The 40,699-nt window shown below is 64.6% G+C and carries 47 protein-coding genes and 1 tRNA gene; 18 read left to right on the forward strand and 30 right to left on the reverse strand.

The genetic code is table 11. The annotated features are described in order from the left end of the window. The first annotated feature begins 315 nt into the window (after nucleotides 1-315). Together AC1DYS_RS30175 and AC1DYS_RS30180 are read left to right on the forward strand one after the other, a co-directional pair. Complete coding sequence (locus AC1DYS_RS30175; protein WP_477905453.1) at nucleotides 316-1,407, forward strand: M23 family metallopeptidase; 1,092 nt, start codon at nucleotides 316-318, stop codon at nucleotides 1,405-1,407. Between the two features lie 84 nt (nucleotides 1,408-1,491). Then, nucleotides 1,492-2,463, forward strand: a complete 972-nt coding sequence (locus tag AC1DYS_RS30180) for a class I SAM-dependent methyltransferase (RefSeq protein WP_477905455.1) — start codon at nucleotides 1,492-1,494, stop codon at nucleotides 2,461-2,463. On the opposite strand, the gene AC1DYS_RS30185 is transcribed toward AC1DYS_RS30180, so the two are convergent. The 7 genes from AC1DYS_RS30185 to AC1DYS_RS30215 all read right to left on the reverse strand — a co-directional run bounded on the left by AC1DYS_RS30185 (nucleotide 2,400) and on the right by AC1DYS_RS30215 (nucleotide 8,676). Next, nucleotides 2,400-3,074: a DUF799 domain-containing protein gene (locus tag AC1DYS_RS30185; protein ID WP_477905457.1), complete on the reverse strand. Its 675-nt coding sequence runs from the start codon at nucleotides 3,072-3,074 to the stop codon at nucleotides 2,400-2,402. The two genes, AC1DYS_RS30180 and AC1DYS_RS30185, sit on opposite strands and share 64 nt — an antisense overlap. Continuing rightward, on the reverse strand, nucleotides 3,071-3,457 hold the full coding sequence (locus AC1DYS_RS30190; RefSeq protein WP_477905459.1) for a DUF4810 domain-containing protein: 387 nt from the start codon (nucleotides 3,455-3,457) through the stop codon (nucleotides 3,071-3,073). Before AC1DYS_RS30190 ends, AC1DYS_RS30185 begins: the two co-directional genes overlap by 4 nt. Beyond that, nucleotides 3,454-4,131 (reverse strand): CsgG/HfaB family protein, encoded by a 678-nt coding sequence (locus AC1DYS_RS30195; RefSeq protein WP_477905461.1) that lies wholly within the window; start codon nucleotides 4,129-4,131, stop codon nucleotides 3,454-3,456. The genes AC1DYS_RS30190 and AC1DYS_RS30195 overlap by 4 nt, the downstream gene beginning before the upstream one ends. 229 nt (nucleotides 4,132-4,360) lie before the next feature. After that, entirely contained in the window at nucleotides 4,361-6,370 is a 2,010-nt protein-coding gene (locus tag AC1DYS_RS30200; RefSeq protein WP_477905463.1) for an ATP-binding protein, read from the reverse strand. Further along, nucleotides 6,367-7,134, reverse strand: coding sequence for a substrate-binding periplasmic protein (locus AC1DYS_RS30205; RefSeq protein ID WP_477905465.1), 768 nt, complete (start codon nucleotides 7,132-7,134; stop codon nucleotides 6,367-6,369). Before AC1DYS_RS30205 ends, AC1DYS_RS30200 begins: the two co-directional genes overlap by 4 nt. Before the next feature lie 232 nt (nucleotides 7,135-7,366). Next, complete coding sequence (locus AC1DYS_RS30210; protein WP_477905467.1) at nucleotides 7,367-7,897, reverse strand: glycine zipper domain-containing protein; 531 nt, start codon at nucleotides 7,895-7,897, stop codon at nucleotides 7,367-7,369. Between the two features lie 215 nt (nucleotides 7,898-8,112). Next, nucleotides 8,113-8,676 (reverse strand): histidine phosphatase family protein, encoded by a 564-nt coding sequence (locus AC1DYS_RS30215; protein WP_477905469.1) that lies wholly within the window; start codon nucleotides 8,674-8,676, stop codon nucleotides 8,113-8,115. Nucleotides 8,677-8,911: 235 nt separating this feature from the next. Between AC1DYS_RS30215 and AC1DYS_RS30220 the strand changes: the two genes are divergently transcribed. After that, entirely contained in the window at nucleotides 8,912-9,340 is a 429-nt protein-coding gene (locus AC1DYS_RS30220; RefSeq protein WP_477905471.1) for a VOC family protein, read from the forward strand. Nucleotides 9,341-9,374: 34 nt separating this feature from the next. Here AC1DYS_RS30220 and AC1DYS_RS30225 read toward each other — a convergent pair whose 3' ends face one another. From AC1DYS_RS30225 to AC1DYS_RS30245, 5 genes are all read right to left on the reverse strand, one after another. Continuing rightward, nucleotides 9,375-10,931 carry a methyl-accepting chemotaxis protein gene (locus tag AC1DYS_RS30225; protein ID WP_477905473.1) on the reverse strand — a complete coding sequence of 519 codons (1,557 nt, stop codon included), beginning with the start codon at nucleotides 10,929-10,931 and terminating at the stop codon, nucleotides 9,375-9,377. A gap of 215 nt (nucleotides 10,932-11,146) precedes the next feature. Continuing rightward, nucleotides 11,147-11,806: a dioxygenase family protein gene (locus tag AC1DYS_RS30230; RefSeq protein WP_477905475.1), complete on the reverse strand. Its 660-nt coding sequence runs from the start codon at nucleotides 11,804-11,806 to the stop codon at nucleotides 11,147-11,149. 42 nt (nucleotides 11,807-11,848) lie between these two features. Further along, a complete protein-coding gene (locus AC1DYS_RS30235; RefSeq protein ID WP_477905477.1) occupies nucleotides 11,849-12,553 on the reverse strand; it encodes an NUDIX hydrolase in 705 nt (234 codons plus the stop codon). Nucleotides 12,554-12,581: 28 nt separating this feature from the next. Next, entirely contained in the window at nucleotides 12,582-12,839 is a 258-nt protein-coding gene (locus tag AC1DYS_RS30240; RefSeq protein WP_477905479.1) for a hypothetical protein, read from the reverse strand. A 20-nt stretch (nucleotides 12,840-12,859) separates the two neighbouring features. Next, entirely contained in the window at nucleotides 12,860-13,102 is a 243-nt protein-coding gene (locus tag AC1DYS_RS30245) for a glutaredoxin family protein (protein ID WP_477905481.1), read from the reverse strand. Nucleotides 13,103-13,251: 149 nt separating this feature from the next. On the opposite strand from AC1DYS_RS30245, the gene AC1DYS_RS30250 reads away from it, so the two are divergent. The 3 genes from AC1DYS_RS30250 to AC1DYS_RS30260 all read left to right on the forward strand — a co-directional run bounded on the left by AC1DYS_RS30250 (nucleotide 13,252) and on the right by AC1DYS_RS30260 (nucleotide 14,803). Next, the gene (locus AC1DYS_RS30250) at nucleotides 13,252-13,686 is read left to right on the forward strand and encodes a YciI family protein (protein WP_477905483.1); all 435 of its coding nucleotides are present in this window, start codon (nucleotides 13,252-13,254) and stop codon (nucleotides 13,684-13,686) included. Between the two features lie 101 nt (nucleotides 13,687-13,787). Next, nucleotides 13,788-14,087, forward strand: a complete 300-nt coding sequence (locus tag AC1DYS_RS30255) for a hypothetical protein (protein ID WP_477905485.1) — start codon at nucleotides 13,788-13,790, stop codon at nucleotides 14,085-14,087. 35 nt (nucleotides 14,088-14,122) lie between these two features. Then, nucleotides 14,123-14,803: an alpha/beta hydrolase family protein gene (locus tag AC1DYS_RS30260; protein ID WP_477905487.1), complete on the forward strand. Its 681-nt coding sequence runs from the start codon at nucleotides 14,123-14,125 to the stop codon at nucleotides 14,801-14,803. Between the two features lie 34 nt (nucleotides 14,804-14,837). On the opposite strand, the gene AC1DYS_RS30265 is transcribed toward AC1DYS_RS30260, so the two are convergent. Beyond that, complete coding sequence (locus AC1DYS_RS30265; RefSeq protein WP_477905489.1) at nucleotides 14,838-15,221, reverse strand: YybH family protein; 384 nt, start codon at nucleotides 15,219-15,221, stop codon at nucleotides 14,838-14,840. 192 nt (nucleotides 15,222-15,413) lie between these two features. Here AC1DYS_RS30265 and AC1DYS_RS30270 point away from each other — a divergent pair, with 192 nt between their 5' ends. From AC1DYS_RS30270 to AC1DYS_RS30285, 4 genes are read left to right on the forward strand one after another with little or no spacing between them, the layout of a single operon-like run. After that, nucleotides 15,414-16,634, forward strand: coding sequence for a helix-turn-helix domain-containing protein (locus AC1DYS_RS30270; RefSeq protein WP_477905491.1), 1,221 nt, complete (start codon nucleotides 15,414-15,416; stop codon nucleotides 16,632-16,634). A 48-nt stretch (nucleotides 16,635-16,682) separates the two neighbouring features. Then, nucleotides 16,683-17,381, forward strand: coding sequence for a Vgb family protein (locus tag AC1DYS_RS30275; protein WP_477905493.1), 699 nt, complete (start codon nucleotides 16,683-16,685; stop codon nucleotides 17,379-17,381). Next, nucleotides 17,378-18,169, forward strand: coding sequence for a DUF899 domain-containing protein (locus AC1DYS_RS30280; RefSeq protein ID WP_477905495.1), 792 nt, complete (start codon nucleotides 17,378-17,380; stop codon nucleotides 18,167-18,169). The genes AC1DYS_RS30275 and AC1DYS_RS30280 overlap by 4 nt, the downstream gene beginning before the upstream one ends. A 40-nt stretch (nucleotides 18,170-18,209) precedes the next feature. Continuing rightward, nucleotides 18,210-18,839 carry a hypothetical protein gene (locus tag AC1DYS_RS30285; protein ID WP_477905497.1) on the forward strand — a complete coding sequence of 210 codons (630 nt, stop codon included), beginning with the start codon at nucleotides 18,210-18,212 and terminating at the stop codon, nucleotides 18,837-18,839. Between the two features lie 21 nt (nucleotides 18,840-18,860). Here the strand turns inward: AC1DYS_RS30285 and AC1DYS_RS30290 are convergent, their stop codons facing one another. Both AC1DYS_RS30290 and AC1DYS_RS30295 read right to left on the reverse strand, forming a co-directional pair. Next, nucleotides 18,861-19,334, reverse strand: a complete 474-nt coding sequence (locus tag AC1DYS_RS30290; RefSeq protein ID WP_477905499.1) for a CreA family protein — start codon at nucleotides 19,332-19,334, stop codon at nucleotides 18,861-18,863. Between the two features lie 61 nt (nucleotides 19,335-19,395). Further along, nucleotides 19,396-20,544 carry a tetratricopeptide repeat protein gene (locus AC1DYS_RS30295; protein WP_477905501.1) on the reverse strand — a complete coding sequence of 383 codons (1,149 nt, stop codon included), beginning with the start codon at nucleotides 20,542-20,544 and terminating at the stop codon, nucleotides 19,396-19,398. Between the two features lie 118 nt (nucleotides 20,545-20,662). On the opposite strand from AC1DYS_RS30295, the gene AC1DYS_RS30300 reads away from it, so the two are divergent. From AC1DYS_RS30300 to AC1DYS_RS30320, 5 genes are read left to right on the forward strand one after another with little or no spacing between them, the layout of a single operon-like run. Beyond that, entirely contained in the window at nucleotides 20,663-21,427 is a 765-nt protein-coding gene (locus AC1DYS_RS30300) for a 5'-methylthioadenosine/adenosylhomocysteine nucleosidase (protein WP_477905503.1), read from the forward strand. Further along, nucleotides 21,424-21,828, forward strand: a complete 405-nt coding sequence (locus AC1DYS_RS30305; protein ID WP_477905505.1) for a carboxymuconolactone decarboxylase family protein — start codon at nucleotides 21,424-21,426, stop codon at nucleotides 21,826-21,828. The genes AC1DYS_RS30300 and AC1DYS_RS30305 overlap by 4 nt, the downstream gene beginning before the upstream one ends. 46 nt (nucleotides 21,829-21,874) lie before the next feature. After that, on the forward strand, nucleotides 21,875-22,093 hold the full coding sequence (locus AC1DYS_RS30310; protein ID WP_477905507.1) for a hypothetical protein: 219 nt from the start codon (nucleotides 21,875-21,877) through the stop codon (nucleotides 22,091-22,093). A gap of 22 nt (nucleotides 22,094-22,115) precedes the next feature. Beyond that, complete coding sequence (locus tag AC1DYS_RS30315; RefSeq protein WP_477905509.1) at nucleotides 22,116-23,585, forward strand: S8 family serine peptidase; 1,470 nt, start codon at nucleotides 22,116-22,118, stop codon at nucleotides 23,583-23,585. Between the two features lie 58 nt (nucleotides 23,586-23,643). Continuing rightward, the gene (locus AC1DYS_RS30320; protein ID WP_156154424.1) at nucleotides 23,644-23,910 is read left to right on the forward strand and encodes a hypothetical protein; all 267 of its coding nucleotides are present in this window, start codon (nucleotides 23,644-23,646) and stop codon (nucleotides 23,908-23,910) included. A 25-nt stretch (nucleotides 23,911-23,935) separates the two neighbouring features. Here AC1DYS_RS30320 and msrQ read toward each other — a convergent pair whose 3' ends face one another. The 4 genes from msrQ to AC1DYS_RS30340 form a co-directional block, all read right to left on the reverse strand. Beyond that, complete coding sequence (gene msrQ, locus AC1DYS_RS30325; RefSeq protein ID WP_477905511.1) at nucleotides 23,936-24,592, reverse strand: protein-methionine-sulfoxide reductase heme-binding subunit MsrQ; 657 nt, start codon at nucleotides 24,590-24,592, stop codon at nucleotides 23,936-23,938. Nucleotides 24,593-24,594: 2 nt separating this feature from the next. After that, a complete protein-coding gene (gene msrP, locus AC1DYS_RS30330) occupies nucleotides 24,595-25,584 on the reverse strand; it encodes a protein-methionine-sulfoxide reductase catalytic subunit MsrP (protein ID WP_477905513.1) in 990 nt (329 codons plus the stop codon). Between the two features lie 77 nt (nucleotides 25,585-25,661). Then, nucleotides 25,662-26,024 (reverse strand): hypothetical protein, encoded by a 363-nt coding sequence (locus AC1DYS_RS30335; RefSeq protein ID WP_156154465.1) that lies wholly within the window; start codon nucleotides 26,022-26,024, stop codon nucleotides 25,662-25,664. Nucleotides 26,025-26,132: 108 nt separating this feature from the next. After that, complete coding sequence (locus AC1DYS_RS30340) at nucleotides 26,133-26,762, reverse strand: c-type cytochrome (RefSeq protein WP_477905516.1); 630 nt, start codon at nucleotides 26,760-26,762, stop codon at nucleotides 26,133-26,135. Nucleotides 26,763-26,824: 62 nt separating this feature from the next. Here AC1DYS_RS30340 and yihA point away from each other — a divergent pair, with 62 nt between their 5' ends. Continuing rightward, a complete protein-coding gene (yihA, locus tag AC1DYS_RS30345) occupies nucleotides 26,825-27,520 on the forward strand; it encodes a ribosome biogenesis GTP-binding protein YihA/YsxC (protein WP_477905518.1) in 696 nt (231 codons plus the stop codon). After that, nucleotides 27,517-28,425 carry an alpha/beta fold hydrolase gene (locus AC1DYS_RS30350; protein ID WP_477905520.1) on the forward strand — a complete coding sequence of 303 codons (909 nt, stop codon included), beginning with the start codon at nucleotides 27,517-27,519 and terminating at the stop codon, nucleotides 28,423-28,425. Before yihA ends, AC1DYS_RS30350 begins: the two co-directional genes overlap by 4 nt. A 14-nt stretch (nucleotides 28,426-28,439) precedes the next feature. Here the strand turns inward: AC1DYS_RS30350 and AC1DYS_RS30355 are convergent, their stop codons facing one another. Then, complete coding sequence (locus AC1DYS_RS30355) at nucleotides 28,440-30,593, reverse strand: DUF1631 family protein (protein ID WP_477905522.1); 2,154 nt, start codon at nucleotides 30,591-30,593, stop codon at nucleotides 28,440-28,442. A 229-nt stretch (nucleotides 30,594-30,822) separates the two neighbouring features. Between AC1DYS_RS30355 and AC1DYS_RS30360 the strand changes: the two genes are divergently transcribed. After that, nucleotides 30,823-32,229, forward strand: a complete 1,407-nt coding sequence (locus AC1DYS_RS30360) for a hypothetical protein (protein ID WP_477905523.1) — start codon at nucleotides 30,823-30,825, stop codon at nucleotides 32,227-32,229. A gap of 68 nt (nucleotides 32,230-32,297) precedes the next feature. Here AC1DYS_RS30360 and groL read toward each other — a convergent pair whose 3' ends face one another. The 10 genes from groL to AC1DYS_RS30410 form a co-directional block, all read right to left on the reverse strand. Beyond that, nucleotides 32,298-33,947, reverse strand: coding sequence for a chaperonin GroEL (gene groL / locus AC1DYS_RS30365; RefSeq protein WP_477905525.1), 1,650 nt, complete (start codon nucleotides 33,945-33,947; stop codon nucleotides 32,298-32,300). A gap of 117 nt (nucleotides 33,948-34,064) precedes the next feature. Further along, complete coding sequence (gene groES / locus AC1DYS_RS30370; RefSeq protein WP_047493456.1) at nucleotides 34,065-34,355, reverse strand: co-chaperone GroES; 291 nt, start codon at nucleotides 34,353-34,355, stop codon at nucleotides 34,065-34,067. Between the two features lie 155 nt (nucleotides 34,356-34,510). Beyond that, the gene (locus tag AC1DYS_RS30375) at nucleotides 34,511-34,753 is read right to left on the reverse strand and encodes a DNA gyrase inhibitor YacG (RefSeq protein ID WP_477905528.1); all 243 of its coding nucleotides are present in this window, start codon (nucleotides 34,751-34,753) and stop codon (nucleotides 34,511-34,513) included. Further along, nucleotides 34,750-35,505 carry a cell division protein ZapD gene (gene zapD / locus AC1DYS_RS30380; protein WP_477905530.1) on the reverse strand — a complete coding sequence of 252 codons (756 nt, stop codon included), beginning with the start codon at nucleotides 35,503-35,505 and terminating at the stop codon, nucleotides 34,750-34,752. The genes AC1DYS_RS30375 and zapD overlap by 4 nt, the downstream gene beginning before the upstream one ends. Next, a complete protein-coding gene (gene coaE / locus AC1DYS_RS30385) occupies nucleotides 35,502-36,146 on the reverse strand; it encodes a dephospho-CoA kinase (protein WP_477905532.1) in 645 nt (214 codons plus the stop codon). The genes zapD and coaE overlap by 4 nt, the downstream gene beginning before the upstream one ends. A gap of 18 nt (nucleotides 36,147-36,164) precedes the next feature. After that, complete coding sequence (locus tag AC1DYS_RS30390; RefSeq protein ID WP_477905534.1) at nucleotides 36,165-37,091, reverse strand: prepilin peptidase; 927 nt, start codon at nucleotides 37,089-37,091, stop codon at nucleotides 36,165-36,167. Between the two features lie 9 nt (nucleotides 37,092-37,100). Beyond that, nucleotides 37,101-38,327: a type II secretion system F family protein gene (locus AC1DYS_RS30395; protein WP_477905536.1), complete on the reverse strand. Its 1,227-nt coding sequence runs from the start codon at nucleotides 38,325-38,327 to the stop codon at nucleotides 37,101-37,103. A gap of 68 nt (nucleotides 38,328-38,395) precedes the next feature. Further along, nucleotides 38,396-40,123 carry a type IV-A pilus assembly ATPase PilB gene (pilB, locus tag AC1DYS_RS30400; protein WP_477905539.1) on the reverse strand — a complete coding sequence of 576 codons (1,728 nt, stop codon included), beginning with the start codon at nucleotides 40,121-40,123 and terminating at the stop codon, nucleotides 38,396-38,398. Between the two features lie 140 nt (nucleotides 40,124-40,263). Next, nucleotides 40,264-40,340 (reverse strand) — tRNA-Pro (locus AC1DYS_RS30405). A 43-nt stretch (nucleotides 40,341-40,383) separates the two neighbouring features. Then, on the reverse strand, nucleotides 40,384-40,699 hold a 316-nt coding region (locus AC1DYS_RS30410; protein ID WP_477905537.1), incomplete at its 5' end, for a polyprenyl synthetase family protein.

Below are 40,699 nucleotides of genomic sequence, written 5' to 3' on the forward strand. Positions count from 1 at the left end.
ATTCCTTGTTGGGGGCAGATGCGCTGCGCGCTTCCCTGTTTGCTGCCCGCTCGCTTGCGATCGGGCCAGCATCTAACGAGTTAGACAGAAGGAGCGTAGTCGCCCGTCTCAACACAAGCACCTGTCAGGTCTGACATCTCGGGTTGAACCTCCCCCTGCTTTGGGGGCGATGTATCGATCCGCGCCCGGACCTGACAACGCCGCTTCGACCTGCACTTCGATGTTGCCGTGCATGGCAAGAAGCTTGGCAAACCGCTGTGATAGAACCGCGCATCGTCGACGGGAGGGCTACGAATGCGATGGCACTGGATAGTCATGCTGATGGCCTTGGCGGGTGGCGTCGGTGCGCAGACCGCGACCCTGCAGATGGAGGTGCCGCAGGCGCCGGTGGCGGTGCGGGTCGGGGCGGTGGATCACCTGGTCTATGAGCTGCACCTGCGCAACTCCGGCACGGAGCCGATGACGATCGGCTCGGTGGAGGTGCTCACCGGCGATCCGGCGCGGCGGTTGTTGCTGCTCGAGGGCGACACGCTGTGCAAGCAGTTCGAAGCGCTGGAACCACCGGCCCGCAAACGGCCCGCGTGCCAACTGCCGGCCAGCGGCCTGGCGCTGGTGTACTTCTGGCAGCCGGTGTCGATCGCACCCGGCACGCGACTCGTGCATCGCGTGGGCGCCGACACCGGCGCGGTCGAGGGTGGGGCGGCTACGGTCAACGCGCGTGCAACCGTCGCGCTGTCGCCTCCGCTGCGCGGCGGCCCTTGGGTCGCTGTCTACGACCCCACCATGCGCTTCGGCCACCGCCAGGCCACCTTCTCGCACGCCGGCCGCCGCGCCATCCCCGCACGCTTCGCCGTCGACTTGATTCGGCTCGATCGTGAAGGCCGCCCTGGCGCGTCTCTGCAGGACTTCGAGCGTTGGCATGGCCTCGGGGCCGACGTGCTCGCGGTGGCCGACGGCGTGATTGCCAAGGTGCGCGATGGCCGGGCCGATGAGTTGCGGGCCGACACGCCGTCGCATACCGGCATGACGGCCGATGACGTCGCCGGCAACTACATCGCGCTCGACCTGGGTGGCGGGCGCCATGCCTTCTACGAGCACCTGCGCTCGGGCAGCATCCTCGTCAAGCCGGGGCAGCGGGTGGCGCGGGGCGATGTCATCGCGCGGCTCGGCCGTTCGGGCATCAACTCATCGGGGCCGCACCTTCACTTCCACGTTGCCGATACCGACTCGACGCTGCATGCAGAGGGCGTGCCGTTCGTGTGGATGCGCTTCGAGGCGCTGGGTCGCTACGCATCGGTCGACGATGCCGAGCGTGGTGTCGCGTGGCCTCGCCCGCCAGGCTGCTGCGGTGCCATGACGATGGCGCACCCGGAGCCGAACTCGGTGCTCCTGTTCGATGAGCGCTGAGCGCAAGCGCCTGGCCCTGCTGACCGCGACGGCACGCTCGCTGTGCCATTTGCTCCAGCGCCGCGGTGTTTTATCCTGGCCCGAATGGAACACCCCAACGCGCCCCCGCCCGAGTCCCCGAGCCGCCCACTGACCATCGTGGAGGCCTGGCAGCGCTACGACGACGATGAGCAGCGGCTCTCGGCGCACATCAGCGAACGCATGCTCGACCTCGCGGGCGTGCAGCCCGGGTCGCGGGTGCTGGACATCGCCACAGGGCGGGGCGAACCGGCGGTGCGCGCTGCGGCCCGCGCGGCGCCGGACGGCTTCGTCCTCGGCACCGACATTTCGGACTCCATGCTGGACTTCGCCAGAGCAAAAGCGGCCGCCGAGTCCGTGACGAACCTGCGCCTCCACGTGACCGATGGCGAAACCCTCGCGGGCGTGCCGGAGCAAGCGTTCGACGCTGCGCTGTGTCGCTGGGGCCTCATGTTTTTCAATCGCCCTCGCCAGGCCCTGGAGTCGGTACGGCGATGCCTGCGGCCCGGAGGCAAGATCGTCGCGGCCTTGTGGGCCGCGCCGGAGCAGGTGTCGTGGTGTTGGCTGCCGCGGGCCGTTCTCGCCAGGCACGTGCAGCCACCCGCGATCGACAGCGCGGCGCCCGGTCCCTTCCGCTACGCCGCGGCGGAGACCTTCCGCATCGACCTCACTGGTGTGGGCTTCTCGGTCGACCACGAAGAAGAACTCACCACGGCATTGATGGAAGCTGCAACGCCCGATGGTTTGGTCGAGTGGTGCCTCGCCTTCGGATTCGCCCGCATGCTGTCCGACCAGCCGGAGTCGGTCAGCACGGCATGGCGGCGAGACATGTTGGCCGAGGCAGAGCGGTATCGCGAAGCGGACGGCATGTACCGCCTGGGCGGCGTGACACGCCTGGTGGTGGGCGGGCTCCCTGAAAAGCGAGCCGCGCTCGATCAGATCTCGGCTCGCACCAGTCCGCCAAGACCACGCACTTACTGCGCTGGCGGAGGTTGCCCAAACAGCGGTGACCGCGGCCCTGCTGGCACGCCGTTGTAGCGAGGTGCGCCCAGCATGCGATAGCTGGCAATGCCTGCGTAGTTGTATGAAGCGTCGGTGGCCGTTCCCACGATCTGCTTGACGAGTGCCGTCACGAGTAGACCAACCAAGCCGCCTTGCGACTGCTGTTGCTGCTCGGCCGACGTGGCGCGGGCCTGGCCCTGCCAGAGCAGTTCGCCAGTTCGCAGATCGACGATGCGCGCTTCGACTTCAACCAGCGTTTCGCTCGAGATCACTGCGTAGCTGGTGCCGTACTTGCGCACCTTCATGTAGACCGCGGCATCGGCACCGAAGTATTCGCGCAACTTCTGCAGCGGGATCTCTTGAACGTCGTTGGCCGACGTCACGCCGTTCTGGCGCAGCGTCTCGTCCACCAACGTCACCGGCAGCACGTAGTAGCCCGCTTCGGCCAGGGGCCGCGTAGCTTGCGACCAGACGCCTGGCGTCGCGCTCACTTCGGGTGAATCGTTGACCGGCGGCAGGACGAGCAGCGAGGCCGGCTTGGCCTTCATGAACGCGCTGTAGTCGTAGGGCGGAGCCTTCGTCGCGCAGCCTCCCAGCATGAGGAGCGACAGCGCCAAGGCGCAGAGGGGCAATCGAAACGAGCTCATGCTGACTTCTCCACTTTGGCCGGCCCGTCCAGGCGCTTGAGCAATTGGTCCATGTAGGGCGCCGATTCCGGGAACGCGAGCTTCTCTTCGAGCCACAGGTCGCGCGCCTTGGCGGCGTCGCCGGCCGACAGCTTGAGCAGGCCCAGGTGAGCCCGGAATCCAGGCGGAAGGGCAGCGTTCTTCGAGCGCGCCTTTTCGATGTGCGCCTCCATCTCTTCGATCTGAGACAAGGGCGGTGCGCCGTGGGCCAGCAAGGTGTCGTACTGCTGGCGAGGAAATTTCTCCCACATGTACAGCGGCGGCTGGGCGCGATGGGCGCAGCCGGCTAGCAGGGCGACGCAGGCGCCCGCCAACAGCAGGCGCGCCGAGGTGGCGCGGCTCATCGACGGACCTCTTGTCCCCATTGGTTGGCGTCCTTGCCAGCCACCAGGTTGTTGACGGCCTCGCGCATGGCGAGGTCGAGCACCTTGCCATTGAGCGTGGAGTCGTAGCTGGCCGTGCCACCGAAGCCGAGGACTTCGCGGTTGGAGAGTTCGTGTTCGCCGGCACCACGCGCCGAGAACACGACTTCGGAGGTGAGGCTGTTGACGATGTTGAGCGTGACCTTGGCATACGCAACCTGCGACTTGCCGCGGCCCAGCACGCCGAAGAACTGACGGTCGCCGACTTCCTTGCGGCCGAACTCCGAGATGTCGCCGGTGACCACATACGAAGCGCCGCGCAGCGTTTGTGCCGTGCCTTGCAGCTTGGCTTCCTGGCTTGTCTCGGCCATGTTGTCGCGATCGAGCACGCTGAAGCGCTGCGACTGCTGCAAGTGGGAGACGAGAGTGGTCTTGGCCTGGCTGCCCAGACGGTCGACGCCGTCGGAGAAGACACCGCGCATGAAGTTCGAACGGTTGTCGAACCGCCCGACGGTGATGGGAGTGCGCACGCCTGTATACGGTGCCGCAGCGGCTTGGACCTTCTCGACCTGGATCGAGCGTGAGCTCTCGGTCGCGCAGCCCGTGAAGGCGAGAACACAGGCGGCCGCAAGCGCGGCCGAGTGGCGATGCATCATGGAAAACTCCCTCGAGGATTTTTGTGAGCCGGGGTTTCGTGGCTCCCGGTGCTGGCGCGCAGTCTACGGATGCAGATGGCCGTTGATGCGGTCGCCGACCCTCAAGGAACGAGGCGGACAGGGCTTTCGTGGCTTTGTGAACAGATTCGTTGGCAAGCCTGCGGCGCGTTTTTCAAAGACGGCGCGAAGCAACTCATCTGCATTGCTGATCCCAACCTTGCCGGTTCGACTAAACGACTTGCTGCCGCGCAGGCGGATGGGGCAGCCAGCGCAGCAGCGCGGCGTACAGGTCTTTCGGATTGACCGGCTTGGGAACGTGATCGACCATGCCCGCGTCGATGCAGGTTCGGCGGTCGGCTTCGAAGGCGTTGGCGGTCATGGCCAGGATGCGCAGGCTCTCCCGGCCGGGCAGGCGCAGGATGTGGGTTGTCGCGGCAATGCCGTCCATGTGCGGCATCTGCATGTCCATGAGCACCAGGTCGTAGTCGTTGCGTCGCGCCAGCTCGATGGCCGCGAGGCCGTCGTCGGCGAGGTCGACGACCAGGCCGGCGTGGCGCAGCAGGTGGATCGCCACCTCCTGGTTGATCGGGTTGTCTTCGGCCAGCAAGACGTGACGCCCGTTGAGCGGTGTCAGGTCGAGCGCCTTGTCGAGCTTGGCGGACGAGCGGACGAGCGCACTTTCTGCCACGGGAACGAAGCTGGCCTCGAACCAGAAGGTGCTGCCCTGGCCCGCGACGCTCTCGACGCCGACCGTGCCGCCCATCAGTTCGGCAAGCTGCTTGGAGATGGCGAGCCCGAGGCCGGTGCCGCCGTAGTGGCGTGTGGTCGAGACGTCTGCCTGCTCGAACGCGCGGAACAGGCGCGCGCTTTGTTGAGGAGTCATGCCGATGCCGGTGTCGGTCACTTCAAATCGGATGCCGACGGTATCGGCGCTCGAGGAGGCTACGGCGTGCGCGAGCAAGGTCACGCTTCCTTGTTTGGTGAACTTGACGGCGTTGTTGGCGAAGTTGAGCAGGATCTGCTCCAGGCGCATGCGGTCGCCGCGAATGGCCACCGGCAATGCCGAGTCGAGGCGCGTGACGACATCGATGCGCTTGTCGGCGGCCTTGTCTTCGATCAGCGCATGAATGCTGCGGAACACCTCCTTCAGCTCGACGTCTGCATCCTCGAGTTGCAGCTTGCCGGCTTCGATGCGCGAGAAGTCGAGGATGTCGTTGATGATGCCGAGCAGGTGCTGTGCGGCGGCATTGATCTTGTCGATCTGGCCGCGCTGCTGCGGCAGCAGAGCCTCGCTGTGCATCAGGTGCGAGATCCCGACGATGGCGTTCATCGGCGTGCGGATCTCGTGGCTCATGTTCGAGAGGAAGGTGCTCTTGGCCTTGCTGGCCGCCTCCGCCGCGTCGCGCGCGAGCATCAGCTCGGAGGTGCGCTCCTGGACGGTTTCTTCCAGAAGGTCTTTGTGGCGCGTGAGCTCGGCTTCCGCCCGGTGCTGTTCGGCCATCTCGCGCACGACCTGCTCGCCCAGCGCATTGAAGGCCTCTCCAAGTTCATCGAGTTCGTCGGCCTTGTCGCGTGGCGCCGGGTCGCGCCGCCATCGCGGCGACCACGAGGTGCCGGGCGCGAAGTCGCGTATGGCGTGGGTGAAGTCGAGCAGGCGGCGCGTGACCAGGCGGTGCACGATGAAGAGCACGAAGGCGGCGGTCAGGAAGATCTTGAAAGCCTCGCCCCCGAGGATGATCGACGCGCGCTGGAAGAGGCTCTGGTACAGGCCATCGAGCGCCGCCTCGATGTGCAGCACGCCGATGGTCCGCTGGTCTCCGGCGCAATCGCAGGTGAGTGGAATGTCGCGTCGTTCGGCGGCGCCCTCGACGCGCTTGCCTGCGGCGACGACGAGCGCGGTCGGGCCGGCCGTGTTGCGCACCTCGACGTAGCGGATGTCCGTCAACGCGGCAATGCCGCGCACCTGCACGGCGATCTGCTCCTTGTCGAGGTTCCACAGGCTTTCGCCCAGCGGGGCGGCATAGCCGGTCTGGATGCTCGTCAGCTCCTTGTCGATGGCGGCGAGGCCGACGCGGTAGTCGAGGTACAGGTCGAAGGCGGTGATGGCCAGCGTGACGAGCGTGCTGAAGGCGAGGATGCTCAGCAGCAGGCGGCGGCCGATGCGGCTGCGCCAGAAGGGCAGTTCAGCGCTGACCGTGCGGTTGGCCGAATCGCGCAGGCGCGCGAAGAGTCCGCTCATCTCGCCGGCTCGGCTGCTGCAGGCGTCACCATGCCGTTGTATTTGCGGATGAGTTTGTCGTAGCTGCCGTCCTTGCGCATGGCGCGAAAGGCGTCGCGGTAGGGCGCGTACACCTCTTCCTTCGTGTCCTTCGAGGTGACGAGGTAGAAGTGAAACAGCCCGAAGGGTTCGGAGTACTCGATGCTGTCTGGCGAACAGCCGGCCTTGGCGCATTCGTACTTGATCAGGCTCGCGTAACTCAGCCAGGCGTCGAGGCGGCCTTCTTGCAGCTTGGCGAGGTTCAGGCTTTCGGTGCGCACCGGCGCGACCTGCGTGAACCCGTTGTCAGTGGCGCGCTGCTGCATGGTGGAGGCCATCAGCACGCCCAGCCGGGCGTCCTTGGGAAGGTCGGTGAGCCGGGCCACGCGCTTGCCTCGCGGCGTCGCGATGACGAGCTGATCGGTGGCTACCTCGGCGATCCAGGTAAACAGCGGCTCGCGCAACTCGGTGCGCGTCGCGGTGCCCATCCGATTGGGCGTTTTCATCATGGCATCGACGGCTCGGGCGACCGGCAAGACCTCGACCTCGGGTGATGAGCCGACTCTCCGAGCCAGCTCCTGAAGAAGCTCGAAGGAGAAACCGGACTGCGGCTTCCCCGGTTCGATGATCGTGTAGTACGGGGCGAACTCCAGGCTCACCAGGTGCATCGGCTCCGCGGCGCAGGCCGTCGCGGCCATGAGCAGGCTCACGGTGCCGTGCAGAAACGATCCGGCAAGGAACCGCATGGCCGCTTCTTCCTCCTTCGGCGTGTACCCCAGGGCCGACCGGCGAGTGCGCGACCGTGGCGCCAAGGATCACATAACAGCGAATCGCATGGTGAGGGTAATTACCAGCGATGGCTAACGGCGATTGGAGCCGGTATGGGGCGCGGATTCAAGCCCCGCGCTGCCCTCAGTCAACGACCAATGAAAAGGCCCGGGGCGCGTCACCGCGCTCCGGGCCCCTTGTCACGCAGGCTTACCGGCCGTCGCGGTCGGAGTCGCCCGGGATCGCGCGTTCCACGGTGTTGCTCACGCGATGCCATGCGTCACGTGTCGCGTGCTTGGCGTTGTCCCACTCCAGCGAGGAGCGTCCGCGCGCGGTGCCCCAATCGCGGTGGAGGTCGGACTCGACGTCGTCGAAGTTGCGGCCTGGGTAGCGCGAGTACGAGTCCAAGCCATAGCGGTAGGCCGGGCCGTAGTCGTCATAGGTTGCACCGCCCGACACATAGGGCCGGGTGGAATAGTTGTCGCGCCAGTAGGCGTCTTCGACCGCAGGGTCGAAGGCCTTGGAGACGCTGTTGCCAGCCACCGCACCGGCCACGGCGCCGACCACCGCACCCACGGCCGCGCCGACCGGCCCGGTCATGCCGCCGACGGTCGCACCCGCGGCTGCACCGCCGAGCACACCACCAGTGGCGCCGCCGACCGCTGCGCCGACGCCCTTGGCCACCGGACGCGAGTCCTTGTCGTCACGCATCGTGGGCTTGTCTTCGTTTCGCTCTCTCATGGAAAACTCCTTGTTGACTTGCGCCGCCATCGGGGGTGTTGCCCCTGTCTCTCGTGACAGCGCGTGTTGCAGGAGTCCTCAGAATAGGCGGGGCCCCACGCAACTGCCGACAGGCGCTGGCCCATTGCGCCGCAGGGCGCGGCCTCACGTTCTTGTCAGGGATCGCCCACAAGAAAAGACCCGACAAATCGCGGTGATTTGGCAGGCTCTCGCGGTCAGATTGCGAGGCGGCCCACGACCTGCGGTTTGCCGTCGGGCCCCGCAGTGAGCAGCAACCCTTCGCCGGACGCGATACTGTTCCCCACGAACGCGGACAACACGAACTGGTGCGTGACCCATGCCTCGAAGCGGCCGGGCTGTGCCGTTGCAGCGGCGAGCGCGCGGCGCAATTCGCTCAACGCGGCCTGGTTCGTTTCTTCGGTGCACGCGCGGGGCGAGCCGAGCGCAGCCCACGGCTCGGCGCGGCGGAATGCGAGGCGCGCGGTGTCGAGGCAGCGGCACCAGGGGCTCGAGCGCACCGCCGCAGGTGAGAGACCGCGGCGGGTGAACCATTCACCGATGCGCTGCGCCTGCGCTCGCCCCTCGTCGTTGAGATTACGTTGGGTGCCGCATTCGTTGACGCGAAAGCCCGGCGGGTCGTAGACGCCGGGTGCCAGCGCATGGCGGAACGCAATGACAGCGCCACCGGCGGCCAGCCGCGCAGCCACGTCTTGCTCGTTGTCGGCCCACGCGGACCACGGCATGGCGGCCGCCACGATCAACAGGTCACGTCGGTGCATCACGCTTGCGCTCCTGACTCTTCAAGCTGCGCCACGAATTGCGTGCAGGGCTTGGAGGCCACAGCGTAGCGTCGGCACCGAGCCCGAGTCGTCTGTAGGGAACAGCATGTCGAGCAAGGCGCATGCCGCAGACCTCGACCGGGATCTCACCCCTGTCCGGAACCGGGAGATGTCACCCTCGCCGAGCCGGCGTGCCTACCATGTTGCGAAGCACCCCCACACAAGGAGCCTTGCCATGGAAACACAAGAACTTCATCGTGGCCGACTGATCGACCACATCCAGCTCGTCGTGCGCGACCTGCCCGCCAGCCAGCGTTTTTACGAGGCGGTGTTCAAGGCGCTGAAGGTGCCGATGGGTGGCACCGGTGAAGACTACTTCTGGGCCGACGAGTTGTTCGTGTCCACCGCGCAAAGCAAGGCGGCGCAGGGTGCTCTCACCGGCCGGCACCACCTGGCCTTCCAGGCGGAGGACCATGCGATGGTCGAGGCGTTCTACAAGGCAGCGCTCGAGAACGGCGGGCGCGAGAACGGCAAGCCGGGCGAGCGCCCGTACCACCCGGGCTACTTCGCCGCCTTCGTGCTGGACCCGGACGGCAACAACATCGAGGCCGTGTTCCACGGCCCCGCGAAGCGCAGCGCGCCGTCGGTCCGTGTGACGTTCTGAGCGGGCCGCTCAGGCCGCGCCTGGCCTAAGGCATTCAGCTCAGCTTGAACACCGACACCACCTGCACCAGCTGCTGCGCCTGAAGCTTCAGGCTCTCGGCGGCTGCAGCGCTTTCTTCGACCAGCGCAGCGTTCTGCTGCGTGACCTGGTCCATCTGCGTCACCGCATCTCCCACCTGCGAGACGCCCTGGCTCTGCTCGACGCTCGCGGCGGTGATCTCTTGCATGATGTCGGTCACGCGCTTGATCGAGCTCACGACCTCGGTCATGGTGACGCCGGCCCTGTCGACCAGCGCCGTTCCTTGTTCGACACGTTCCACGCTGTCGTTGATGAGCTTCTTGATCTCCTTGGCGGCCTCGGCCGAGCGGCCGGCCAGGCTGCGCACCTCGGAGGCCACGACCGCGAAGCCACGGCCTTGCTCGCCGGCGCGTGCGGCTTCCACCGCGGCGTTGAGCGCGAGGATGTTGGTCTGGAAGGCGATGCCGTCGATGACGCCGATGATGTCGGAGATCTTCTTCGAGCTGTCGTTGATGCCCTTCATGGTCTTGACGACGTCGCCCACGATGGCGCCCCCTGAGACCGCGACGGTCGATGCGCCTTGGGCCAGCTGGTTCGCCTGCTTGGCGTTGTCGGCGTTCTGCTTGACGGTGGCGCCGAGCTGCTCCATCGACGCGGCGGTTTGCTCGAGCGACGAGGCCTGCTCTTCGGTGCGCTGGCTCAGGTCGAGGTTGCCCTGGGCGATTTCAGAGCTGGCCGTGGCCACCGATTCGGAGCCTTGGCGAACGCGCAGCACGATGCCCGAGAAGGCGTCGCGCATCGACTTGATGGCATGCAGCAAGCTCGACTCGTCGTTGGGCTTGAGCGCGATCTCGGCGCTCAGGTCACCGGCGGCAATGCGCTTGGTGATCTCGGTCGCGTAGGCCGTCTCGCCGCCGAGTTCGCGCAGCAGGCTGCGGGCCACCAGGAGGCCGATGGCGAGTAGCACGGCCGCCAGCAGCAGCGACGCGACGGACATGCCGACCACGCGCTCCATGATGGCAGCGTTCACCGTGTCGATGTACACGCCCGAGCCGATAACCCAGCCCCAGGGCTCGAAGCCCTTGACGTACGAAACCTTCTGGACCGGCTGCTCGCTGCCCGGCTTGGGCCACATGTAGAACACGAAGCCGGCGCCGCTGGCCTTGACCGTGTTGACGAACTCCACGAACAGGTGCTTGCCGGTGGGGTCCTTGTTCTCGGTGAGGTCCTTGCCGTCGAGCTCGGGTTTGGCGGCATGCATCACCATCTTGGGGTGCATGTCGTTGATCCAGAAATACTCGGCGCCGCTGTAGCGCAGGGCCTTGATGGCGGCGAGGGCCCGCTGCTTGCCTTCTTCCTCGCTCAGCTTGCCCTTGCTCACCTGGTCTTGAAAGTGCACCAGCAGGCCGTGCGCCACTTCAACGGTCTGGCGCACGCTGCTCTTGCGCTCGTCGAGGATCAGCTTGCGTTCCGAGACCAGAAAGGCGGCCGCGAGGATCACGATGCCCAGCAGGGCGCTTCCAATGACAAGCCCTAGTCGCTTGGTGATGCTGAGGGAATTTAGTCTGAACATAAGGGCCTCGGTGGCGATCTGGCGTTGATGCGAATGGCTTGATCGAGAAGCGCCACGCCCACGAGACGGGGCCGCTCCGTTCAATCAGTTTTCGACACGCAGCCCCGCCACTTGAGGCGCAAGAACGCGACATCCCACCGCATTCGTGCGGCGAATGCGTGAGTGCTACGCGGTATCACGTACGGCTGCAGCAAGTCTGCAGCCGGCGGCAACGCCTAGCCGACTGCCAATGCCCGCTCGGCCACCCACACCACCGCCGACCCGGCGGGCGCCTTCTGCAGCGGCATGTCGACCCCGGCGCGCTCGGTGGCGGAGAGGCTGCGATAGAGGCCGTCGCGCTCGTTGGCCGGTTCACCGGCGATGAAGAGTTGCGATGTAACTTCACCGAAGCTCGCGTGCCGCAGCCGCACGTGGATGTGCGGCGTGCGGCCGGGGTAGGGCACAGGCTTGATGGTGCGAAAGCGGTAGAGGCCCTGCGCATCGCTGCGCGTGCTGCCGAAGCCCTGGAAGGCTTCGTCGACCCGGCTGCCTGCGCCGCGTGGGTGGCGGTAGCTGCCGTAGACGTCGCACTGCCAGATCTCGATCTCGGCACCGTCGATCGGGCGGCCGCGCGCGTCGGCCACGCGGCCGCCGAGGTCGAGCCACTCACCGGCGGCGCGGGGTGTGTTGCTGCTCGCCGCGCGCGTGACGCGGGTGAGGTCGGCGTCCCAGTCGAGCTGGCGCGAGCGCCATTCGGCCGAGGGGTAGAAAGGGCCTTCGGTCATGCCGGGCAGCTGCGCCAATGCGAGCGAGGGGAGCGCGAGCAGCGTGCCCGCACCGGCAAGGGTCTGCAGGCTGCGCCGGCGCGCTGCGCGATCGATGGGAGGTGTCGTCATGGGCATTCGAGTGGGGCGCCGGTCCGAGGTTCCTGCCTGCGGCTACTTCCAGGCAAACACCGGCTGCTCGAAATGCGAGACGCGGGTGCGCCGGCCTTCGATGCACACCTCGCGGAACTGGTAGATCAGCGCCGCGGTGGGTGCAGCGATCCAGTCACTGCCCACGGGCATGCGCAACACCTCGTGTTCGCTTTGCTCGATGCGTTCCAGCATGGGCGAGTCGGCACGCAAGAACTCGGCGATGGGAATGCGGTGGATGCTTGCCACTTCTGCAAGGTTGGGCGAGAGGTCACGCGCGCTGCCCGCCCACACGACGATGGGCGTGATGACGAAGCCCGAACGGGTGACGTAGTCGTCGAGCCGGCCCATGACGGCGCTGGCATCGAGAGACAGGTTGACCTCTTCGGCCATCTCGCGCAGGGCGGCCTCTTCGGCGGTCTCGCCCACGTCGATGCGGCCACCAGGCAGCGCCCACTGGCCGGGATGGTTGCGCAGGTGCAGGGAGCGCCGCGTCAGGAGCAGTGATGCCTGCGTGCTCCACGTGTCGTGATAAGGGAGCGCGGGCAGGTCGGCGCCATGACCTTCGTCGATGATGGCGATGGCCACGGCTGCCGCGTGAAGCGGCGGGCCTTGGCGATCGGCTGCCGCGTTTTGTACGTCGAATGCCTGCAGCTGGGTCTGGATCGATGCCTTGAGCTGCTCGTTGCGTGGCAAGTTGCGATGGCCTGGGGCAGGGAGGCTCGTCATGCGGCAGGGCTGGAGCGGGCCGGGCGGCTCAGCGCCGATGGTCCAGCGCGTCGATCCACAGCACGGCGCAGTCGTACCCATGGTCGAGCGCCTCGGTGGCATTGGAGAGGTGCCGCTCGGGCACCTCGACGGGCACCTCGTCTTCGCTCTCGGAGCCCCGCACGTGCACGCTCACCGGCCAGAGGGCCACGGGTGATTCGGCGACGGTGGAGATGCGGATGCGGTAGCCGCTGTGCGCGCCGATGGCCTCCAGTCGGTGGCCTTGTCGGGTGATCTCATACTTCATCACCGAGCCAGTGGGTGCGACTAGCGAGCGAGCTGCGCCAGGGCGGCGCGCAGGCCTTCGACACCGCCGACGCGTTGGTCGTTGATGAAGACCTGTGGCATCTGCCGCACCGACGGCCCACACTTTGCGTAGAAGGCCATGCGATCCGGTTCGTCCTCGATCACGATCTCGTTGAATTCGAGCGAGCGTGACTTGAGCAGCATCTTGGCTGCATCGCACTGCGGGCAGGCGGACTTGGAGTAGACGTCGATCTTCAGGTTCATGGGTGGCAGTTTAGGTGGGCGCTGATGCCCCCATGGCAGCTGGTGGCTAGGCAAATTGCAACGGACGCGGAGTCCGGTGTCGAAAACGCGCTGGCTGGTTCGTCGTAGGTTTGAACACCCTCATTCCACACCCACCAAAGGAGAACACCATGCGATTCATGATCCTCGTCAAGGCTGACAAGAACAGCGAAGCCGGCGTGATGCCCAGCGAACAGATGTTCGCCGAGATGGGCCGCTTCAACGAAGAACTGGTCAAGGCTGGCGTGATGGAGGCCGGCRAAGGCCTGCACCCCAGCTCCAAAGGCGCCCGCGTGCGCTTCTCGGGCAAGAACCGCGAGGTGATCGACGGGCCGTTCGCCGCGACCAATGAACTGGTCGCCGGCTTCTGGATCTGGAAATGCGCCTCGATGCAGGAGGCCATCGACTGGGTGAAGCGCTGCCCGAACCCGATGCCAGGCGAATCGGAAATCGAGATCCGCCAGATCTTCAGTGCCGAAGACTTCGGCGATGCGCTCACGCCGGAACTGCGAGCCCAGGAAGACCGATTGCGCGCGGAGGTCGAGGCGCAGAAAAAGCAAGGCTGAGTCGGACTGGGCGACGCTGACGCGCCGACAGCGTCGGCGCCGTTCAGTGGGCTGTTCGGACGCACACAATGCGGAGTCCATCACCGCTTGACGCAGTCCCCATGCACTACCTCAGCTTCGACCTCAGCGACGACGCGGAAGGCATCACCACGCTGGAGGCCATGGCTTCCACCTCGACCGAGCAGCATGCTGCCGTCATGGCCGAGGTGCAGCAGGTGCTGGACTGGGCGTGGCAGCGGTTTCCTCACACGCACGGTTCGGCCGACGACGGCATGGACTGGGATCACGATCTGCAGGTGAACGTGGAGGGCGGCGAGTGGCACGCGGTCACGCTGACCTTGACTGGATCACAGCGCTTCGTTGAAGAATTCTTTGCACACTTCGGCGACCCTCGGGACTGATCGGCCTGCTTATCGCATCACAGACGAGAACCTCCATGCCCATGCCAACAACCCAGTCGCTGAAGGTGTCGGTGCCCCACACCGGCGATGTGTCGGCCCTGCTCATGACCCCCGAGGGCGCGACCGCCTGCTACGTGTTCGCACACGGCGCCGGTGCCGGCATGGCGCACTCGTTCATGGCCGCGTTCGTGGCTGAGCTGGCGCAGCGCGGCATCGCCACGTTGCGCTACCAGTTTCCTTTCATGGAGAGCGGCAGCAAGCGCCCTGACTCACCCGCGGTCGCCCAGGCCACCGTGCGTGCCGCGGTGGCCGAAGCACGCCGCCGTCTGCCTGAGCTGCCGCTGTTTGCAGGCGGCAAATCGTTCGGCGGGCGCATGACCTCGCAGGCACAAGCCGCGTCACCGCTGGAAGGCGTGCGCGGCTTGGTGTTCGTCGGCTTCCCGCTTCATCCTGCCGGCAAGCCAGGGGTAGACCGCGCAGCGCATCTGACAACGGTGCAATGCCCGATGCTGTTTCTGCAAGGCTCACGCGACGCGCTGGCCGACCTTGGCTTGCTGCGAGAGGCACTCGCACCATTGGGCGAGCGCGCGACGCTCTCGGTGTTCGACGACGCCGACCATGCGTTTCACGTGCGGGCGCGCAGCGGCACGACCGACGCAGCCACTTTGATCGCCCTGGCAGACGCCGTGGCGGAGTGGGTCGCCTCTTTGAATTGAGGCTGTGGCCTGTGGCGGTGCCGGCGCCCCGGCTTCACTGCTTCTTGTCGACCAGCATGTCGGCGTGGCGATGAATCAATTTCCACTGACCGTCGTCGCGACGAAATATCTCGGTCACGCGCAAGTCCATCGGAACGGGCTCCGGCTTGTCCTGCATGCGAGCCTTCGCGTGCTGGATGCCGACCCAGTAGGCGATGTTCTCGTCGGCTGCCATGTGAAGAATTTCGAGATGGGTCTCACTGCCCGCGGTGAAGCGTGAGGCGCCTTGCTGGTGGGTTGCCCATACCTTTTGAGCGCCTTGTTCAAATCCTCCACCGGGGCCGAAGAACGTGACGGGTGACTTGTGGGCAGCGATCTCTTTCAGCGGCGCGGCATTGCCTGTGACATAGGCAAGAGCTACGGCCTGGCGCTGCTTCATGAACTCCTTGAATTCTGATGAATCTGCGGACATGACGGACCTCCATGGGCGTGTGGACGAAGGTTCATCGTGATCACCGAGTCGTGGCGATCACATCGGCAAGTGGCGGCATGTGATGTAGGAATTCCCTTGCTCGGTTCACGCCCGCCAGGCGCAAGTCATCGCTGCAGTTCCATGCGGTAGCCTGTCGCGATGGATTCCCTGATTGCCGCGGCTGCGCGTGCTCTCGCCGGTGGCGACATGCTCGGCGCACTCAAACACGTTGCGCTGCGTGACGACCCGCCGGCACTCGCGTTGCGCGGCATCGCGATGGCGCAGCTCGGCGAACACCCGCGGGCCCGCGAGCTGCTGCGGCGGGCTGCCCGTGGGTTCGGTACGCACGAAGAGCTGGCGCACGCGCGCTGCGTGGTGGCCGAGGCCGAGGTGGCGTTGGCCATGCGTGACCTGGGCGGATCGCCGCGCACGCTGGCCGCCGCGGCGGCTGCGCTGGAGGCACGGGCCGACCGTGCGAACGCGCTGCATGCACGGCTGATTGCGGTGCGCCGTTTGCTCCTGCTCGGCCGCATCGACGAAGCGGCTGCTGCCCTCTCAGTGCTCGATGCGCGTGGCTCGCCGCCCGCGCTGCAGGCGGTAGCCGAGCTCGCGGCGGCGGAAGTGGCGCTGCGTTCGCTGCGCACCGCGCCAGCGCAGGCTGCATTGGCCCGCGCCCGCGAGGCGGCCGAACGCGCACGCGTGCCCGCCTTGCTGGCCGAGGTGCTCGAAGCGCGCGCGGCGTTCGAGCGCCCCGCGGCGCGTGGCTTGCAGGCCGGGCAAGAGAAGCTACTGCGCCTGGGCGAGGTCGAAGCCTTGCTTGCCTCGGGCGCGCTGGTGGCCGATGCCTGCCGCCATGGCCTGCGGGCCGGCGACATGTGGCTGCCGCTGGCACGACGGCCGGTGCTCTTTGCGCTGGCCCGCGCGCTGGCTGAGGCATGGCCAGGCGATGTGGACCGCGATGCCCTGATCGCGCATGCATTCCGCACCCGCGACCCTGACGAGACACACCGTGCGCGGCTGCGCGTGGAGATCGGTCGCCTGCGCAAGCTCGCGTTGCCGCTGGCGCGTATCGAGGCGAGTGCGCGCGGCTTTGCGCTCACGCCGCTGGGCCAGCGCAGCGTGGTGGTGCTGTTGCCACCGATCGATGGCGAGGGCGCCTCGCTGCTGGCGCTGCTGGCCGATGGCGCGGCGTGGTCGACCTCGGCCTTGTCGTTGGCGCTCGGGGCGAGCCAGCGCACGGTGCAGCGTGCGCTCGTCGAGCTGGAGGCGGCCGGGCGCGTGCGTGCCATCGGGCGGGCGCGGGCGCAGCGCTGGCTCGCGCCGCCGCTGGCCGGATTCGCGACGAACTTGTTACTCCCCACGGCGCTGGCACTCACGTAAATTGGTTTCCACGGCGCCGGTGTGCAGTGCGCTGAAAGGAAACCAAGCATGAGCCCAGCTCTCGACAAATCAGACAAGCCTCCGAAGGCAAACGCCGCCACGGCGCGTGTGCGCCCGGCCGAGATCGTGCGCGAGTACGGCCCCTTCGATGGTGCCGACACCATCCACGGCGTCACCCACGATGGCCACCAGGTGTGGGTGGCCACCGGCGCGAAGCTGGTGGCCTTCGACCCTGCGAGCGGCAAGCCCGCGCGCTCGCTGGCCTGCGCTGGCGATGCCGGCACCGCGTTCGACGGCACGCACCTCTACCAGATCGCCGAGGCGCGCATCGACAAGATCGACCCGGCCACCGGCAAGGTGGTGGCATCGATTCCCGCGCCCGGTTCGGGCAGCGACTCGGGCCTGGCCTGGGCCGAGGGCAGCCTGTGGGTGGGGCAGTACCGCGATCGCAAGATCCACCAGGTGGACCCGAAGACGGGCGCGGTGCTGCGCAGCATCGAGTCCAACCGTTTTGTCACCGGCGTGACCTGGGTCGATGGTGAGTTGTGGCACGGCACCTGGGAAGGTGACGAGAGCGACGTGCGTCGCATCGACCCCCAGAGCGGCGCCGTGATCGAACGCCTGGAGCTGCCGCCCGGCGTGGGCGTCAGCGGCATGGAGTCCGACGGAGCCGATCTTTTTTACTGCGGCGGCGGAGCGAGCGGAAAGGTCCGCGCCGTACGACGTTCAAAAGGAGCAACAGCATGAACCACCACGACACCACCACCATGAGCACCCAGAACCACCCCGTCGTCTCGAAGGACCGATGGGTCGCCGAGCGCAAGGCGCTGCTGGCGCGCGAGAAAGAGCTGACGCATCTGCAAGACCAAATCGCCGAAGAGCGCCGTGCGCTGCCCTGGGAACGCGTCGACAAGAACTACGTGTTCGACACGGCCGAGGGCCGTCGCTCGCTGACCGATCTGTTCGAAGGTCGGCGGCAGCTGATGGTGCAGCATTTCATGCTCGGCCCGGGTTGGGAGCAGGGCTGCCCGAGCTGCTCGTTCATGGCCGACCACGTGGACGGCATGAACGTGCACCTGGCACACCGCGACATCAGCTTCGTGGCCGTCTCGCGGGCGCCGCTGGCGGAGATCGAGCGCTTTCGCGAGCGCATGGGCTGGCAGTTCAAGTGGGTGTCGTCGAATGCGAACGACTTCAACTTCGACTTTGCCGTCAGCTTCAAGGCGGAAGAGATGGCGCGAGGCGAGGTGTTCTACAACTACGGCCCGGTTCCATCGCGCGGCGAAGAGGCGCCTGGCGTCAGCGTGTTCTACAAGAACGACGCAGGCGAGGTGTTCCACACTTACTCGACGTTTGGTCGCGGCGTGGAAGTGATGATGGGCACCTACGACCTGCTGGACCTCACGCCCAAGGGCCGCGACGAGCGCGAGGTGGACTACAAGATGGAGTGGGTGCGCCACCACGACCGCTACGAGCCGCAGCCGGCTGCGAAGGCGGCGCCGACGGTTGGCTCGTGCTGTTCGGCTCGCGCCTGACCTTCAGGGCTGAGCCTGTCGCACCTCAACGGCGAATGCCATGTCGAACCTCGGCCCCTGGCTGGCCATCGCCGGACTCGGTGCCTTGCATGGGGCGATGCCGGCCAATGGCTGGATGTTTGCCGCCGCGCGGGGCGTCCGTGCGGGCAGCGCGGCAGAAGCCCGGCATGCCTTGCTGCCCATCGGCCTCGGGCATGCCGCGTCGGTTGCGGTGGTGGCCTGCGTGATGGCGCTGGGGCTGTCGATGGACCGCAGCTTGTACCAAGGCGTGGCCGGGGCGCTGCTGGTCGGCATGGCCTTGGCCCGCGTGCTGCGAGGTGCTCGGCCGTGTGTGCCTGTCGGCGCCATGGCGGGCTCTGCCGGCATGGCGCTGTGGTCGTTCCTGATGGGCAGCACGCACGGGGCCGGGATGATGCTGGTGCCCGCACTCGTGCCGCTGTGCCTGGCGGACAACCCGGCGCGTGAGATCACCGCGTCGGGTTCGCTCCTGCTGGCGCTGGCGGCCGTGGGCGTGCACACGGTGGCGATGCTGGTGACGACCGGTGCCATCGCCACCGGCGTGTGTCGCGGCGTCGCTGTGCACGCGAAGGTGTTGGGCGGCAAGGTGCCGCGCTACGCGTGGACGGCGACGCTGGCTGTCACCGGTGTCCTGCTGGTGGCGCTGCGGTAGCTGGGGCCAGCGGGTGGACGGCTACTTGACCGGGATCGCGGTACCGCGGTCGACCGGCACGGCCGTTACCGAGTTCTGCGGCGAGCCCTCGACCAGGCGGTCGGAATATGTCAGGTAGACCAGCGTGTTGCGCTTGGGGTCGACCATGCGCACGATGCGCAGCTTCTTGAAGACGAGGCTGATGCGTTCGTTGAAGATTTCTTCCTGGCGCGGCAGCGGCTTGGCAATCGCAATCGGCCCGACCTGGCGGCAGGCGATGGCCGCTTCGGCCTTGTCTTCGGCGAGGCCCAGTGCGCCGGTGACGCCGCCCGTCTTGGCGCGCGAGACGTAGCAGGTCACCCCGCTCACGCCTGGATCGTCATAGGCGTCGACGATGATCTTGTGGTCCGGGCCCACGAACTTGAACACGGTGTCGACCGAGCCGATGCTCTCGGCGTGGGCAACGCTGGTGGCCGCGAGCAGACAGAAGGTGAGCGGGGGTGCGAGGCGTCGCATGTCAGGCCCTTTCGGCAAATGAAGTTGGAGCCTGCACGGTAGCAGGCCGTTCATCAACGGTTCACTGCACGCCCATCTGCCTCAGGTAGTCGAGCTTGGCGGCGTAGAGCTGCTTCTCGCTGCGCCGCGTGCTGTTCTGCAGCGCAACCGAGAGGTGCTTGCGCGCCTCGTCTACCAGGCCGAGGCGGAAGTCGGCCACCGCCAGCCAGAAATGAAATTCGGAGTGGTACGGCGCGCGGCTCACTTCCTTGGCGAACCAGTCGCGCGCGGCCAGGGCGTCGCCGGCTTTCATCGCGGCCTGGCCCAGCTCGAAGAAGTGATACGGCGGCTCGGGGTCGATCTTCGCGAGCTGGCGGTCCAGCGCACGCGACTCATCGAGCCGGCCCTGCATCTCCAGCAGGCGGGAGAGGTTCGACATGGCCACCGTGCTGGTGGGGTCGCGTTGCAGCAGGTGCTTCAGCGTGGCCTCGGCGAGTGCCGGCTGGCCGCGCCGCATGTAGATCACTCCCAGCGTGTTGTAGCTGTTCAGGAAGCCGGGCGTGCGCTCCAGGGCGGCGCGAGCCCACCAGTAGGCGGCGTCGAGCTGGCCGGCGGCCATGGTTTCGGCGGCGCGGTTGTTCATGAACATCGCGACGATGGTGTCTTCGCTCACCTGGCGTGAGCGCTGGCCTGCCAAGTCTTCTGGCGGCAGGAAGTCGATGGTCCAGCTGAGCTGGGTGCCTCGGTTGGTGGTCTCGAGCCAACGCCTCCCGAGCGTCAGGTTGACGTGGCCGCTTGCGAAATAGGTGTCGTGGCTGCGGGTCCAGACTTCGTCGGTGTAGACGCTTTGGTATGAAACCTGGAGGTCCAGGTGCTTGGCGAGCGCCGCGGTCATGATCACCAGCGACAGGCAATTGCCGGCGCGTGCCTCGAAGGCCTCTGCCGCATTGCGTGTGCGCTCGGAGTCGTATTCGAGCTTCAGCTGCTGCTTGCTGTAGAGCGCGTCGAGCAGACCTTTTTGCGGGCCCTTGCTGCGCAGCTGTTGAGAAATCTCGACGTCGACATAGCGCTTCATCTCGTCGGTGAGGGCGAAGATGTCGTCGGCGCGAATGGGTTGTGCGGGTGCGCTGAACAGGTCGTCGCGAAACAGCTGATCCGGCACGGCCGGCGGGGGAGTGCTCGCGCAGGCGGCGAGCAGCGTGCAAAACAACAGTACAGCCCAGCGCATCATGAGAAGCCTCCGCCAGCGTAGAACGCCATGCGGCATCGTATGCCTGTGGCGGCCGCAGCGCATCGGGATGGTCCCGGTGGCAGCGGGCATCATGGTCAACGTGAGGAAAATGTCACCCATGACCGCGACACTTAGAACCACACCTAAAAGAATCGCCATCGTCGGCGCCATGCAGCAGGAGCTGCGCAGCCTGCTGGCGCGGATGCCGGACGAGAAGCCCGTGCTGCGCGCCGGCCGCGAGTTCTGGCTGGGCCACCTGGAAGGTTGCGAGGTGGTGGCGGTGCTGTCGCGCATCGGCAAGGTGGCGGCGGCGACCACGGCGACGCTGCTGCTGTCGGAGTTCGACGTCGACCGCATCCTCTTCACCGGCACCGCCGGCGGGCTCGCTCCCGGCGTGCAGGTAGGCGATGTGGTGGTCGCCGATGCGCTGCTGCAGCACGACATGGACGCCTCGCCGCTGTTTCCGCGCCACGAGGTGCCGCTGTATGGCCGCTCGCGGTTTGCGGCGGACCCGGGCTTGTCTCACGCGCTGGCCGATGCGGCGCAGCGCACGCTGGACGAGCATGGCGCGCCCGGCGCACGAGTCCACCGCGGCTTGATCGTCAGCGGCGACCGCTTCGTGTCGCAGCGGGCGGAGAACGACGCCTTGCGAAGCAGCCTGCCGGATGCACTGTCCGTGGAGATGGAAGGCGCGGCGCTGGCGCAGGTGTGCCACGACTTCGGTGTGCCGTTTGCCGTGGTTCGCACGGTCTCCGACCGCGCCGACGACACGGCGCATGTGGACTTCAATCACTTCGTCACCGAGGTGGCCAGCCGCTACACGCTGTCCATCGTTCAGCACCATCTGCGCGCTCTCGGCGCGGCATCGAGGAGTTCCATATGAGCAAGCAAGACGAAGCGCCCGGCCCCGGCGAAGCGCAACGCCGCCGGGTGATGGGCGATGCCTTTGTGGACCGTGCCCTGGCCGGTGCCACCGCCTTCACCCTGCCCCTGCAAGACCTCACCAACGACCATGCCTGGGGTTCGACCTGGCTGCGTGACGGCCTGGCGCTGAAGCAGCGCAGCCTGTGCACTGTCGCCATGCTGGCGGCGCTGGGCCACACGCGGGAATTGAAGGGCCATCTGCGCGGCGCGCTGAACAACGGTGCCACCTTGCTCGAGCTGCGCGAGGTGTTGCTGCACGTGGCGCCCTACGCGGGTGTGCCGGCGGCAGCCGCGGCGTTTCGGGCTGCGACCGAATGGCTGTCGGCCGAAGGGTTGAGCTTCGATTCGCCGAGCGAATGAAGAAGGTCTGGCGTAAGCTCCGACGGTCACCCTCCAGGAGCGGGAAATGACCCTCAACCTTGCGCGCAGCGCGTTCGTGATCGTGGTGCTGGCAGCAGTCGGTGCAAGCGTGTTTCGCGTATCCACGGCGCCCGAGCGCGTGAGAGACCGGCGCGACACGGCTCGCTCTGTGTGCATCGGTTCCGGTGGGCAGTGGCTCCAGGTGGGCAACGACGAGATCTGTCAAAAAGACGAGCTGCTCGACGGGCAGGTCAAGAAAATCTGAGTGGGCATTTGTGAAGGACACGATGAGTTCGATATCCCGTTTCGTCTTGCTGCCCACGCGGGGCTTCACCACCGATGAGCCCCACAACTCCACCGCCACCGAGATTTTCCTGAGCACCATGCGCGCGCCCGGCGTGAAGCGCCTGGCGAACTCGAGCGACCGGGGCATGGCGCGATTCACGGTGCTGGATTCGATCCAGTCGAACGGCGCCAAGCTGGTGTCGATGTCGGGTGCGGCGCTGGTGCAGCTCAAGCGCGAGCAGCCGGGCCTGCGTGTCGTGCCCGAGGTCTTCTACCCGTCGATGCGCGCGCCGCGGCCACCGGTGCTGACGGGCATGCAGGCCTTCTCGGCCCGCGCCACCCTGGCCCAGCCGGTGATCAAGGTGGTGCTGAAGGGCAGCGGCAAGCCTCTGCGCGGTGTCGATGTGATCGCCTTCAGCGACTTCGCCGCCGGCAAGGGTGCCCAGGGCACGACCAACGCAAAGGGAGAAGTGTCTTTGCAGCTGCCCCGGTCGGTGCGGGTGCTGGAGCGTGTGTACCTCTATCCCGCGCACAGCGCCTGGCCGGTGTTGCTGAACAACTGGCCGCTGCAGGGCAAAACGATCGAGCTGCCAGCCATCGACCTGGCCTTCGTCGATGCGCGGACCAAGGCCTACGCCAAGCGAGAGCTGGCCGATGGGTCGGGCGTGACCGTCGGCGTGATCGACACCGGGATCGGCCCTCACGCCGCGCTCACCGTGGCCGGCGGCATGAACGCGGTGACCGGCGAGGACCCGACCGATTGGTCCGACAGCGACATCCACGGCACCCATGTGGCCGGCATCATCGCCGGCCATGGCAGCGGGTTCCTGGGCGTGTCACCGGGTGTCACGCTGCGGGCGTATCGCGTCTTCGGCAAGAACGCCGAGGGGGCGTCGAGCTTTGCCATTGCCAAGGCCATCGACCGGGCAGTGGCCGACGGCTGCGACCTGCTCAACCTCAGCCTGGGCGGTGGCCCGGACGATCCGACCACCAGCGAAGCCATCAAGGCCGCTCGCGCCAAGGGCGTGGTGTGCGTGATCGCGGCCGGCAACGATGGTGCTGCCGTGGCTTGGCCGGCCCGGCACGCCTTGGCCGTGGCGGTGTCGGCACTCGGCTTCAAGGGGTTGTGGCCGGAGGGCGCCATGCAGAGCCAGACGGTCAAGCTGCCGATGGGCAAGGAGCACAGCTACATCGCCGATTTCTCCAACACTGGCCCGGAAGTCGACCTCGCCGGGCCGGGCGTGGGCATCATCTCGTGCATTCCCCACGACCGCTTCGGCGTGATGGACGGCACGTCGATGGCCTGCCCCGGCGTCACCGGCGCCTTGGCGCGCCGGCTGGCGGCCGATGCCAAGACGCTGGCCATGCCGCGCGATGGTGACCGGGCCGATGCAATCGTCAAACTGGCCTTGGAGAGTGCGCGGGACATGGGTTTGCCACCTTTTACGCAGGGTGCAGGGCTCGCGCAATGACCTGCGGGCTTATCATGAGCACGTAGTTTTTTCTCAAACTGTCCCAATTTCCAGCACCATGAGTCGTTACGTCTTGCGCTACTCCGGAAGCCAACCCCGCCACCACGGTGAGTCGGGGGTGGACACGGCTGCGGTGGCGGCGGGCGCCGGTGCCAGGGTCATCGACGATGCACCCGACATGCTGCTGGTCGAGGCCAACTCCAATGTGGCCCGCAAGCTGACGCATTTGCTGCCCGAATGGCAGGTGTGCGCCGAGACCGTGACACCGCTCCCCCGCGTGCCCCGACCGGCCATTCGTGCTGCGGCGCGCGGCCGCAGCCGCTAACCGGCCTCTCAGTCCTGCCGTCTGTTCAGCGGGCAGACCCGCTGCGGATGCGGCGCACTAGGCGCCAGCCCAGCAGCACGGCGATCACCACCGCGTAGACCGAGACTTCGGCGAAATTGTTCTTCGCCGCCTTCATCCAGAAGAAGTGCAGCAGGCCTAGCAGCACGATGCCGTAGACGAGCTTGTGCAAGGTTTGCCAGCGCTTGGCCCCCAATGCCTTGATGGCACGGTTGAACGAGGTGGCAGCCAGCGGGATCATCAGCAAGAAGGCAAGAAAGCCGACCAGCGCGAACGGGCGCTTGGGGATGTCCTTCGTGATGGCTTCGAGGTCGAACCCCATGTCCAGCCACGAATAGGCCAGGAAGTGCAGCACGACGTAGAAGAAGGCGAACAGGCCCAGCATGCGGCGAAAGCGAAGCAGGGCGGGTTGGCTGGTGATCACCCGCAGGGGTGTCACGGCCAGCGTGATGCACAGGAAGCGCAGCGTCCAGTCGCCTGTCGAGCGGATCAAGGCCTCCGCCGGGTTGGCACCCAGTGCATCGGCGAAGGCGCCGTAGAGCAGCCAGGCAAAGGGCAGCAGGCACACCACGAACAGCAGCGGCTTGGCAGCGGGGTGCAGCCACACAGCCTTGCCGCGCGCAGCGGCTGGCTTGGGCGCCGAAGGGGACAGCACGGCGGCCATGGTCAGAAGTTCTTCTGCAGGTCCATGCCGGCGTAGAGCTGGCCCACTTGTGGCTCGTAGCCGTTGAACATCAGGGTCGGCCGCTTCTTCGCGAACACACCACCTTCACCGATGCGGCGCTCTGTGGCCTGGCTCCAACGCGGGTGGTCGACCTTCGGGTTGACGTTGGAGTAGAAGCCGTATTCGCGCGCTGCAGCCAAGTTCCACGACGTGGCAGGCTGCTTCTCGGTGAAGCGGATCTTGACGATGGACTTGCCGCTCTTGAAGCCGTATTTCCAGGGCACGGTCAGTCGCACCGGCGCGCCGTTCTGGTTGGGCAGCACTTCGCCGTACAGGCCAAAGGCGAGCAGGGCCAGCGGGTTCATGGCTTCGTCCATGCGCAGGCCTTCGACGTAGGGCCAGGCCAGTACGTTCGAACTCAAGGCGGGCATTTGCTTCGGGTCGGCGAGCGTCGTGAATTCGACGAACTTGGCGTTGCCCGTGGGCTCCACGCGCTTGATCAGCTCTGACAGCGAATACCCGACCCACGGGATGACCATCGACCAGCCTTCGACACAGCGCAGGCGGTAGATGCGTTCTTCCATCGGACTCAGCTTGAGCAGCTCGTCGATGTCGTAGACCTTGGGTTTCTTGACTTCGCCTTCGATGGCCACCGTCCAGGGGCGGGTCTTGAGGGAGCCTGCGTTTTGTGCGGGCTCGGCCTTGTCGGTGCCGAACTCGTAGTAGTTGTTGTAGCTCGTGATGTCGGTGTACGAAGTGACCTTGTCCATCGTCACGCCGCCAGCAATGGCGCTGCGGGCGCCTGGCAACGCGGCCAGTTTGCCGGGGCGCACCGTCTGCGCCATGGCGTCGCGCAAGGCCCAGGGGCCGAGTGCCATGCCACCGCCTGCGGCGAGGAGCTTGAGCAGGTCACGGCGACCCTCGTAAACGCCGCGGGGCGTGATTTCAGAGGCAACGCCGTGGTCGAACCCACGGTCTTTGCGGTAGTGCATGGCAACTCCTGAAGCGGGATGTGGGCTGGGCCCTTGAACACTCGGTCGCCTTTGGAGGCGACAACCTTACAGAGGGTTCAGGAGAGTTCGCCGAAATTCGTGTCGTCGATCACGGCGCCGAACTGCGTGTCGGAGAACAGCCGCAGTGGATTGCGCGCCACGCGCTCGCGGAAGCTCTTGCGCGCGAACAGCTTGGCCTGCGCCTCACCGGGGAGATCGGTGATGTTGATGACGTTCTTGACGATCAGCGTGTCGATCACGTCCTCGATCACACGCACGAAATCGGCATCCAATCGGCCGAACTCGTTCGGGTTGGCGGCCGTGTGCCCGATGAAGGACATCAGATCGCGGTGCCCTTCGGGCAAGAACTCCAGACCGCCGCTGTCCTGGCGGTGCAGGCTTTCGATCAAACCATCGGGGCCGCGGCGAACGTAGGGCATGGCGCTGGTGAAAGTGGGCGAGCTGCCACTATAGGCCCGGCGCTTCAGCGGCGCCATGAAAAAGAGGCCGGTGGTCGACCGGCCTCTCCGTGCAACGCAGGCGAACCTTCAGCGCATGCCGGCGATGTAGTCGGCCACGGCCTTGAGTTCCTTGTCGTTCATCTTCGCGACCACGCCCATCATCTGCGGGCTGTTCTTGCGGCCGCCGTCGCGGAAGGCCTTCAGCTGTGCTTCGGTGTAGTCACCGTGCTGACCGCCCAGGCGCGGGTACTGCGAAGGAATGCCAGCCCCGGTGGGGCCATGGCAGCCGGCACAAGCCGGCACGTTGCGGTCAGCCAGGCCGCCGCGGTAGATCTTCTCGCCGAGGCTGACCGTGTCTTTGTTCTTCGCGAAGCCCGGCTTGGCGTGCTTGGAAGCGTAGAACGCAGTCACGTTCTTGATGTCGGCCTCGCTGAGCGTGGCAGCGAATCCTTGCATGATGGGATTGACGCGCTTGGCCGCCTTGAACTCGACGAGTTGCTTCGCGAGGTACTCGGGGTGCTGGCCTTGCAGGATCGGGTTGGCCGGGCTGCCACGGGAACCGTCGGCCGTGTGGCAGGCGGCGCACACGTTGGTTGAAATCTCTTGGCCCTTGGCCAGATCGGGCTTGGCAGCTGCCGGGGGCTCGGCGGCAAAGGCCGGCGCGGCCAGCGAAGCCATGAGCATCAGACTCGACAACAAGGGTGCAAAGGACTTCATGGGCTTGGGTCTTTTTTGGTGCAAAACCCAGCGATTTTACAATGACGGCTTTGGGCGTCTGAATGACCGAGCAAAACAATTCCAATCCTTCGGTCACTGTATCGCCCGTCGATGCCGAGAAAACCGCCTTGGCGTGGACGCACACGGCGCGCTTTCTCACCACCGCCAGCCTGCTCAACCAGTTGCCGCAAATCGAGTTGCCCGAGATTGCCTTCGTCGGCCGCTCGAATGCTGGCAAGTCCACTGCGATCAACACGCTGACGCAGCAAAAGCGCCTGGCGTTTGCCTCCAAGACACCCGGCCGCACGCAGCACATCAACCTGTTCGAGTTGGGGCCGAAGCTGGCGCCCAACTCCTTGTTCGCCGATCTGCCGGGCTACGGCTATGCCGCAGTGGCGAAGGGCGCGAAGCTTCGCTGGCAGCAGGTGATGGCCGACTACCTGGAGTTGCGCCGCAGCCTGACAGGAGTGGTGCTGATGGTCGATTCACGCCTCGGCTTCACCGATCTCGACCGCAAATTGCTCGAGTTCGTGTCGCCACGGGTGGGCAATGGGTCGGTCAAGCTCCTGGTGTTGCTGACCAAGTCGGACAAGCTCAACCGAACCGAGGCCAACGCCACGCTTGCGACCGCGCAAGAGGTGCTGGGCGAGGTGTCTACCGATGAAGCCGATGTGAGCGTGACGCTGTTTTCTGCGCTCAAGAAATCGGGCGTGGGCGACGCGGCGAGCGTGTTGCACGCCTGGGTGCACCCGTCATGAGCATCGAGAGCATCTATGCCGAGCTTCCTCATGGCATCACGCTGCACTGCCGTGTGGCGGGGCCGGCCAACGCGCCGGCGCTGCTCTTTCTGCATGGATTCCCCGAGGCGGCTTTTGTCTGGGACGAGCTGCTGACGCACTTCGGCGATCGCTACCGCTGCATCGCGCCGAATCTGCGCGGCTTCGAGCAATCGTCTGCCCCGCTGGAAGTGCAGGCCTACCGCGCCAAGCACTTGGTGGGTGACTTGCTGGCGTTCATCAAGCARCAAGTAGGCGCACCACTGGCTGCCTTGGTGGCGCACGACTGGGGCGGTGCCGTGGCCTGGAACCTGGCCGCGCAGCACCCTGAGGTGTTGCAGCGGCTGGTGATCATCAACTCGCCGCACCCCGCCACCTTCCTGCGCGAATTGCAGACCAGCCCGGAGCAACAGGCTGCGAGCGAGTACATGAATTTTTTGTGCCGCCCCGATGCCGAGGCACTGCTGAGCGAAAACGACTTCGCGCGCATGTGGCCGTTGTTGACCAACATGGGTGCCACCGATGCGGGCCACCCTGGCGGTGGCTGGCTCACCGGGGCGGTGAAAGACCAGTACCGCGCGGTGTGGCGCGCCGGTTTGACTGGGGCGCTGAACTACTACCGCGCTTCACCTTTGCGCCCGCCAACGGCGCCGGATTCACCGGTGATGGCACTCAGCTTCCCCCCGGAATTCGTGACGGTCAACGTGCCGACCCACGTGATCTGGGCCGAGGCCGATATTGCGCTGCCGCCGGGATTGCTCGATGGCCTGGACGCTTTCGTTCCCCAGTTGACCGTGACCCGCGTACCGGGCGCGACGCACTGGATCGTCCACGAAAGGCCTGAATTCGTTGCCCGCGAGATTGAAGCTGCCCTCGCCAGTCATTGATTCAGGATTTTTGGTCAGCCAGGGCGCGCCAGATTGCGCAACATGCCATCGACGGCACGCTGGATCAGCGAGTGCGCATGCAAGGGTCCGAGAAGCTCCACAGCCCGCAGACGCTCGAGGGCTCGCTGGGTGACCGAGTGGGTGCGCAGCGGGGTTTCGCCAGCGAACAGATAGAAGCGCCTCTGCTCGCTGTGCCACAGCAATTGCACCTGCGTCCATGTGCCTTGCAAGAAGATCCGGTAGCGCTCGCCCACGGCCATGTGCTTGACCCACTCTTGCGGGTTGTCGCTGTGTTGGGCGGCATCGGCGTTCATCAACTCCGCGGGCACGGTTTCCATCGAGGCGAGGTCGATGAGCGAATCGCTGAAGGGCGGCGTGTCGAGCGGTTCCGGATCCACCTGAACTTCTTCGCGCATGCGACGCACGATTTCTTCGGGTGACAACTCCTCGGCGGCCGCTGCGGGTGCATTGCGTGCGCCCGGCCGCAGGGCTTCGGAGTGAACTTTCATCAGCTCGTCGAGCACGGCCTGCTGCTCGGTGGCCGGCACGTCGATCAACGCCATGCCGCTGCGCAGGCGCTGCAGCAGGTCGGGCAACAAGCCCACTAGGCGCTGACGGCTTTGCGGATGGCTCGGCAGCTTCAGGCTCCACAACAACTCGTCCACTGCCTTCAGGTAGCCGGCGGTCTGCTCGCTCTGATCGCCAAAACGCTGCACCGACTCGGTTAGTGCGCGTGCCCAGGTGATGGTGACGAAGCGGCGGATCACGCTGCTGGCCGGGACGTGCACCATCTGCTCGACCAACCGAGCTGACAGATTGCGCTGCATCTGCTCCGCCTGCTCGGCGCGCGCCAGTGCGTCGATGGTGGCCTGCGCAGTGCGCTGTTGCTGCTTGAGTTGCTCGGCGGCAAAGGCGTCAAGCCGGGCGATGCTGCGGCGATACAGCGCGCTGTCTTGAAGCACCTCGCTGGCCATGTCGCTCACCAGCGTCTCACAGAAGCTGAGAAGCGCTGTCAGACGAGGATCGGCGGGATGCGGATAGGCCGTCGTGGTGCTGACGATGCGGTCCATCAGCACCCATACCGGGTGGTCATAGGCGTCGAGCATGCTCGGGTCGAGCAAGGCGATGCGCAACGCCGAGACTTGTAGCCGGGCGATCACGCCATGCAGGCCCGTCGGCAATGAGCGGTCGGACAAGATGGTTTCGAACAGCCGCGAGAGCAGCTCGATGATCTGCCGGTCCACGGTCTCGCCCGTGGTGGACATCAGTGCAGCCCGGTGTTGTGCCAGTTGGGGCGTGTCGGTGTCGGGGCCGGACAACGCCGCAGCGGGCATGCGGCGCAGCAGTTCCTCCACACGCAGCAGCGCTTGTTCGAGTTCCGGGCTTGCCATCGGCAAGGGCCGTCGCTTCCCCTCGGCTGTGCCGGCTGCGGCTGGGTCGCCGGTGGGCATGCTGCGCAGAAGCCCATCCAGCGCGCCGGGCCGGGTCACGTCCATCTCGGGTGGTTCTTCGCGCCCCGAGCCTGGGGTGATGACCACCGTGCGGTAAATCCCCGGTGTCACGCCCTGGGACTCGAGCCGCGTGCAGGCCGCTGCAAACGAGAGGCGCAGGAAGCCCGCGATCACCGTGGCCGACACGCGGAGCAAGATCACCTGTTGTGCCGGTGCTGCCGGCAACGCCGTGGACGCCTGCCACAAGGCCTGTGCGTACGACTGCGGGCGAAGGGGGTTGGACTCGGCCGTCACGTGCGTCTGGCCCCGCAGCGTGGACGTGAAGGTCTGCAGTTCACGCAGTTCCCACTCGGCGCCGGTGTCGATTTGCTGGATGGCGCGCGAAATCTCGATGTCGGATTCGACGCGCGTTTCGTCCATCAGCTCCAGCCCGCTCAGGCCAGAAGAGACGACGGTGGGCTGGCCATGTGCTCCGGGCACCAGGTCGGCTTGCACCAGCTTGCGCAAGGCCTCGACGAAGCTGCGCTGGTACAGCGCCTGGTTCTGCTGAAGCACCTGAACCAGATCGAAGTAGTGCTTGCGTTCGCTCGCGGTCAGCAGGCTGTCGCGCGGCTGGCGTAGCTGCTCCAGCGTGCTGGCCAGGGTCTTCGAGATGAGATCGGCCGAGCGATTGAGCTCGTCGTCGACGAAGCGCTGCAGAAGCGGTGCGATGGACATGCGCCATTTTGACCCCGGACGGGCGTTTTCAAACCAGCGGCACACCCAATGGAACAGGGCATGTCGGCGACTGTTGCGGGGATACCTCCTTTGGACTAGGGGGCCGGCCTTTCAGGAACTTTCAGCTCGCTCAAGGACGCATTCAGGACGTCCGCAGAACACTGCAGTGGCATTGAGTCTCGATTCCTTTTCCGGGGGGCGGGGCCGATGTAACTCAGGAGGTTCGATCATGGCCATCACCATGCAAGGCAACTGGACACTGCGCGTCAAAGGCAGGAACGCGGCGTTTGCCCAGCGTTTCGTCGTCAGCGGGGCGATCACCGGCAACGGCACGTACGACGGCGTCGTGGGTAATGCCGTCTTCGTGACCGGCGCGCAGTGGACGGTCAATGTCCAGCACCGTCCCACCGGCAGGGCTTGGCAAGATTCGGCCCAGCGCATCGGTCTGCCTGGCGTGATGGGCGGCCTGTTGCAGTTCGAGATCGCAGCGAACGACGGCGGGCTGGATGACGACTACGACGACCTGGTGCTGGGCTGCTCCTTGCCAGCCAGCCAGGCGGACTACGTGGTCTACGGTGCCGTCAAGACCTACTCGGGCGCGTGCCTCTTCAATCCGGGCCGCGACGACTACATCGTGATCGACTCAGCTCGGCATCTGGACGCAGTTCGCGCGCGCCATCCGCAGTTGGCTGATTTGATTGAGAAGCTCTACCCGGCTCGCGCAGGGCATGCGTCCGACGTGACGCCGTTGCTGCTTCCCACCGGTCTGCCCAATGTGGCGGTGGGCCTCTTGTTCCAGTCGGAACCCGCGCGCGTGCCTGAACCAGAGGTCTCGGCAACGATTGGCGAGGACATGAACGCCAATGCAGCCCGGCTTGACCAGATCGAAGCTCGCGCCGTGAGTGCGCTGCGAACCACGATCAAACGCGTGCCGTTCAAGCCGTTGCCGCTCAGAGCCGGGGTCAGCCGACTGGCGCACAGTGATTTGGAGACGATTGCCAAGATACGCGATGCCGCCATTCGCTTTCGTTGCCAGATGGAATCCGCCCCGTGCTTGCAACTGCGTTTCCAGGATTACGACCGCACAGCAACAGAAAAGGGCGGTGGCCCGTACACCGGCACCGGCCTGCGCGAGGACCTGGGCATGGCAATCACAGATGAGCTCGGCAACTACATTTTTCGGTTCCATCGAGCCGGCAAAGAGGCGGTCCACCTCCCCGCGGCTTCGCAGCGTCCGGATGTGATCGTGCAGGTGCTGGGGGCCGGCTTCACTCTGAAGTTCGAGACGGCGCCGTATGACAACATCGCCAATCTGCGACGCATCGACCTGTGTGTGCCTCGTGCGCAGGTTCATGCTGAGCGGGGTGCAGAAAGCGACCGGGCAAGCGGGGAGGTTGGCGACGTCGCGAATCTGCGTGCGACTCTCCACGCCGTCGACTCCACGGCGCAGCCCGATCTGGTGCTGCGTCAGCGCGCGGTGTTCGAGTACGTGGGTGCGACCGCGCTCATGGTGGTCGGGCCGGCGACGGGGCGCTGCTACCGGTTTGACCGGCCGGGCGCCAAGTTGACGGTGGATCTGCGTGATCGGCCGACACTGGCAAGCATCGGCAGCCTCCGCATGCAGCAAGCGGCCTGATCCAAGCGCCTCATAAAGGAAAAAAGGGCTGCCGAAGCAGCCCTTTCGCAGAGGCGCAGTGCCTGGACTTACATGTCCATGCCCATGCCGCCCATGCCGCCCATGCCGCCCATGCCGCCACCGCCAGCAGGTGCTTCGTCCTTCGGGGACTCAGCGACCATGGCTTCGGTCGTCAGCATCAGTGAGGCGACCGAGGCTGCGTTTTGCAGCGCCGTGCGGGTCACCTTGGTCGGATCCAGGATGCCCATCTCGATCATGTCGCCATAGGTGTCGTTGGCTGCATTGAAGCCGTAGTTGCCCTTGCCGTTCAGCACGGCATTGACGACCACGCTGGCTTCGCCGCCGGCGTTGTAGACGATCTCGCGCAGCGGCGCTTCGATGGCGCGCAGCACCAGCTTGATGCCGGCTTCCTGATCGGGGTTGTCGCCCTTGATGGCGCCAGCTTGTTGCTTGGCGCGCAGCAGAGCCACGCCACCACCGGCCACGATGCCTTCTTCGACGGCTGCGCGGGTTGCGTGCAGTGCGTCTTCAACGCGGGCCTTCTTTTCCTTCATCTCGACTTCGGTGGCAGCACCGACCTTGATGACGGCCACGCCGCCAGCCAGCTTGGCCACGCGCTCTTGGAGCTTCTCGCGGTCGTAGTCGCTGGTGGCTTCTTCGATCTGCACGCGCACTTGCTTGACGCGGGCTTCGWTGTCGGCGCCGGCGCCGGCGCCGTCGATGATGGTGGTGTTTTCCTTGCCCACTTCAACGCGCTTGGCTTGGCCCAGGTCGGCCAGGGTGACCTTCTCGAGCGTCAGGCCGACTTCTTCGGCGATGACCTTGCCGCCCGTCAGGATGGCGATGTCTTCGAGCATGGCCTTGCGGCGGTCACCGAAGCCAGGCGCCTTGACGGCCACAACCTTCAGGATGCCGCGGATGGTGTTGACCACCAGCGTGGCGAGTGCTTCGCCTTCGACTTCTTCGGCAATGATCAGCAGCGGACGGCCCGACTTCGCCACTTGTTCCAGCGTGGGGAGCAGGTCGCGGATGTTGCTGATCTTCTTGTCGTAGAGCAGCACGAAGGGGTTGTCCAACAGCGCCGATTGCTTCTCGGGGTTGTTGATGAAGTAAGGCGACAGGTAGCCGCGGTCGAACTGCATGCCTTCGACGACTTCAAGCTCGGACTCCAGCGACTTGCCGTCTTCGACAGTGATGACGCCTTCCTTGCCGACTTTGTCCATCGCGTCGGCAATGATCTTGCCGATGGTTTCGTCGCTGTTGGCCGAGATGGAGCCGACTTGCGCGATTTCCTTGGAGGTGGTGGTGGCCTTCGAGGCCTTCTTCAGCTGCTCGACCAGGGCTGTGACAGCCTTGTCGATACCGCGCTTCAGGTCCATCGGGTTCATGCCGGCGGCCACGTACTTCATGCCTTCGCGGACGATGGCTTGAGCGAGCACGGTGGCGGTGGTGGTGCCGTCGCCAGCGATGTCAGAGGTCTTGGAAGCAACTTCCTTAACCATCTGAGCGCCCATGTTCTGGAGCTTGTCCTTGAGTTCGATTTCCTTGGCCACGGACACACCGTCCTTGGTCACGGTGGGAGCGCCGAACGAGCGCTCGAGCACCACATTGCGACCCTTGGGGCCCAAGGTCACCTTGACTGCATTAGCCAGGATGTTCACGCCTTCGACCATGCGGGCACGTGCCTCGCCGCCAAAGATGACGTCTTTTGCTGCCATGTCTTATCTCCGATTCAATATTGGGGTTGATTACTTTTGTCTTCGGCCGGGCTTTTCGCCCTTAACTTCGCGACGCGAAGTTAGCCTTCGACGAAAGTAAATCGTCGTTCTGTCGATTTACTTTTCGACAACGGCGAAGAGGTCTTCTTCGCGCATCACCAGCAGCTCGTCGCCATCGACCTTGACGGTCTGGCCGCTGTACTTGCCGAACAGGACGCGGTCGCCGACCTTGATGTTCAGGGCGATGAAGTCACCCTTTTCGCTGCGCTTGCCGGGGCCGACGGCAAGCACTTCGCCTTGGTCAGGCTTTTCGGCGGCGTTGTCGGGGATCACGATGCCGGAGGCAGTCTTGGTTTCTTGTTCCAGGCGCTTGACGATCACGCGATCGTGCAACGGACGAAGTTTCATAGCATCTCCTTGATGGCTCAGAAAGCGATCTTCTGGGTTGGAATGAGCGACGCTGCGCTCATCGACTTTGCAGACGGCTGGGCCTTGCCTCAACCGTTAGCACTCAAAGGGGTCGAGTGCTAGCAAATGGAATTATAGGGGTCGAAGCGCGGGTTTCAAGAGCCCGACTGATCGCGTGGGATCAAATCGTTGCCTTCAGCGTCCGCGTCGTCCGACGGGGTCGGGCGGGCTTCCAACCGGTAGCTCTCGCTGGCCCAGGCGCCGAAGTCGACGTTCTTGCAGCGCTCGCTGCAGAACGGTCGGAAGGGATTGTCGAGAGCGTAGACGCTCTCGCCACCGCAGGTCGGGCAGGTGACGATCCTCCGCATGGGGCGGGCCGGCGACTGCTCGGGACTCATGAGCACAAGGTCAGTTCAAAGCTGGTGTCCACGCCAGCCGGTTTGAGGCGACCTTCGGCGTCCTGGCGCATCAGGCGCACCATCACCATGAGGCGATGACCGCTGATTTCGGGAATCAGTTGCGCTGCGGGGTCGATTCGCAAACGCAGCAGATGAAAAACACGGCCAGCGGGTAGGCTTTGTTGGAACTGCCCGCCCTGCGTAACCACCTTGTGGGGCGCGCCGGTGTCGCGCAGCAAGCCGAGCAGCACCTTCAAGGCTTCCGCCAGCGGCATCAAGGTGCTCACCCAGTGGTTGAGGTCGGTGCGGCGTCGGGCCGGTTCGTGCTGCTGCCAAGCGTAGTAGGCGGGCAGGTCGAATTCACAGGTGCCACCGGGGATGCTGATGCGGCTGCGAATGCTCATCAGCCACTCGTTGCTGGTGAGCGCGTGACCCGCTTTGCCCGGCAACTGGTTCAGGCCATTGAACGCGTGGTCGACCTTGGTGATCACCTGGTTGAGTACGTCGTCCGAGATCGACGGGTTGCCGCGGTAACCGTTGAGCAAAGTGCGCTGACGGTCGAGTTCCTTCAACAGGTCCGATTTCAAGTCGGCACGCGAGGCGACGTCCATGATTTCGAACAGCGTGGCGAGCGCGTAGTGGTGATCCACGGTCTCGTCTCGGGGCATCAGCCGGCCAAGGCGGTCGAACAGGTGTTCGAGCCGCAACATGGTGCGAATGCTCTCGTTGAAGGGGTACTCGTACAGGATCAAGGTGGGTGTGCTCCGCGCGAACGCCGGCATTGTTCCATATGCATCCAGCGTTGCCATAGGACACCAATCTCCTCCGCAAGTTGCGGCAGGCTGAGGTTTTCGTTGCGGATGACGGCATCTGCTGCAGCTCGGCGAGCTTCTCGGGTGGCTTGTTGGGCAATGACTGCCTGCACGGCGTCGCGTGACCAACTCGAGCGTTGCATCACCCGTTCGATCTGTGTGCCTTCACTGCAGTCAACGACGAGGACCCGATCGACACGGGCCCGCCAGCGAGCCGATTCGACGAGCAACGGAACGTCGAAAACCACCGGACATCCGGCCGCGGCTTTCGCCTGGCGATCACACTCGATACCGATCATGGGGTGGAGGATGGCTTCGAGTCGGCCTTTCGCAGCAGCATCGGCAAAGACCAGCTCTCGCATGCGAACCCGATCCAACGCACCATCGGGGTCAATGATGGCGGCGCCAAACAGAGCACGAATTGCATCGATGGCAGCACCGCCCGGGAGCACCAGCGAACGCGCAATCGCGTCGGTGTCGACTAGGGCCGCTCCGAGCTTCACGAGTTCACGAGCAACGGTGCTCTTGCCGCTGCCAATGCCTCCTGTGAGGCCAATGCGCAGGCTGGTTGCGGCAGCCATGAAGATGTTGCTGGCGCGTCAGGCCCAGCCTAGCCAGCCCAGAACGCGTTGCTGGCCTGCGAGCATCACAACGATGCCACCACCGGCCAGAAAGGGCCCGAAAGGGACGTACCGTCCCTCGCGCAGATTGCTGGACATCTTCATCGCAATGCCGACCACTGCGCCGATGACCGAAGCACCCAGCACAATGGGAAGAATCATCTGCCAGCCGAGCCAGGCGCCCAACGCTGCGAGCAGCTTGAAGTCACCGTAACCCATGCCTTCTTTGCCGGTGGTGAGCTTGAACAGCCAATACACCGACCACAACGACAAATAGCCAACGACAGCGCCCCAGATTGCCTGCGGCAAGGGGATCGTCCACCCAAGAACCCCAGCCAACAGGCCGGCCCATAGCAAGGGAAAGGTGAGGGTGTCGGGCAGCAGGGTGGTGTCCCAATCGATTCCGGCAAGAGCGACGAGCACGGCGACCACGAAACACCAGAGCAACGCGGTAGGTGCCGCACCAAAACGCCAACCTACAGCGGCAAAGAGTGCGCCCGTCAAAAGCTCTACCAGGGGATAGCGAGGCGAGATGCGCGTCTTGCATTCGGCGCACCGCCCGCTAAGGCGGAGATAGCTGATGACAGGAATGTTTTCGTGCCAAGCGATCATGTGCCCGCATGAAGGGCAACGAGAACGGGGGTGACTGAGGCTCAACGGACCCAGGGCACTTAACGCCTGATGGAGCGATTTGCCAGTCTCCGTCAACGCTGAAGACGGAGGGGCGCCGAAGACACGACGATAGGCTTCGGCGTCACTCAACTGAGTCGCTACCTCACCCCACCAGCCCCGATCCATCATCAGCGGAAGACGATGGATCACCACATTTAGGAAGCTCCCGATGCATAGCCCGAACAGGGCCAAGATCCAGGGTGACAGAAGTAGTTCAGCACCAGGCAAGCTCATCGGTATCGTTCAGACCACCGCGCCGAGTTTGAAGATTGGCAAGTACATCGATACAACGATGCCGCCAATAAGTGTTCCCAAGATGACGATGATGAACGGTTCCATCAGCGATGAAAGTCCCTTGACGGCTTCGTCTACTTCGTCCTCATAGAACTCAGCGGCCTTACCTAGCATTGCATCCAGGGAGCCCGACTCCTCACCAATAGCGCACATCTGTATCACCATGGTTGGAAAGACACCGGTTGTCTGCATCGATGCAGTCAAGCTCGCGCCGGTCGAAACATCCTTCTGAATTTGATCGGTGGCGTCTTTGAATACGGCGTTGCCCGAAGCGCCACCGACGGAATCCAGCGCTTCCACCAAAGGCACGCCCGCTGCAAACATCGTTGCCAGCGTGCGTGTCCAGCGGGCTATTGCTGACTTGTTAACGAGGTCGCCAAAGATTGGCACTTTCAGAAGCAACCGATCCATGGTCCGCTGCATCTTCTCCGAACGTTTCCAAGACTCGAAGAAGAAATAGATCCCGCCACCCAAAAAGCCGAAGATCGCCCACCAGTACTTCACGAAGATCTCGGACATTCCGATTACGAACATCGTGGGGGCGGGTAGATCTGCTCCAAATGAAGTAAACACCTCCTTGAAGACTGGAATGACGAACAACATGATGACCGCAAGCACGACAAACGCTACCACCATCACGGCCACAGGATAAATCAAGGCAGATTTGATCTTGTTTCTGATGGCCATCGTCTTTTCTTGATAAATAGCGAGCCGATCAAGAAGCGTGTCCAAAATGCCACCGGCCTCACCGGCTTCAACCAAGTTGCAATAGAGCGCATCAAAATACAGTGGATGCTTGCGGAAGGCAGAGGACAGGCTTGTCCCTGTCTCCACGTCATTTCGGACGTCTGTGATGAGCTTGGTCATCCGGGCGTTGGTACTACCTCGGGCCACGATATCGAAGGCCTGAAGCAGAGGTACACCGGCACGCATCATCGTAGACAGCTGACGGGTGAATATGGCGATGTCTTTCTGCTTGATCGCCTTGCCGCCGCTTGTGCGGCGCTTCTTCACCTTGGTGATCAATATCCCTTGTCGCCGCAGGCTGGCGCTGACCACAGCTTCTCCGCCGGCGCGCACTTCACCGCGAACCAACTTGCCATTCTTGTCCTTCCCTTCCCACTCGAAGACAAATTCCTTGACGTTTTTTGTCGCTGTTGCTGTTGCGGTTGCCATGGTGTCTCCGAGGAAACTTCTGTCCTCGTCCCGTTGATAGTTGTGTGAGGTCGGAATGCCCGGAGGGGCTACTCGTTGGTTGCTGCGATGACTTCTTCGAGCGTGGTGAAACCTGCCCGCACTTTGACAAGGCCAGACTGTCGCAAGTCCCGCACTCCATCGCGGGTCGCCTGGTCTGAAATGTCCATCGCCGTGCCTTCAGACAGGATGATTCGCTGAATTTCTTCGCTGATCGGCATCACCTGGTAGATGCCAACCCGGCCTCTGTAGCCATTGCTGCAGGCTGGGCACCCGACTGCTCGGTACGGACGCCAGGTGCCGTCCAAGTCGCTCTCCAAATAACCCGCCTTCAACATCGCTTCGCGCGGATAGTCGGCTTGTACTTTGCAGACTTCGCAAAGACGGCGAGTCAGACGTTGCGCCGTGATGAGTAAGACGCTGGACGCGATATTGAAAGGCGCTACGCCCATGTTCAACAGCCGTGTCAAGGTGGTCGGTGCGTCGTTCGTGTGAAGCGTCGACATGACCATGTGCCCGGTCTGCGCGGCTTTGATGGCGATGTCGGCCGTCTCAAGATCACGAATTTCCCCGACCATAATTACGTCCGGATCTTGGCGCAGAAACGATTTCAAGGCAGCGGAGAACGTCAAGCCCGCCTTGTCGTTCACGTTAACCTGATTGATACCCGGCAAATTGATTTCAGCGGGATCTTCCACCGTCGAAATATTCACGCCAGGTTGATTAAGAATATTCAGGCACGTGTACAAGGAAACCGTCTTGCCGCTACCCGTAGGGCCAGTGACCAAAATCATGCCGTAAGGGCGCACGATGTATTTGAGCAAGCGATCTTTCTCGATCTTCTCGTAACCCAGTGCCTCAATGCCAAGCTTGGCACTTGATGGGTCCAGGATCCGGATGACGATCTTTTCCCCGAACAGGGTGGGCAATGTGCTGACGCGAAAGTCGATGGCCTTGTTGCCGAACTTGAGCTTCATACGCCCGTCTTGGGGGACACGCTTTTCGGCAATGTCGAGCCTCGAAATCACCTTGATACGAGAGGCCAGCTTTTCTTTGATTGCAATGGGCGGCTGCGTGATCTCGCGCAATTCGCCATCGACGCGGAAGCGAACTCTGTAGTGGTATTCGTAGGGCTCGAAGTGCAGATCGGAAGCACGAGCATTGATTGCATCGATCAGCATTTTCTGCAGGAAGCGCACCACTGGCGCATCTTCTACGTCTGCAGTGACTTCTTGGGTCTCAGCTGCTGCAGCGCTCTCGTCGTCGGTGACGTCGAACTCGAAATCCCCGCCAACAATGTTCTCAAGCGATTCAGTTGTGCTGGCGCCTGAACCTTCGAGAATCTTCGTTAGCTTGTCATGCTCGACGATGACCCATTCAGGAGACAGCTGGGTAGCGAATTTGATCCGTTCAGCGGCCTCTTGATCTGTGGGGTCAGCGCCTCCAATGAATAGGCGATTACCGCGCTTGCCGAGCACCAAGACTTGATACTGCGCAGCAAGCTTGACGTCGATGACATTGCGCGGGAGGCGTTGCGGATCAACGGCGTTGAGATCCAACAACGGAAGCGCAAGTGCGCTGGAGAGCGTATGCGCCAAATCTGCCGAGGAGACTGTCCCCGAGGCGAGAACGGACGAGAGGAAGCTGGTTTTCTTTTCCTTGGATGACTTGACCAAGTCTTCCGCAGCTTTCGCGTTCAGCTTTCCAGCATGAACCAAAACCCGCGCTACGCCAGACAGCGCGGATTGGGGAACTTCGGCGAGGGTATCCACGGGCAGGTGTGCGTTACGTCACGATAGGCATATCAATTGATGATCGCCGATTCGCCAGATGCTGTAAACCTGAAGCCTGGCTCGGAGCGGCAACAAATCACGATTCACGACCATGAACGCTGCAACAATTTGCATCAGCGGTGGATTGGTCGGGGTGAGAGGATTCGAACCTCCGGCCTCTACGTCCCGAACGTAGCGCTCTACCAGGCTAAGCTACACCCCGATAAAAAAGGGGGCCTTAAAAGGCCCGCTTTTGGCTGATCGGGTCAAGACGAACGCTCTACCGATCGAACACAGAATTCTAGCAGAGCTTCACTGTACACAGTCCGTGGGAGGACTGCCAGGCTAAGGCGTGCTTTATTTGCTTCTGCCCGCGCCGCATCACGCGTTGCCTCCAGGGCCCCAGTGCGACGCACGATGTTCACAATTTCGGCCAGTCGAGTGACTTCACCTTGCTCTATTGCGTGACGGATAAGCAGGCGTTCGTCGCTACTTGCGCGTTCCATCGCAATAAGCAGGGGCAGTGTCGGCTTTCCCTCACGAAGATCGTCCCCGACGTTTTTGCCCAGCTTGGAGGTCGAC

The sequence above is a fragment of the Rhizobacter sp. P2_G4 genome (assembly GCF_056403575.1).

What these genes read in the sequence shown, in the direction of transcription:
- AC1DYS_RS30355 (WP_477905522.1), bottom strand. Translation starts at nt 30,593, where the DNA reads ATGTCCATCGCACCGCTTCTGCAGCGCTTCGTCGACGACGAGCTCAAT.
- AC1DYS_RS30375 (WP_477905528.1), bottom strand. Translation starts at nt 34,753, where the DNA reads ATGAGTCCCGAGCAGTCGCCGGCCCGCCCCATGCGGAGGATCGTCACC.
- coaE (WP_477905532.1), bottom strand. Translation starts at nt 36,146, where the DNA reads ATGGCTGCCGCAACCAGCCTGCGCATTGGCCTCACAGGAGGCATTGGC.
- AC1DYS_RS30305 (WP_477905505.1), top strand. Translation starts at nt 21,424, where the DNA reads ATGAGCAAGCAAGACGAAGCGCCCGGCCCCGGCGAAGCGCAACGCCGC.
- AC1DYS_RS30225 (WP_477905473.1), bottom strand. Translation starts at nt 10,931, where the DNA reads ATGTTCAGACTAAATTCCCTCAGCATCACCAAGCGACTAGGGCTTGTC.
- AC1DYS_RS30315 (WP_477905509.1), top strand. Translation starts at nt 22,116, where the DNA reads ATGAGTTCGATATCCCGTTTCGTCTTGCTGCCCACGCGGGGCTTCACC.
- AC1DYS_RS30340 (WP_477905516.1), bottom strand. Translation starts at nt 26,762, where the DNA reads ATGAAGTCCTTTGCACCCTTGTTGTCGAGTCTGATGCTCATGGCTTCG.
- AC1DYS_RS30220 (WP_477905471.1), top strand. Translation starts at nt 8,912, where the DNA reads ATGGAAACACAAGAACTTCATCGTGGCCGACTGATCGACCACATCCAG.
- AC1DYS_RS30285 (WP_477905497.1), top strand. Translation starts at nt 18,210, where the DNA reads ATGTCGAACCTCGGCCCCTGGCTGGCCATCGCCGGACTCGGTGCCTTG.
- AC1DYS_RS30335 (WP_156154465.1), bottom strand. Translation starts at nt 26,024, where the DNA reads ATGCCCTACGTTCGCCGCGGCCCCGATGGTTTGATCGAAAGCCTGCAC.
- AC1DYS_RS30280 (WP_477905495.1), top strand. Translation starts at nt 17,378, where the DNA reads ATGAACCACCACGACACCACCACCATGAGCACCCAGAACCACCCCGTC.
- AC1DYS_RS30190 (WP_477905459.1), bottom strand. Translation starts at nt 3,457, where the DNA reads ATGAGCCGCGCCACCTCGGCGCGCCTGCTGTTGGCGGGCGCCTGCGTC.
- AC1DYS_RS30320 (WP_156154424.1), top strand. Translation starts at nt 23,644, where the DNA reads ATGAGTCGTTACGTCTTGCGCTACTCCGGAAGCCAACCCCGCCACCAC.
- AC1DYS_RS30235 (WP_477905477.1), bottom strand. Translation starts at nt 12,553, where the DNA reads ATGACGAGCCTCCCTGCCCCAGGCCATCGCAACTTGCCACGCAACGAG.
- AC1DYS_RS30310 (WP_477905507.1), top strand. Translation starts at nt 21,875, where the DNA reads ATGACCCTCAACCTTGCGCGCAGCGCGTTCGTGATCGTGGTGCTGGCA.
- AC1DYS_RS30275 (WP_477905493.1), top strand. Translation starts at nt 16,683, where the DNA reads ATGAGCCCAGCTCTCGACAAATCAGACAAGCCTCCGAAGGCAAACGCC.
- AC1DYS_RS30210 (WP_477905467.1), bottom strand. Translation starts at nt 7,897, where the DNA reads ATGAGAGAGCGAAACGAAGACAAGCCCACGATGCGTGACGACAAGGAC.
- AC1DYS_RS30265 (WP_477905489.1), bottom strand. Translation starts at nt 15,221, where the DNA reads ATGAAGCAGCGCCAGGCCGTAGCTCTTGCCTATGTCACAGGCAATGCC.
- AC1DYS_RS30390 (WP_477905534.1), bottom strand. Translation starts at nt 37,091, where the DNA reads ATGAGCTTGCCTGGTGCTGAACTACTTCTGTCACCCTGGATCTTGGCC.
- msrP (WP_477905513.1), bottom strand. Translation starts at nt 25,584, where the DNA reads ATGCACTACCGCAAAGACCGTGGGTTCGACCACGGCGTTGCCTCTGAA.
- AC1DYS_RS30175 (WP_477905453.1), top strand. Translation starts at nt 316, where the DNA reads ATGCTGATGGCCTTGGCGGGTGGCGTCGGTGCGCAGACCGCGACCCTG.
- groES (WP_047493456.1), bottom strand. Translation starts at nt 34,355, where the DNA reads ATGAAACTTCGTCCGTTGCACGATCGCGTGATCGTCAAGCGCCTGGAA.
- AC1DYS_RS30195 (WP_477905461.1), bottom strand. Translation starts at nt 4,131, where the DNA reads ATGATGCATCGCCACTCGGCCGCGCTTGCGGCCGCCTGTGTTCTCGCC.
- AC1DYS_RS30290 (WP_477905499.1), bottom strand. Translation starts at nt 19,334, where the DNA reads ATGCGACGCCTCGCACCCCCGCTCACCTTCTGTCTGCTCGCGGCCACC.
- AC1DYS_RS30300 (WP_477905503.1), top strand. Translation starts at nt 20,663, where the DNA reads ATGACCGCGACACTTAGAACCACACCTAAAAGAATCGCCATCGTCGGC.
- AC1DYS_RS30230 (WP_477905475.1), bottom strand. Translation starts at nt 11,806, where the DNA reads ATGACGACACCTCCCATCGATCGCGCAGCGCGCCGGCGCAGCCTGCAG.
- AC1DYS_RS30260 (WP_477905487.1), top strand. Translation starts at nt 14,123, where the DNA reads ATGCCCATGCCAACAACCCAGTCGCTGAAGGTGTCGGTGCCCCACACC.
- AC1DYS_RS30180 (WP_477905455.1), top strand. Translation starts at nt 1,492, where the DNA reads ATGGAACACCCCAACGCGCCCCCGCCCGAGTCCCCGAGCCGCCCACTG.
- yihA (WP_477905518.1), top strand. Translation starts at nt 26,825, where the DNA reads ATGACCGAGCAAAACAATTCCAATCCTTCGGTCACTGTATCGCCCGTC.
- AC1DYS_RS30270 (WP_477905491.1), top strand. Translation starts at nt 15,414, where the DNA reads ATGGATTCCCTGATTGCCGCGGCTGCGCGTGCTCTCGCCGGTGGCGAC.
- AC1DYS_RS30255 (WP_477905485.1), top strand. Translation starts at nt 13,788, where the DNA reads ATGCACTACCTCAGCTTCGACCTCAGCGACGACGCGGAAGGCATCACC.
- AC1DYS_RS30200 (WP_477905463.1), bottom strand. Translation starts at nt 6,370, where the DNA reads ATGAGCGGACTCTTCGCGCGCCTGCGCGATTCGGCCAACCGCACGGTC.
- msrQ (WP_477905511.1), bottom strand. Translation starts at nt 24,592, where the DNA reads ATGGCCGCCGTGCTGTCCCCTTCGGCGCCCAAGCCAGCCGCTGCGCGC.
- AC1DYS_RS30360 (WP_477905523.1), top strand. Translation starts at nt 30,823, where the DNA reads ATGGCCATCACCATGCAAGGCAACTGGACACTGCGCGTCAAAGGCAGG.
- AC1DYS_RS30395 (WP_477905536.1), bottom strand. Translation starts at nt 38,327, where the DNA reads ATGGCAACCGCAACAGCAACAGCGACAAAAAACGTCAAGGAATTTGTC.
- AC1DYS_RS30205 (WP_477905465.1), bottom strand. Translation starts at nt 7,134, where the DNA reads ATGCGGTTCCTTGCCGGATCGTTTCTGCACGGCACCGTGAGCCTGCTC.
- AC1DYS_RS30185 (WP_477905457.1), bottom strand. Translation starts at nt 3,074, where the DNA reads ATGAGCTCGTTTCGATTGCCCCTCTGCGCCTTGGCGCTGTCGCTCCTC.
- AC1DYS_RS30240 (WP_477905479.1), bottom strand. Translation starts at nt 12,839, where the DNA reads ATGAAGTATGAGATCACCCGACAAGGCCACCGACTGGAGGCCATCGGC.
- AC1DYS_RS30245 (WP_477905481.1), bottom strand. Translation starts at nt 13,102, where the DNA reads ATGAACCTGAAGATCGACGTCTACTCCAAGTCCGCCTGCCCGCAGTGC.
- AC1DYS_RS30295 (WP_477905501.1), bottom strand. Translation starts at nt 20,544, where the DNA reads ATGATGCGCTGGGCTGTACTGTTGTTTTGCACGCTGCTCGCCGCCTGC.
- AC1DYS_RS30215 (WP_477905469.1), bottom strand. Translation starts at nt 8,676, where the DNA reads ATGCACCGACGTGACCTGTTGATCGTGGCGGCCGCCATGCCGTGGTCC.